At 66.0% G+C, this 56,746-nt stretch carries 55 protein-coding genes and 1 pseudogene (2 of these 56 cut by a window edge); 24 read left to right on the top strand and 32 right to left on the bottom strand.

The window, feature by feature from the left end; genetic code table 11:
* Window positions 1–411: the 3' portion of a MarR family winged helix-turn-helix transcriptional regulator gene (locus LJ754_RS08725; RefSeq protein WP_227926271.1), read on the top strand. The gene continues 60 nt to the left of window position 1, outside the view; 411 of the gene's 471 nt are visible here — the last part of the coding sequence; its start codon lies beyond the left edge, outside the window; it ends in the stop codon at window positions 409–411.
* The gene (locus tag LJ754_RS08720) at window positions 408–971 is read left to right on the top strand and encodes a GNAT family N-acetyltransferase (protein WP_227926270.1); all 564 of its coding nucleotides are present in this window, start codon (window positions 408–410) and stop codon (window positions 969–971) included. Before LJ754_RS08725 ends, LJ754_RS08720 begins: the two co-directional genes overlap by 4 nt.
* Window positions 972–995: 24 nt before the next feature.
* Here the strand turns inward: LJ754_RS08720 and LJ754_RS08715 are convergent, their stop codons facing one another.
* The gene (locus LJ754_RS08715) at window positions 996–1,832 is read right to left on the bottom strand and encodes a class I SAM-dependent methyltransferase (RefSeq protein ID WP_227926269.1); all 837 of its coding nucleotides are present in this window, start codon (window positions 1,830–1,832) and stop codon (window positions 996–998) included.
* Window positions 1,833–1,994: 162 nt separating this feature from the next.
* Here LJ754_RS08715 and LJ754_RS08710 point away from each other — a divergent pair, with 162 nt between their 5' ends.
* The 10 genes from LJ754_RS08710 to LJ754_RS08665 all read left to right on the top strand — a co-directional run bounded on the left by LJ754_RS08710 (window position 1,995) and on the right by LJ754_RS08665 (window position 10,202).
* Complete coding sequence (locus LJ754_RS08710; protein WP_227926268.1) at window positions 1,995–2,438, top strand: YciI family protein; 444 nt, start codon at window positions 1,995–1,997, stop codon at window positions 2,436–2,438.
* Window positions 2,396–3,691 carry an RNA polymerase sigma factor gene (locus LJ754_RS08705; protein ID WP_227926267.1) on the top strand — a complete coding sequence of 432 codons (1,296 nt, stop codon included), beginning with the start codon at window positions 2,396–2,398 and terminating at the stop codon, window positions 3,689–3,691. Before LJ754_RS08710 ends, LJ754_RS08705 begins: the two co-directional genes overlap by 43 nt.
* 126 nt (window positions 3,692–3,817) lie before the next feature.
* Window positions 3,818–5,491, top strand: coding sequence for a glycoside hydrolase family 13 protein (locus LJ754_RS08700; RefSeq protein WP_227926266.1), 1,674 nt, complete (start codon window positions 3,818–3,820; stop codon window positions 5,489–5,491).
* A 93-nt stretch (window positions 5,492–5,584) separates the two neighbouring features.
* Window positions 5,585–5,932, top strand: coding sequence for a UBP-type zinc finger domain-containing protein (locus tag LJ754_RS08695; protein ID WP_227911415.1), 348 nt, complete (start codon window positions 5,585–5,587; stop codon window positions 5,930–5,932).
* 43 nt (window positions 5,933–5,975) lie between these two features.
* A complete protein-coding gene (locus tag LJ754_RS08690; RefSeq protein ID WP_227926265.1) occupies window positions 5,976–6,761 on the top strand; it encodes an SDR family oxidoreductase in 786 nt (261 codons plus the stop codon).
* A gap of 173 nt (window positions 6,762–6,934) precedes the next feature.
* Entirely contained in the window at window positions 6,935–8,080 is a 1,146-nt protein-coding gene (locus tag LJ754_RS08685) for an ABC transporter permease (protein WP_227926264.1), read from the top strand.
* Window positions 8,077–8,781 carry an ABC transporter ATP-binding protein gene (locus tag LJ754_RS08680; RefSeq protein WP_227926263.1) on the top strand — a complete coding sequence of 235 codons (705 nt, stop codon included), beginning with the start codon at window positions 8,077–8,079 and terminating at the stop codon, window positions 8,779–8,781. The genes LJ754_RS08685 and LJ754_RS08680 overlap by 4 nt, the downstream gene beginning before the upstream one ends.
* A gap of 23 nt (window positions 8,782–8,804) precedes the next feature.
* Window positions 8,805–9,410, top strand: coding sequence for a TetR/AcrR family transcriptional regulator (locus LJ754_RS08675; protein ID WP_227926262.1), 606 nt, complete (start codon window positions 8,805–8,807; stop codon window positions 9,408–9,410).
* Window positions 9,407–9,856, top strand: a complete 450-nt coding sequence (locus LJ754_RS08670; RefSeq protein ID WP_227911420.1) for a DUF3054 domain-containing protein — start codon at window positions 9,407–9,409, stop codon at window positions 9,854–9,856. Before LJ754_RS08675 ends, LJ754_RS08670 begins: the two co-directional genes overlap by 4 nt.
* A gap of 64 nt (window positions 9,857–9,920) precedes the next feature.
* Complete coding sequence (locus tag LJ754_RS08665) at window positions 9,921–10,202, top strand: Lrp/AsnC family transcriptional regulator (protein WP_227911421.1); 282 nt, start codon at window positions 9,921–9,923, stop codon at window positions 10,200–10,202.
* Between the two features lie 63 nt (window positions 10,203–10,265).
* On the opposite strand, the gene trpD is transcribed toward LJ754_RS08665, so the two are convergent.
* Window positions 10,266–11,312, bottom strand: a complete 1,047-nt coding sequence (trpD, locus tag LJ754_RS08660) for an anthranilate phosphoribosyltransferase (RefSeq protein ID WP_227926261.1) — start codon at window positions 11,310–11,312, stop codon at window positions 10,266–10,268.
* A gap of 159 nt (window positions 11,313–11,471) precedes the next feature.
* Here trpD and ctaE point away from each other — a divergent pair, with 159 nt between their 5' ends.
* From ctaE to qcrB, 4 genes are all read left to right on the top strand, one after another.
* Window positions 11,472–12,110, top strand: coding sequence for an aa3-type cytochrome oxidase subunit III (ctaE, locus tag LJ754_RS08655; RefSeq protein ID WP_227911423.1), 639 nt, complete (start codon window positions 11,472–11,474; stop codon window positions 12,108–12,110).
* Between the two features lie 80 nt (window positions 12,111–12,190).
* A complete protein-coding gene (qcrC, locus tag LJ754_RS08650; RefSeq protein WP_227926260.1) occupies window positions 12,191–12,991 on the top strand; it encodes a cytochrome bc1 complex diheme cytochrome c subunit in 801 nt (266 codons plus the stop codon).
* Between the two features lie 86 nt (window positions 12,992–13,077).
* Entirely contained in the window at window positions 13,078–14,109 is a 1,032-nt protein-coding gene (gene qcrA / locus LJ754_RS08645; RefSeq protein ID WP_227911425.1) for a cytochrome bc1 complex Rieske iron-sulfur subunit, read from the top strand.
* Window positions 14,110–14,111: 2 nt separating this feature from the next.
* Window positions 14,112–15,797 (top strand): cytochrome bc1 complex cytochrome b subunit, encoded by a 1,686-nt coding sequence (gene qcrB / locus LJ754_RS08640; RefSeq protein WP_227911426.1) that lies wholly within the window; start codon window positions 14,112–14,114, stop codon window positions 15,795–15,797.
* A gap of 87 nt (window positions 15,798–15,884) precedes the next feature.
* On the opposite strand, the gene LJ754_RS08635 is transcribed toward qcrB, so the two are convergent.
* From LJ754_RS08635 to LJ754_RS08600, 8 genes are all read right to left on the bottom strand, one after another.
* Window positions 15,885–16,442, bottom strand: coding sequence for a hypothetical protein (locus tag LJ754_RS08635; protein ID WP_227926259.1), 558 nt, complete (start codon window positions 16,440–16,442; stop codon window positions 15,885–15,887).
* Between the two features lie 41 nt (window positions 16,443–16,483).
* On the bottom strand, window positions 16,484–17,281 hold the full coding sequence (locus LJ754_RS08630) for a GntR family transcriptional regulator (protein ID WP_442860318.1): 798 nt from the start codon (window positions 17,279–17,281) through the stop codon (window positions 16,484–16,486).
* A gap of 75 nt (window positions 17,282–17,356) precedes the next feature.
* On the bottom strand, window positions 17,357–18,325 hold the full coding sequence (locus tag LJ754_RS08625; protein ID WP_227926258.1) for a 5'-3' exonuclease: 969 nt from the start codon (window positions 18,323–18,325) through the stop codon (window positions 17,357–17,359).
* A 105-nt stretch (window positions 18,326–18,430) separates the two neighbouring features.
* A complete protein-coding gene (locus tag LJ754_RS08620) occupies window positions 18,431–18,832 on the bottom strand; it encodes a cytochrome c oxidase subunit 4 (RefSeq protein ID WP_227926257.1) in 402 nt (133 codons plus the stop codon).
* A complete protein-coding gene (ctaD, locus tag LJ754_RS08615; RefSeq protein ID WP_227926256.1) occupies window positions 18,829–20,556 on the bottom strand; it encodes an aa3-type cytochrome oxidase subunit I in 1,728 nt (575 codons plus the stop codon). Before ctaD ends, LJ754_RS08620 begins: the two co-directional genes overlap by 4 nt.
* A 9-nt stretch (window positions 20,557–20,565) precedes the next feature.
* On the bottom strand, window positions 20,566–21,420 hold the full coding sequence (gene ctaC / locus LJ754_RS08610; RefSeq protein WP_227911431.1) for an aa3-type cytochrome oxidase subunit II: 855 nt from the start codon (window positions 21,418–21,420) through the stop codon (window positions 20,566–20,568).
* A 181-nt stretch (window positions 21,421–21,601) separates the two neighbouring features.
* The gene (locus LJ754_RS08605) at window positions 21,602–21,982 is read right to left on the bottom strand and encodes a HesB/IscA family protein (protein ID WP_227911432.1); all 381 of its coding nucleotides are present in this window, start codon (window positions 21,980–21,982) and stop codon (window positions 21,602–21,604) included.
* A gap of 163 nt (window positions 21,983–22,145) precedes the next feature.
* Window positions 22,146–23,555, bottom strand: a complete 1,410-nt coding sequence (locus LJ754_RS08600) for a dipeptidase (RefSeq protein WP_227926255.1) — start codon at window positions 23,553–23,555, stop codon at window positions 22,146–22,148.
* A 38-nt stretch (window positions 23,556–23,593) separates the two neighbouring features.
* On the opposite strand from LJ754_RS08600, the gene LJ754_RS08595 reads away from it, so the two are divergent.
* Window positions 23,594–24,187 (top strand): DUF3043 domain-containing protein, encoded by a 594-nt coding sequence (locus tag LJ754_RS08595; protein ID WP_227926254.1) that lies wholly within the window; start codon window positions 23,594–23,596, stop codon window positions 24,185–24,187.
* 116 nt (window positions 24,188–24,303) lie between these two features.
* On the opposite strand, the gene LJ754_RS08590 is transcribed toward LJ754_RS08595, so the two are convergent.
* Window positions 24,304–25,368 carry a quinone-dependent dihydroorotate dehydrogenase gene (locus LJ754_RS08590; RefSeq protein ID WP_227926253.1) on the bottom strand — a complete coding sequence of 355 codons (1,065 nt, stop codon included), beginning with the start codon at window positions 25,366–25,368 and terminating at the stop codon, window positions 24,304–24,306.
* Window positions 25,369–25,446: 78 nt separating this feature from the next.
* On the opposite strand from LJ754_RS08590, the gene LJ754_RS08585 reads away from it, so the two are divergent.
* Entirely contained in the window at window positions 25,447–26,448 is a 1,002-nt protein-coding gene (locus tag LJ754_RS08585; protein WP_227926252.1) for an alpha/beta hydrolase, read from the top strand.
* On the opposite strand, the gene LJ754_RS08580 is transcribed toward LJ754_RS08585, so the two are convergent.
* From LJ754_RS08580 to LJ754_RS08545, 8 genes are all read right to left on the bottom strand, one after another.
* Window positions 26,445–27,269: an isoprenyl transferase gene (locus tag LJ754_RS08580; protein WP_227926589.1), complete on the bottom strand. Its 825-nt coding sequence runs from the start codon at window positions 27,267–27,269 to the stop codon at window positions 26,445–26,447. The genes LJ754_RS08585 and LJ754_RS08580 overlap by 4 nt on opposite strands.
* Window positions 27,270–27,304: 35 nt before the next feature.
* A complete protein-coding gene (recO, locus tag LJ754_RS08575) occupies window positions 27,305–28,054 on the bottom strand; it encodes a DNA repair protein RecO (RefSeq protein ID WP_227926251.1) in 750 nt (249 codons plus the stop codon).
* 78 nt (window positions 28,055–28,132) lie between these two features.
* Window positions 28,133–29,875: a 2-isopropylmalate synthase gene (leuA, locus tag LJ754_RS08570; protein ID WP_227926250.1), complete on the bottom strand. Its 1,743-nt coding sequence runs from the start codon at window positions 29,873–29,875 to the stop codon at window positions 28,133–28,135.
* Window positions 29,876–30,052: 177 nt separating this feature from the next.
* A complete protein-coding gene (locus LJ754_RS08565; RefSeq protein ID WP_227911439.1) occupies window positions 30,053–31,588 on the bottom strand; it encodes an LCP family protein in 1,536 nt (511 codons plus the stop codon).
* Window positions 31,589–31,705: 117 nt separating this feature from the next.
* Window positions 31,706–32,635, bottom strand: a complete 930-nt coding sequence (gene era / locus LJ754_RS08560) for a GTPase Era (RefSeq protein ID WP_227911440.1) — start codon at window positions 32,633–32,635, stop codon at window positions 31,706–31,708.
* Window positions 32,628–33,944 carry a hemolysin family protein gene (locus LJ754_RS08555; protein WP_442860134.1) on the bottom strand — a complete coding sequence of 439 codons (1,317 nt, stop codon included), beginning with the start codon at window positions 33,942–33,944 and terminating at the stop codon, window positions 32,628–32,630. Before LJ754_RS08555 ends, era begins: the two co-directional genes overlap by 8 nt.
* A 20-nt stretch (window positions 33,945–33,964) precedes the next feature.
* Window positions 33,965–34,441, bottom strand: coding sequence for an rRNA maturation RNase YbeY (ybeY, locus tag LJ754_RS08550; RefSeq protein WP_227911442.1), 477 nt, complete (start codon window positions 34,439–34,441; stop codon window positions 33,965–33,967).
* Window positions 34,438–35,496, bottom strand: a complete 1,059-nt coding sequence (locus tag LJ754_RS08545) for a PhoH family protein (protein WP_442860135.1) — start codon at window positions 35,494–35,496, stop codon at window positions 34,438–34,440. Before LJ754_RS08545 ends, ybeY begins: the two co-directional genes overlap by 4 nt.
* 380 nt (window positions 35,497–35,876) lie before the next feature.
* On the opposite strand from LJ754_RS08545, the gene LJ754_RS08540 reads away from it, so the two are divergent.
* Window positions 35,877–36,848, top strand: a complete 972-nt coding sequence (locus LJ754_RS08540; protein WP_227926249.1) for a GerMN domain-containing protein — start codon at window positions 35,877–35,879, stop codon at window positions 36,846–36,848.
* A gap of 20 nt (window positions 36,849–36,868) precedes the next feature.
* On the opposite strand, the gene LJ754_RS08535 is transcribed toward LJ754_RS08540, so the two are convergent.
* From LJ754_RS08535 to hrcA, 3 genes are all read right to left on the bottom strand, one after another.
* Window positions 36,869–37,651: a 16S rRNA (uracil(1498)-N(3))-methyltransferase gene (locus LJ754_RS08535; protein WP_227911445.1), complete on the bottom strand. Its 783-nt coding sequence runs from the start codon at window positions 37,649–37,651 to the stop codon at window positions 36,869–36,871.
* A 1-nt stretch (window position 37,652) separates the two neighbouring features.
* Window positions 37,653–38,792 carry a molecular chaperone DnaJ gene (gene dnaJ / locus LJ754_RS08530; RefSeq protein WP_227911446.1) on the bottom strand — a complete coding sequence of 380 codons (1,140 nt, stop codon included), beginning with the start codon at window positions 38,790–38,792 and terminating at the stop codon, window positions 37,653–37,655.
* A gap of 104 nt (window positions 38,793–38,896) precedes the next feature.
* Window positions 38,897–39,910 carry a heat-inducible transcriptional repressor HrcA gene (hrcA, locus tag LJ754_RS08525; protein WP_227911447.1) on the bottom strand — a complete coding sequence of 338 codons (1,014 nt, stop codon included), beginning with the start codon at window positions 39,908–39,910 and terminating at the stop codon, window positions 38,897–38,899.
* 163 nt (window positions 39,911–40,073) lie between these two features.
* Here hrcA and LJ754_RS08520 point away from each other — a divergent pair, with 163 nt between their 5' ends.
* Window positions 40,074–40,925 carry a DUF3097 domain-containing protein gene (locus LJ754_RS08520; RefSeq protein ID WP_227926248.1) on the top strand — a complete coding sequence of 284 codons (852 nt, stop codon included), beginning with the start codon at window positions 40,074–40,076 and terminating at the stop codon, window positions 40,923–40,925.
* A 117-nt stretch (window positions 40,926–41,042) separates the two neighbouring features.
* On the top strand, window positions 41,043–41,465 hold the full coding sequence (locus LJ754_RS08515) for a DUF4870 domain-containing protein (RefSeq protein ID WP_442860130.1): 423 nt from the start codon (window positions 41,043–41,045) through the stop codon (window positions 41,463–41,465).
* 66 nt (window positions 41,466–41,531) lie between these two features.
* Here the strand turns inward: LJ754_RS08515 and hemW are convergent, their stop codons facing one another.
* Both hemW and lepA read right to left on the bottom strand, forming a co-directional pair.
* Entirely contained in the window at window positions 41,532–42,764 is a 1,233-nt protein-coding gene (hemW, locus tag LJ754_RS08510) for a radical SAM family heme chaperone HemW (protein ID WP_227926247.1), read from the bottom strand.
* Window positions 42,761–44,614 carry a translation elongation factor 4 gene (gene lepA / locus LJ754_RS08505; protein WP_227911450.1) on the bottom strand — a complete coding sequence of 618 codons (1,854 nt, stop codon included), beginning with the start codon at window positions 44,612–44,614 and terminating at the stop codon, window positions 42,761–42,763. The genes hemW and lepA overlap by 4 nt, the downstream gene beginning before the upstream one ends.
* 178 nt (window positions 44,615–44,792) lie before the next feature.
* Between lepA and LJ754_RS08500 the strand changes: the two genes are divergently transcribed.
* On the top strand, window positions 44,793–45,422 hold the full coding sequence (locus tag LJ754_RS08500; protein ID WP_227926246.1) for a type II toxin-antitoxin system PemK/MazF family toxin: 630 nt from the start codon (window positions 44,793–44,795) through the stop codon (window positions 45,420–45,422).
* A 173-nt stretch (window positions 45,423–45,595) separates the two neighbouring features.
* On the top strand, window positions 45,596–45,856 hold the full coding sequence (gene rpsT / locus LJ754_RS08495) for a 30S ribosomal protein S20 (RefSeq protein ID WP_227911452.1): 261 nt from the start codon (window positions 45,596–45,598) through the stop codon (window positions 45,854–45,856).
* 73 nt (window positions 45,857–45,929) lie between these two features.
* On the opposite strand, the gene holA is transcribed toward rpsT, so the two are convergent.
* The 6 genes and pseudogenes from holA to leuS form a co-directional block, all read right to left on the bottom strand.
* Entirely contained in the window at window positions 45,930–47,024 is a 1,095-nt protein-coding gene (gene holA / locus LJ754_RS08490) for a DNA polymerase III subunit delta (RefSeq protein ID WP_227926245.1), read from the bottom strand.
* A 121-nt stretch (window positions 47,025–47,145) separates the two neighbouring features.
* Entirely contained in the window at window positions 47,146–49,710 is a 2,565-nt protein-coding gene (locus tag LJ754_RS08485; protein WP_227926244.1) for a ComEC/Rec2 family competence protein, read from the bottom strand.
* Window positions 49,711–49,762: 52 nt separating this feature from the next.
* Window positions 49,763–49,981: a ComEA family DNA-binding protein gene (locus LJ754_RS08480; protein ID WP_227926243.1), complete on the bottom strand. Its 219-nt coding sequence runs from the start codon at window positions 49,979–49,981 to the stop codon at window positions 49,763–49,765.
* Between the two features lie 160 nt (window positions 49,982–50,141).
* Window positions 50,142–50,615: pseudogene (locus tag LJ754_RS08475) on the bottom strand (SLBB domain-containing protein); the annotation flags it as partial.
* Window positions 50,616–50,720: 105 nt separating this feature from the next.
* Window positions 50,721–51,725: a DegV family protein gene (locus LJ754_RS08470; protein WP_227926242.1), complete on the bottom strand. Its 1,005-nt coding sequence runs from the start codon at window positions 51,723–51,725 to the stop codon at window positions 50,721–50,723.
* 13 nt (window positions 51,726–51,738) lie between these two features.
* Window positions 51,739–54,240 (bottom strand): leucine--tRNA ligase, encoded by a 2,502-nt coding sequence (gene leuS, locus LJ754_RS08465; protein WP_442860136.1) that lies wholly within the window; start codon window positions 54,238–54,240, stop codon window positions 51,739–51,741.
* Window positions 54,241–54,583: 343 nt separating this feature from the next.
* Between leuS and LJ754_RS08460 the strand changes: the two genes are divergently transcribed.
* Window positions 54,584–55,630 (top strand): sigma-70 family RNA polymerase sigma factor, encoded by a 1,047-nt coding sequence (locus LJ754_RS08460; protein WP_227926241.1) that lies wholly within the window; start codon window positions 54,584–54,586, stop codon window positions 55,628–55,630.
* Here LJ754_RS08460 and LJ754_RS08455 read toward each other — a convergent pair.
* Window positions 55,621–55,977: an NAD(P)-binding domain-containing protein gene (locus LJ754_RS08455; RefSeq protein ID WP_227926240.1), complete on the bottom strand. Its 357-nt coding sequence runs from the start codon at window positions 55,975–55,977 to the stop codon at window positions 55,621–55,623. The genes LJ754_RS08460 and LJ754_RS08455 overlap by 10 nt on opposite strands.
* 13 nt (window positions 55,978–55,990) lie before the next feature.
* A protein-coding gene (gene glpK / locus LJ754_RS08450) for a glycerol kinase GlpK (protein ID WP_227911459.1) crosses the window boundary here: on the bottom strand, window positions 55,991–56,746 show its end. 768 nt of this gene lie beyond the right edge of the window; the window shows 756 of its 1,524 coding nt (coding positions 769–1,524); its start codon lies off the right edge, out of view; the stop codon is at window positions 55,991–55,993.

The following is a 56,746-nucleotide window of genomic DNA, read 5'->3' as shown; positions in this document are numbered from 1 at the left end:
GAGGACGCGACCGCCGAGCTGGCGGCCCGCGGCTATGCCGACATCCGGCCGGTGCATGATTTTGCCTTGCGCGCCATTGACGCCGGAGCCGACACCGCCTCTGAACTCGGGCGCGCGACGGCGGTCACGAAGCAGGCGGCCGCCAAGACCATCGCGGTGCTGCTGGAACGCGGTTACGCGGAACGCCGCACGGATGAACAGGATGCCCGGCGCAAGCGGCTAACCGTCACTCCCCTGGGCCACCGGATGCTTAGGGAAGGCGAAGCAGTATTTGACGGCCTCCGCGCTGCATGGGCAAGTCGGATCGGCGCACCCGAACTAGGGCAGCTCGAACGGGACCTGGGCGTGCTGGCAGGCGATTCCCGCATCTCACTCGGGTACCCGGGATGGGCCTCAGGGGCCGGCGAATGACGTTGGCCTTTTCCTGGCTCGACTCCCCCGGCAGCCTTTCCCCTGCCATGCGCCGCCAGCTGCTGCACTGCTGGACGGATGTCAGCAACGCAGGCGGCGCCGTCGGCTTCCCGCTGCTGCCGGTGGGTACCGGCGACGTCGAGCCGGCGCTGGCAGCGCTCGTTGCCGCCCTCGCACCCGAAGGCTCCCGGCTGCTGATTGCGGAAGAACACGGCGTGCTGGCCGGGTGGTTGGTCCTCACCGTTTACCCGGGCACCCTGACCAGCCACTGGGCCCGCGTAACCCGGGTACAGAGCGCGCTGGAGGCACGTGGCCGGGGCATTGGCTCCGCACTGATGCAGGAAGCCGCCCGATATGCCCGTGAGGAACTGCGGCTGGACGAACTGATCCTCGAGGTCCGCGGCGGCATGGGGCTGGAGTCCTTTTATTCGGGCCTGGGCTGGGTCGAGTACGGCCGCCGGCCCCGGGCCCTGCGGCTGGCCGCAGACGACTTCCGTGACGAGGTCCTGATGCGCCTGCCGCTGCCCGCCGGCGAAGGCGTGGCCGCGGCACCTGCCTGAGTCCCCTCCCCCGGGCGGCCGGTGTCAGGACCGCGTGGCGGTCACCAGCAGATATTCCCAGTCCATGGCCATCCCGCCGGCCTGGGCGCTGTACCGCTTCACGAGGGCCAGCAGTTCTTCATCCAGTGCGCCCGCCCGGTCCGGATTGTGCGCAAGGAATTCGTACACCGCAATAATTGGTCCGTAGTTCGCCTTAAGGAACCCCAGGAAGTCCTCCGGCGTGGCGAACCGGTCAATAAGCACGGTGCGGCGTTCGGCGCGGAACTCCCGTACCTGCCCCTCCAATAGGGACTCTACGTGCTCACGGTTTCCCCACAATTGCGGTGACTGCGTTCCCGGCGGCGGCGCCGGCGAGTAGGGCTTCAAAGCGGCGAACATGCTGCCGACGAATCCTTCCGGAGTCCAGTTAATCAGCCCGATCCGTCCTCCCGGCCGGCACACGCGGACGAGTTCGGCGGCAGCCAGGCGATGATGCGGGGCGAACATCACGCCTGCACAGGAGATCACCGCGTCGTAGGAGGCATCGGCATACGGGAGATGCTCGGCGTCCGCCATGGACCAGGTCAGCCGGACGGACCGGGCCAGCGCCAGGCGCTTACCGGAATTCAGCAGCTCAGGCGTCAGGTCCGAAGCGGTGACATCAGCTCCCGTCTCAGCTGCCGGGATTGCCGCATTCCCGGTCCCCGCCGCAATGTCCAGGACCCGGTCGCTGCCCCGGATGCCGGCGGCCCGGACGAGGACAGGCCCCAGGGGAGAAATGGTTTCGGCGGCAACGGCCGCGTAGTTCCCCAGCGACCAGATGGCCCTAAGCCGTGCCTTAATCGCCCGGTCCGCGCCGGCATCGCCAGGAAGCTCGTCCATATCCTCACGTCCTTGGTTTCGGAACCGAACGCCGCGGGACTGCGGAACAGATTTTTCCGCGGCTGTCGATATCTCCGCCGCTCGTTCGACGCCATAGTAGAAGACGCAACACCGCGTCCTCACAGTTGCAGGAACGGCAACGCATAGAAGAAGGAGTCCACCATGAAGTACATGCTCATTATGCGGTCCACCGACGCGGGCGTGCAGGCCTACAAGGATGTCCCCTTCGAGGAAGTCATTAACCGGATGGGCGCCTATAACGAGTCAATGATCAACGCAGGGGTATTGCTGGCCGGCGAAGGCCTGGCCGAGATTTCCACCGACAGCGGCTTTGTTGTGGACTTTTCCGAGGATCCGCCGCTGATCACAGACGGCCCCTACGGGGAAACCCATGAGCTGTTCAACGGGTTCTGGATCATCTCCGCCGCCTCCCGCGAAGAAGCGGCGGAATGGGCCAGCCGCTGCCCGCTTGGACCGGGATCGAAGCTGGAAGTGCGGCGGGTAACGGAGGCTGCGGACTTCTCGGATTTCGCTGACAACGAGTACATCCGGAAGGAAGAAGGATGGCGCAGGGACGAGGAGAAGCTGCGCACGGAGCACCGGTAGCAGCCGGTCCCGGGCAGGCAGCGGCAATCCGGCGCCGCCTCGACGCGCTGTGGCGCATCGAAGGTGCCCGGATTGTTGCTGCCCTGGCGCGTGCCACCGGGGACGTGGGCCTGGCCGAGGACGCGGCCCAGGAAGCGGTTGCCCAGGCACTGGAACAGTGGGGCACACGCGGCGTTCCGCGGAACCCCGGCGCTTGGATTACGACGGCGGCCCGGCGGCGCGCCATCGACCGCTGGCGGCGGGAGGACCAGCTCGGCAACCGTTACGCGCAGTTGGCCCGCGCCCGGGAAGATGAAGCCGCCGTTGACTGGGATCCGCTCCCCGACGATGTGCTCCGGCTGCTGTTTACCGCCTGCCATCCCGTGCTTGCGCCTGAGGCCCAGGTAGCGCTGACCCTGCGGGTGGTGGGATCACTGCGCACGGAGGAAATCGCCCGGCTGTTCCTGGTACCCGTGGCCACCATGCAGCAGCGGATCCTCCGTGCCCGGAAGAGCCTGGCCGCCGCCCGGGTCCCGTTCGAAGTCCCGGAACCCAATGAGTGGGGTCCGCGGCTGCGGGGTGTGATGCATGTTGTCTACCTGATGTTCACGGAGGGGTATGCGGCAACGGCCGGTGAGACCTGGATCCGGCCGGACCTGGCTAACGAGGCACTGCGGATCGGACGGATCCTGGCCGGCCTGGTGCCCCGGGTCCCGGAGGTCCACGCGCTGGTGGCGCTGATGGAGTTCCAAGCCTCCCGTTTCGCCGCCCGCACCGGGGCCGGCGGTGAGCCGGTGCTGCTGCCGGACCAGGACCGCACCAGGTGGGACCGGGCGCAGATTGAGCGGGGCCGCGCGTCGCTGGCCCGCGCGGACGCCCTGGCAGCAGCGGCCGGACGGTCCCGCGGGAGCTACGCACTGCAGGCAGCCATCGCGCAATGCCATGCCACCGCCGGGCGTGCCGACGAGACGGACTGGCCGGCCATCGTTGACCTCTATGAGGCGCTGGGCCGCATCAGCCCCGGCGACGTCGTCGACCTCAACCGTGCCGTAGCAGTGTCCATGGCGTCGGGGCCCGAGCCGGCCCTGGCCATTGTGGAGCGTCTGGACGCCCGGGGGGCCCTGCGGGGATCCCATCTGCTGCCCAGCGTGCGTGGCGAGCTGCTCTCCCGGCTGGGCAGGGTCGAGGAGGCCAGGGCCGAATTCCGCGCCGCCGCGGAACTGGCGGAGAACCGGCATGAACGCCGGCTCCTGCTGCTCCGGGGGCAGGAGTAGAGTCCAACCACACGCGTTTCCCGCATTGCCCTTTCACAGTCTGTCCATATTCACAGTCTCTCCAAATCCACAGTCTCTCCAAATCCACAGTCTCTCCAAATCCACAGTCTCTGCCAAAGGATCACCTTGACCTCAAACCCGCAGCCCTTCCCATCCAACGCCGATCCCCTGACGGATCCGGACTGGTGGCGGCAGGCTGCGGTTTACCAGGTGTATCCGCGCAGCTTCTCGGACTCCAACGGTGACGGGCTGGGCGACCTGCAGGGCGTAACCGCCAAGGTGCCCTACCTTTCGGCCCTCGGAGTGGACGCCGTATGGCTCAGTCCCTTTTACCCCTCGGCGCTCGCCGACGGAGGTTACGACGTCGACGACTACCGTGATGTCGACCCGCGCCTGGGCACCTTGGCGCACTTCGACGACATGGCCGCTGCCCTGCACGGTGCCGGAATCAAGCTGATTGTGGACATTGTCCCCAATCATTCCTCCAACCGGCATACCTGGTTCCGCGAAGCGCTGGACTCGCCCCGGGGTTCCGCGGCCCGGGAACGGTATATCTTCCGCGACGGCACCGGGCCCGACGGCGCCCAGCCGCCCTCAGACTGGCAGTCCGTGTTCGGCGGCAGCGCCTGGGAGCAGGTGCCGGACGGGCAGTGGTACCTGCACCTCTTCGCTCCGGAGCAGCCGGACTTCAACTGGGACAACCGTGCGGTAAAGGATGAATTCCTGGCCACCCTGCGTTTCTGGTCCGACCGCGGAGTGGACGGCTTCCGGATTGACGTGGCGCATGCCCTGGCGAAGGACCTGAGCGAACCGCTGCCCTCCAGCGCACTGCTCGTTGCCGAGGGCGACGGAACCGACGGCGCGCATCCGTTCTGGGACCGGAACGAGGTCCATGACATCTACACCGAGTGGCGCGCCCTGTTCAATGAATACACTCCGCCGCGCACCGCGGTGGCCGAAGCCTGGGTCCATGCATCCCGCCGCGGCCGCTACGCCAGCCCCGAGGGGCTGGGCCAGGCATTCAACTTCGACCTGCTGCAGGCGGATTTCGACGCCGCCCGCTTCCGCACGGTCATCACCGACAATCTGGTCCAGGCGGCGGAGACCGGCGCGTCATCCACCTGGGTCCTGTCCAACCACGACGTCGTGCGGCATGCCACGCGCTACGGGCTGCCGGCCGCGCCGGCGGACAGCGCCAAGGGCCAGGACGGCAAGGCATGGGTCCTGGCCGGCGGCCCCGAAGAGCAACTGGACCGTGCGGCGGGGCTGCGCCGGGCCCGCGCGGCCACCCTCCTGATGCTGGCCCTGCCCGGTTCCGCCTATCTGTACCAGGGCGAAGAACTGGGCCTGCACGAGGTGGCAGCCATCCCCGACGCCGACCGCCAGGATCCCGCCTTCTTCCGCAACGCCGGGGTGGAAAAGGGCCGGGACGGCTGCCGGGTGCCGCTGCCATGGACCACGGAGGAGCCGTCCTTCGGCTTCGGCACCGGCGCACCCCACCTGCCCCAGCCGGAATGGTTTGGGCCCGCGGCTGTGTCGCTGCAGGACGCCGATACGGATTCCACGCTGTACTTCTACCGGCGGGCCCTGGAACTGCGCGGCAAGCGGCAGGGTGCCGAGGAACTTGCGTGGGTGCCCAGCGCTGCCTCCGTCCTGCACTTCACCCGGCCCGGCGGCTGGCAGAGCATCACCAACTTCGGTACCGCGGCCGTGGCCCTGCCCGCCGGCACGGTGCTGCACACCAGCGCGTCGCTCGAGGGCGGTCTGCTGCCGCCGGACACCACGGCCTGGCTCGGCTGACCGGCGGCTGCTTCCGGGGCCTGTCGGAGGGAAGGCGGGATGGCTACCGTGGAGGGTAGGCAAGAACAGCTACCCGTTGTAAGGAGATCCGCCATGGAGCCAATCCCCGGGATCAACGTTTCGGTTCCGCCCAGCGGCCCGGGCTGCGTGGAATGCACGCAGCAGCAGGGCTGGTGGTACCACCTGCGCCGCTGCACCGAATGCGGGCACATCGGCTGCTGCGACAATTCGCCGGGCCAGCACGCCACCGCGCACGAGCAGCAGACCGGGCACCAGATCATCCGCAGCTATGAGCCGGGCGAGGACTGGTTCTGGAACTACGCCGATTCCTCTGTTTTCGCCGGCCCCGAGCTGGCCCCGCCGGAGCACCACCCGTTCAACCAGTCGGTTCCCGGGCCGGCCAGCCGGGTGCCTCCGGACTGGCAGGAGCTGCTGCGCTGAACGCGTGGGCAGCACCGGGTGAGTCCGGGTTTACACTGTAAACATGACTAGAACCTACATCGTTACAGGATCCGCTTCCGGCATCGGAGCAGCCACCGCCAACCTGCTGAAGGAGGCCGGCAACAAAGTCATTGGCGTTGACCTCCGCAACGCCGACGTTGAAGGCGATCTCAGCACCCCCGAGGGCCGTTCCGCTGCCGTAGCCAAGGTCCTTGACCTTTCCGGCGGCACTGTCGACGCCGTGATCGCCTGCGCAGGCATCTCTGCCCCCGCCCCCATCACCGTGGCCGTGAACTTCTTCGGTGTTACCGACTTCCTCACCGCACTGGCACCCGTCCTGGCCAAGAGCAGCGCCCCGCGTGCCGCCGTCGTCAGCTCCATGGCGAGCCTGCAGCCCAACTCCCCCGAGCTGGTTGAGGCGCTGCTGGCCGGCAGCGAGGAGGAAGCGCTGCGGATCGGCAAGGAGCTCGCAGACAAGGGCCCCCAGACCGGCTACCTTAACTACCCGTCCAGCAAGCGCGCACTCAGCCGCTGGGTCCGCCGCGAAAGCATCACCCCGGCATTTGCCGGTGCCGGCATCCCGCTGAACGCCGTGGCCCCCGGCACCGTCCTGTCCGCCATGACCCGCGAGCTCCTGGCCACGCCCGAACGCCGTGCCATGGTGGACGAAAACGTCCCCATGCCGCTGAACGGCCACTCCGAGCCCGAGGTCATTGCCCGGCTGCTCATCTGGCTGACGTCCGAGGAGAACACCCACACCACCGGCCAGACCATCTACACCGACGGCGGCGCCGACGCGACGCTGCGCGGCGACGACATCTGGTCCTAGTCCGTCCCCTGCCGCACCGCTGCGGCAAACACCTCCGGCGCCGGGTATCCCCCGGCGCCGGAGGTGTTTAACGGCAGCATTCGCGTCCCCCGGTACTTTTCTGACATGATGTTGGCATGATGCCAACAGCCCGTCGGCATCATGCCCAGAAAAATACCACTCAAGGGGTACCGATGTTTTTAGCGTTGCGTGAACTGCGTTTCGCCCGGGCCAGATTCGGACTGATGGGCGGCGTCGTCGCCCTCATCGCCGTGCTAATGGTCCTGCTGTCCGGCTTGTCCTCCGGTCTCGTCAACGACGGCGTCTCCGGCCTCAAATCCATGCCGGCAACTGCGTTTGCCTTCAACGAGGGCACCAAGACCGACAATGCCTTCTCCCGCAGCGTGGTGGACGAACACCAGGCTGCAGTGTGGGCCGAACAGCCCGGCGTGGATGAAGCGGCCCTGATGGGCACTGCCATGATGAACGGCACCACCGGAAACGGCACCCAGGTGGATCTGGCCCTGTTCGGCATCGAACCCGACTCGTTCCTGGCCCCGCAGGTCGGCGAAGGCCGCGGCCTGTCCGCACCGGATGAAATCGTGGTCTCCTCCACCGCGGCAGATGCCGGCCTGAACATTGGTGACGTGGTGACCCTCGAACGCATCGGCGTCGAACTGACCGTGGTCGGCTACACGGACAGCCAGGCGACGTTCGGCCACGTTGACCTCGCTTACCTTCCGCTGGATACCTGGCAGTACCTGGCCAGCGGCCAGAGTGTTCCCGGAGTCCCCGCCAAGGCACAAATGGACGGCGTGAAATTCGACACTGCCAGCACGGTTGCCCTGAAGGCAGCCGACGGTGCGGACATCGACTTTGCGGCAGGAGACGACGCCGCCGGAACAGTCACGTCCACCCTGTCCGAATCCTTCAATGCTTCCCCCGGCTACTCCGCCGAAACCATGACCCTGCAGATGATCCAGGTGTTCCTCTACGCCATCTGCGCCCTGGTCGTTGGTGCTTTCTTCACGGTCTGGACCATCCAGCGCAAACACGAACTCGCAGTCCTGCGCGCCGTAGGCGCCTCCACCGGGTACCTGCTCCGTGACGGCCTGCTGCAGGCAACCATCATCTTGGTGGTCTCCACGGTTGTCGGCATCCTTGCCGGCCTCGCCATGGGCGCCGGGCTGAGCGGGACCGCCATGCCGTTCGCACTGGAACCCGCACCCATCGTGCTGGCCACGGTCCTGACCATCGTGCTGGGCCTGGCCGGCGCCGCCCTGGCCATTGTCCGCATTTCCCGCGTAGATCCCCTGGCTGCCCTTGGAGGACAACGATGAGCACCGCAACCACACAGCAGCCAAACTCCGGAACCCGAACCGGCGGCCTGCTGATCACCTCCGCGAACCTGGCGCTGGGCGACGGCGGCAGCACAGTCCAGGCCCTGGACAATGTTTCGCTGGCCGTCCGGCCCGGGGAAATGGTCGCCGTCGTCGGACCGTCCGGGGCTGGCAAATCCAGCCTCCTAGCGGTAGCCGGCGCCCTCACCGCGCCTGACACGGGCACCGTGCAGGTGAACGGCGTGGACCTCGCAACCCTCGGCAAGGCCGCCCGCGCCAGGTTCCGCCTGCGCGAAATCGGCTTTGTGTTCCAGTCGGGAAACCTGATTCCCGCACTGAACTCCGTCGAACAGCTGAAGCTGATGCAGAAACTGGCCGGCAGCAGCGACGGCCTGGACCCGATGGAACTGCTGGCCGGGGTGGGCATGGAACACAAGGCCAAGAGCCGGCCGGACCAGCTCTCCGGCGGGGAACGCCAGCGCGTGGGCATTGCCCGCTCACTGGTCAACCGGCCGACCCTGCTGCTGGTGGACGAACCCACCGCAGCCCTGGACCGGGCCCGGAGCCAGGACGTGGTGGCCCTGCTGGCCCGGGAAACCCATGAGCGCGGCGTTGCTACAGTTATGGTGACGCACGATCACGACGTCCTGCACCACTGCGACCGCGTAGTCGAAATGGTGGACGGGCGTCTCTCAAGCTAAACCAGCACGAACAGGAGGGCCAAGTGCCCCGAATCTCTGCCCCCACGGTGGCCGAACACCGGGCGGCACAGCAGCGGGCGCTGCTGGATGCGGCGCGCACCCTCCTGGCCCGCACCGGCGAGGCCCCCAGCATGGCCGAAGTGGCCGCGCTGGCGGGCCTCGCCCGGCCCAGCGCCTACCAGTACTACAAGTCCCGCCAGGACCTCCTGCACGCACTGGTCCAGGACGTTTTTCCGCGCTGGACCCGGCGGGTGACGGAAGCCATGGACGCTGAGCCGGACCCGGCGGACCGGATCATGGCCTATGTCCTGACCAACATCGCCCTCGTAGCCGAAGGCGAACACGCCGTGGGCAACGCCCTTGCCGCCGTCGCACCGGGCGAGGAACTGAACAACCAAAGCGCCATGATGCACCGCCAGCTGCTGACCCCGCTGGTGGAAACCCTGACCATGCTCGGCGTCCGGGATCCCCATGTGACCGCCGAACTGATCAACGCCATAGTCCATTCCTCCACCCGGCTGCTGGAATCGGGCACCGGCCGGGAAATCGTCGAGGGCCGGGTCCGCGAACTCCTTGGCCCGTACGTCCGCGAAAACCGCGCCACCGCCGCCCGGGAGGGCACCGCATGAGCAATACCGCACCGCATACGTCCGGCGGAAACGCTGCCGCCGCAAATTCCGCTGGTACTTCCACTGAAAAGACCATCCGGTCCTGGCCCTTGGTCCTCGCGGCGGACCTGGTCCTGATTGTTGTGTTCGCCGCCCTGGGCCGGCGCAGCCATGAGCACGGGCTGGCGCTTGCCGGCATCCTCGGCACGGCCCTGCCCTTTGCTGCCGCGTGCCTGCTCGGATGGGCTGCTGCGCGCGCCTGGCGCCGACCGGTCGCACTGTGGCCCTCCGGCGTCGTCATCTGGCTGGTTACGGTAGTTGCAGGCCTGGGCATCCGGGCACTAACCGGCGGCGGTACGGCCACCAGCTTCATGCTGGTTACCCTCGCTGTGCTGGCAGTGTTCCTGCTGGGCCAGCGGCTGCTCTGGCGCGCCGGTGCCCGCGTGCGATCCCGGCGGATCCACTAGGCTCGAGGTAACGACCCGCGGGCGCACCGCGCGCCCGCACACCGCCGCAGGAAAGGCCCCCGCCATGATCACAGCTTTTGTACTCATCCAGACCGACTCGGCCCGGATCCCGGAATGCGCCGAGGAAATCTCGGAGATCGAAGGCATCAGCGAGGTCTACTCCGTCACCGGCGAATGCGACCTTATTGCCATTGCCCGTGTGCAACGGCACGAGGACCTCGCCGACGCCATTGCCAACCGGCTGTCCAAGGTGGACGGGGTGATCGGAACCACCACGCAGATCGCGTTCCGGGCCTACTCCAAACACGACCTCGACGCCGCGTTCTCACTGGGCTTCGACAGCTAATATCCGGGCCTGTTCCCCGCCGGTCCCCCGCTTGTCCCCCGCCCGCCGAACCACGGCGCGGCCCTACTGCGTTACCGCCACCCAGCGGTCCAGTGCGGTTTGGGCCGCGCCGCTGTCAATTGAGGCGCAGGCGCGTTCCAGCCCGCGGGCCAGCCGGTGCAGCAGCGGGCCGGCTGCGTCTTCATCCAGTGCCACCAGGGCAGCTGCAGCGTTCAGCACCACCGCGTCGCGCACCGGCCCCTTGTCTCCGGCGAGCACACTGCGGACCACCGCTGCATTGGACGCAGCGTCACCGCCCCGCAGGTCCTCCAGCGTGGCCCGGCTGATCCCGAGATCCAGGGGATCCACCACTGACTCCTCCACGGCCCCGTTACGGACCTCCCAGACGGTCGAGATACCCGTGGTGGTCATCTCGTCCAGACCGTCCTGGCCGCGGAACACCAGGGCGCGCACGCCGCGCCGGGCCAATACTCCGGCCATCAGGGGTGCCAGCCGTGCATCGGCCACGCCGATCGCGGAGGCGCTGGGGCGGGACGGATTGGTCAGCGGACCCATGAAATTGAAGGCGGTGGCCACGCCCATCTCACGCCGCGGTACGGCGGCAAAGCGCATGGACGGATGGAAGACCTGCGCAAAGCAGAACGTGATGCCTGCTTCCATGGCGGCCCGCGCCACCCGGTCAACGGGAAGGTCAAGACGGACTCCCAGCGCCTCGATGACGTCGGCGGAACCGGACGCCGACGAGGCCGCCCGGTTGCCGTGCTTGACCACCTTGGCGCCCGCCCCTGCGCACACCAGCGCCGCCATGGAGGAAATGTTCACAGTGTTATGGCGGTCACCGCCGGTACCGACAATGTCCAGGGTCTCCCCCGGGATATCGATGGGCCGGGCGCTTGCCAGCATGGCCTCGACCAGCCCGGTGAGTTCGTCAACCGTCTCTCCCTTGGCGCGCAGTGCCACCAGGAACCCCGCAATCTGGGAGTCGGTGGCGTTGCCGGCCATGATCGCGGACATCGCCCAGCGGGTCTGCGCGGTAGTGAGGTGCCTGCCCTCGATCAGCGCCGTAATCAGGCCCGGCCAGGTGTATGTCGAACTCGGATTCGTAGTCACACCCCCTAGGTTATCTACGATTCGTAGAAATTGCTGATTTCTTTCTGAAGCTCCGATTCCGCGCCAATACAGGGATCCGGGGCTTCAGTGCGCGCCGGGGACGCGCCGTTGGCCCTGATCTGTTGGAGAAGTAGGCGGTTTTACCGCCATAATGTCTATGTGACAACAGCGACCCATGCCCCCAGTACCCCGGCTCACCCCACGCTGAACCGCCCCAATATGGTTTCCGTAGGAACCGTGGTGTGGCTCTCCAGTGAACTGATGTTCTTTGCTGCCCTGTTCGCCATGTACTTCACGCTTCGCTCCACCTCGAGCGAACTGTGGGCCATGGAGACGGAGAAGCTGAACGTCCCGTTCGCTTTCGTTAACACGGTGATCCTTGTTTCCAGTTCCTTCACCTGCCAGTTCGGCGTTTTCGCTGCAGAACGACTCCAGGCACGCCGCACCGGAGGGCTTCTGAAGCTTTCCCGCTGGGGCATGACCGAGTGGTTCCTGCTGACCTTCGTACTTGGAGCGATCTTCGTCTCCGTACAGGCTTTCGAATACGCGACGCTGGTTTCTGAAGGCGTATCCCTCTCGTCGAACTCTTACGGTTCCGCGTTCTACCTGACCACCGGTTTCCACGGCCTGCACGTGACCGGCGGCCTGATCGCGTTCCTCTTCATCATCGGCCGTGCCTACGCCGCCAAGCGCTTCGGACACTTCGAAGCAACCTCGGCGATCGTCACCTCGTACTACTGGCACTTCGTTGATGTGGTCTGGATTGCCCTGTTCGTCATCATCTACTTCCTCAAGTAACACTGCTTGAGGACCGCACCCAAGAAATACCTCAAAGTGGCACCTGTTTCCCAAAGACCACATAAGTTAGGAACTACGAAGTGAAGGCACTATCGCAAAGGCGGCGTCATCCCCTCGCAGCAGTAGCGCTGCTGCTGCTGGGACTCCTCGTTACGGGTGGTCTCTACGCCGTAGCCAACGGCGCCAACCAGGCCCAGGCCGCGACCACCACCTACACTGCCGATGACGTCAGCGAAGGCGAGAAGCTGTTCGTCGCCAACTGCGCAACGTGCCACGGCATCGAAGCCACCGGATCCGAGAACGGACCCTCCCTGGTGGGCGTCGGCGCTGCGTCGGTTGACTTCCAGGTCGGTACCGGCCGCATGCCGATGGCCATGCAGGGCCCGCAGGCCCAGCAGAAGCCCGTCCAGTTCAATGAAGAGCAGACGGCAGACCTCGCCGCCTACGTCTCCAGCATCGGCGCCGGTCCCTCCGTTCCGGACTCCGAGTACCTGGAACCGGACACCAGCGACGAAGAGGCTGCCGCCAACGGCGGCGAGCTGTTCCGCGTCAACTGCGCCATGTGCCACAACGCTGCCGCCGCCGGCGGTGCGCTGACCCGCGGCAAGTTCGCTCCGTCCCTGGAGGGCGTCAGCGAGAAGCACATCTACGAGGCCATGGTCACCGGCCCGCAGAACATGCCTGTCTTCAACGACACGAACATCACGCCCGAAGACAAGCAGGACATCATCACGTTCCTGAAGAACATCGAGGCCAACGGCTCTCCCGGCGGAGCGCAGCTCGGCTCGCTGGGACCGGTTTCCGAAGGCCTGTTCATCTGGACCGCAGGTCTGGGAATCATCATCGCTTTCACTATTTGGTTGACCTCCCGGTCTTCCTAACCACCCGCCGCGCTCACCCCCACGGGTGACATCACAGTTACACATAGGTCTATAAATGCAGTTTCAAGAGAAGGATGAGGGGGATCATGGGCGACCATAGTCACGGCAGTCCGAACACCTCGGGCACCGTCGCTACGGCTGGCCAGGGAGAAGAGGAGAAGTTCCAGAATCCGGGACTTCCCCCGCACCGCCCTCGTCTAGCCGACACAAATCCCCGCGCCGAAAAGCGGGCCGAACGGCAGGTCGCAAGCCTGTTCGTCATCTCGGCCATTGGCACGATCGTATTTTTCGTGGGGTACTTCAGCATCCACCTGGATGATGCCAGCATCGCCACGCTGCGGCTGCAGAACATCCTGCTGGGTCTGGGCACGGCATTCGCCATGCTGGGCATCGGCGTAGGTATTGTCCACTGGGCCAAGACCCTGATGCCGGACCACGAAATCGTGGAAGAACGCCACGAGATCCGTCCCGAAGAGGACCGCGTTATTGCCGAAAAGATGGTGGGCGACATCATCGAGGAGACGGGCATCAAGCGCCGTCCCCTGATCCGCAACACGCTCCTCGGCGCCATGGTCCTGGCACCGCTGCCGGCGATCGCGGTCTTCCGCGACCTCGGCCCGCTGCCCGGCAATACCCTGCGCCACACCATGTGGGACGAGAACACCTACCTGACCCGGGACCCCAGCGGTACCCGGATCAAGGCTTCCGACGTCACCCTGGGCTCGGCGTTCCACGTCATCCCCGAAGGCCTGACGGAACTGGAAGAGCACAAGCTCGAAGAGAAGGCCAAGGCAGTAGTCCTGCTCATGCGCCTTAACCCGGAAGACCTCAACCCCTCCCCCGGGCGCGAGGACTGGGCCGTAGACGGCATCGTCGCCTACTCCAAGATCTGCACCCACGTGGGCTGCCCCGTGGCCCTCTACGAGCAGCAGACGCACCATTTGCTGTGCCCGTGCCACCAGTCGACCTTCGATGTCACGCAGGAATGCAAGGTCATCTTCGGCCCGGCCGGCCACGCACTGCCGCAGCTGCCCATCAAGGTCGACAAAGACGGCTACCTGCAGGCTCAGAGTGACTTCAAAGAGCCTGTCGGACCGAGCTACTGGGAGCGTGGTTAACCGTGAGTGTCCCCTCCGCTACGCCTTACGAAGCCAAGACCCGTCTTGGCCGCGTCACCAACTTCGTTGACTCCCGGGTCAGCGGCTCGGCCATGGTCAAGGAGTTCGGCCGCAAGGTCTTCCCCGACCACTGGTCCTTCATGTTCGGTGAAGTTGCGCTGTACTGCTTCGTCATCCTGCTGCTGACCGGCACGTTCCTGACCTTCTTCTTCGATCCGTCCATGGCGGAGACGCATTACGAAGGCAGCTACGTTCCGCTCAACGGCGTGGAGATGTCTGTCGCCTACGAGTCCTCGCTGAATATCTCCTTCGATATCCGCGGCGGCCTCTTTATGCGCCAGGTGCACCACTGGTCGGCCCTGCTCTTCGTAGCGGCCGTCTCCGTGCACATGCTCCGCGTGTTCTTCACCGGAGCGTTCCGCAAGCCCCGTGAACTGAACTGGGTGGTGGGCGGCGTCCTGCTCATCCTCTCCCTCGCGGCCGGCTTCACCGGCTACTCCCTCCCCGATGACCTGCTCTCCGGCAACGGCCTGCGAATCATCGACGGCGTCATCAAGTCGATTCCCGTAGTGGGCACCTACATCAGCTTCTTCCTGTTCGGCGGCGAATTCCCGGGAACGGATATCATCGGGCGTCTTTACGTCCTGCATATCCTCCTGGTGCCGGCCCTGATCCTGCTGATGATCGCGATCCACCTCTTCATGGTGGTCATCCACAAGCACACCCAGTTCCGCGGACCCGGCCGGACCAACAACAATGTTGTCGGTTACCCGGTGGGCCCGGTCTACGCTGCCAAGGCCGGTGGATTCTTCTTCATCGTCTTCGGCATCATCGCCATCATTGCGGGCTTCTTCACGATCAACCCGATCTGGAACTACGGCCCGTACGATCCCTCCCCCGTGTCCGCCGGTACCCAGCCTGACTGGTACATCGGTTGGGTTGACGGCGCCCTGCGCCTGATGCCCGGCTTCATCGGCGGGTTCCCCTTCGAATGGGTCATCCCGTTCCCGTGGGGCGACAACACGCTCTCCCTGAACGTCCTGCTGCCGGCCCTGGTGCCTGCAGGCCTGGTCTTCACACTGCTGTTCACCTGGCCCTGGATCGAAGCGTGGCTGACCAAGGACAAGCGGGTGCACAACCTGCTCGACCGTCCGCGCAACGCTCCGTACCGCACGGCAGTCGGCGTCGCCGGCATCACGTTCTACTCGGTTATGTGGGCAGCTGCCAGCTCCGACCTCATCGCCACGCACTTCCACGTGTCGCTGAACGACGTGACCTACTGGCTGCGGGTCCTGCTCTTCGTTGGCCCGGTCCTGGCGTTCATCATCACGCGCCGCATCGCCCTGGCGCTGCAGCGCAAGGACCGCGAGATTGTCCTCCACGGCGTGGAGAGCGGACGCATTGTCCGTCTCCCGCACGGCGAGTACATCGAGGTCCACGAGCCGCTGGACGAGTACAAGCGCTACCGCCTGGTGGACTTCGAGTCCTACAAGGCACTGCCGGCCCAGCCGGGCGCCAACGGCAAGGTCTCCGGCAAGGAGAAGCGGCGGGCCAAGCTCTCGCGCTTCTTCTTCGAAGACCGCGTTGCCCCGGTAACGCCGTCGGAGCTTGAAAACGCGCACCACCACGAGTCGCCTGCCGAGGTCGAAGCCAAGGCTGACGACCAGCAGTCGATCGAACAGCACTAACTGCCGCAAGGCGCTTAGCGTAAAGGAAGGCCCCGCCGGATGTCCGGCGGGGCCTTCCTTGTATCTCTGCGATGTTCCGGCTGGCAATCAGGAGAGAGTGAACGGCTCCTTGGAGGGCAGCGGGTACCGGCGGCGCAGCTGATCGGGATCGGCGACCGGCGCGGAACCGATGGTGAGCTTGGTGAAGTCCAGCAGCGGGTCCCGCAGCACAACCTTCAGTCCGGCCACGGCTTTGTTCACATCCGGAACCAGGCAGTAGATGTTCAGCTTCCGCGGCGCGAACTCGCTGTGGTCCACTTCCCCCAGCCCGCGCCAGAGGAAGTAGGAGGAGATAGCCTGGGTGGCCTTGTGCTCAAGGTACCGGTCCCGCTCAGTACCGGTGGCGGACTTCAGCGCGTACTGGGCGATGACCCAGTGCTGCTGCTCCGGCTCCAGTTCCGCATAGCCGTCCTCTTCCGAGGCCACTGCGAACGCATGCAGGAGCCCCTCGGCTGCCTCTGGCGCCACGTCCTGAACCTTGGCTTTGCCTTCATGGCCCACGGGCCCGGAGGTCAGCATAAGCTGCCCTTCGTCCTCCTCGTAAAGCGCTTCACGAAAGTGCAGGACTCCTGCTTCGTCGCGCTTGTACATCCTGATGGTTATCATTGCGGTGTTCCTCTTCCTGCTGTGGATTGTGGTGCCGCGGCCTAGGCGCGCGGAAGGCGGCGGGGATGGTACGAGCGCGGGGTGCGTACGCCGGGACGCTGCAGCGGCACCCAGAGCTTGTAGCGGTCTGCGCGGTAGTAGGACACGGAGTAGTCCACCATCGCCCGGGAGACATAGGCATGCCGCTGGATCTTCAGGACCGGTGCACCCAGTTCTACATTCAGCAGCCGCGCAATGGACGCTGATGCGGCAGTGGCCTCGATGGTGTCCTCACCCCACTCCATCACCAGTCCGTACCGTTCTCCCAGCATGTTGTACAGCGAGGTGGGAGCCTCCTCCTCGAGGATCCCCGGGACGTAGTGGGCGGGAATGAAGTTCTCGTCCACGCTCATGGGTTCGCCGTCGGCCAGCAGCTGGCGCCTGAAGCGCACCACCGGCTGTCCGGGTTCAATCTGCAGCTCACGGGCCACCAGCTGGGACGCTCCGGTCTGCTCGAAGCTGAGCACATGGGCATCCGGAACCATGCCGCGGCGGTGCATTTCCTCGGAGTAGGAGGTCAGCTGGATCTGCAGGTCCATCTTCTTGCGTGCCACGAAAGTTCCCAGCCCCACGACGCGTTCCAGGAGACCGTCGGCAACGAGGGCGTCTACGGCCTGGCGGATGGTCATACGGGCGACGGCGAAGTGCTCCGCCAGTTCCCGCTCGGACGGGATGATCTCCCCCGCACCGGCGTGGTCCTCCACGAACCGGCGGAGAATGGCCTGCAGCTGGATGTGCTTGGCGACGCCGGCTTCCGGATCGATGGATTCGGTCAGCAGCAGAAGCCGGCGGTTGCTCACTGGGAAGCTCCCTGGCCGGCCAGAATTATCCGCATTCTTCTACTCCGCCCCTTCGGCTGGGAAAACACGTGCCGTCTAAGGATACCGGGAGGTGCCCCCGCCCTGCTCCGCAGGATAGGCCGCCAGCGCGTGCAGGAACCGATTGAGGGATCCACCCAGGTTCCAGCCGGAGCCGAGCCGTTCCAGTTCCGCGCGGGCCTGCGGACCAGGGGCATGCAGGCGCGCCCCAGCGGCCTCCAGCGCCGGAACGGGAAGGTCGCGCACCACATGCACCACGGCCGGCGCCGCCTGCAGGTACTCCCCCGCTGCGGCCAGCTTGGCACGGACCGGTGCCGCCAGCCCGCTGCCCGGATCCGCCGCGGCCGCCAGCAGCCCGTCCAGGCTTCCGTACTCCCCCAGCAGCTGTGCCGCGGTCTTTTCACCGATCCCAGCCACCCCGGGCAGCCCATCGGAAGCGTCCCCGCGCAGCGTCGCATAGTCGGCGTATTGGCTGGGCAGCACCCGGTACCGGCCCACCACAGATGCCTCCGTCAGAACTTCGAGGTTCTTCATCCCGCGTGCCGTATAGAGCACCCGTACCTCCCGGTCATCGCTGACCAGCTGGAACAAGTCACGGTCGCCCGTCACCACGTCCACCGGCATTCCTGCCAACTGGGCGTAGGTGCCGATGACGTCGTCGGCTTCGTGGTCATCGGCGCCCACCAGGGCAATGCCTGCCACTGTAAGGATCTCCCGGATCATCGGAATCTGGGCGGTCAGGCCCTCGGGCACGGTTTCAGTGTCCCCGTCCGGGGAAGCGGCTGCCACGCGTTGGGCCTTGTACCCGGGCAGCAGGGCAACCCGCCACGCCGGGCGCCAGCTGTTGTCCCAGCAGGCCACAAGGTAGGTCGGCCCATACTCGGTGCTCAGGCGGGCGATCATGTCCAGCAGTCCCCGCACGGCATTCACCGGGGTTCCGTCGGCCCGGCGGATGGTGTCCGGAACGCCGTGGAAGGCACGGAAGTACAGGGAGGCGGTATCAAGCAGCATAAGTCGGGAAGCCATATCCGCACCCTACACACCGGAGGCACGCAAAAAGGGAGGACCCGCAGTTTCCTGCGGATCCTCCCTGAGATGCTGCTTGTCTAAGCTGCCGTGTTCAAACCTGCCCTAGTGGGCGTGGTTTCCGCGGCTGTATTCGAAGACCCAGCCAACCAGTGCAATGACGGCAAGGCCGGCACCGATGAACAGGATCCACCAGCCAACTGCCATACCGAGGAATCCGATGGCAGCGGAGATACCCAGCAGCAGCGGCCACCAGCTCCACGGGCTGAAGAAGCCCTGCTCGCCGGATCCCTCATGGATTTCGGCGTCGAGCCGATCCTCCGGGCGGGGACCCACGCGGCGGCCGGTGAAGCCGATGTAGAAGGCGATCATGCCCGACATAGCTGCCGTCAGGAAGAGGGCGAGGTAACCAACGGGTTCCGTCCACTCCACCATGTAGCCGTAGATCACGCCGACAACCAGGAAGAACGGTGTCAGGTAGCTGAAGAGTTTAGTCTCTACCTTCATTTGACCTTTTCCTTCCGGTCACCGGGGCCGAAGACCTTGGCCGCAGCTGATTCGTCGGTAACGTGCTGCTGCAGTTCGGGGTGGTGCAGGTCCAGGGCCGGACGCTCCGAACGGATGCGGGGCAGCGAGGTGAAGTTGTGGCGCGGCGGCGGGCAGGACGTAGCCCACTCGAGGGATCCGCCGAAGCCCCACGGATCATCCACTTCAACCTTCTTGCCGTGGCGCCAGGTGATGTACACGTTCCAGAAGAACGGGATCATCGAGGCGCCCAGGACGAAGGAGGCAATGGTGGAGAACTGGTTCATGGCCGTGAAGTTATCCTCCACCAGGTAGTCGGCATAGCGGCGCGGCATACCAATGACGCCCAGCCAGTGCTGGATGAGGAAGGTGCCGTGGAAGCCGACGAACAGGAGCCAGAAGTGGATCTTGCCCAGACGCTCGTTGAGCATCTTTCCGGTGAACTTAGGCCACCAGAAGTAGAAGCCGGCGAACATCGCGAATACCACGGTGCCGAAGACCACGTAGTGGAAGTGGGCAACTACGAAGTAGGTGTCCGAGACGTGGAAGTCCAGCGGCGGGGAGGACAGGATGATGCCGGTCAGACCGCCGAAGAGGAAGGTGATCAGGAAGCCGATGCTCCAAAGCATGGGGGTTTCGAACGTGATCGATCCCCGCCACATGGTGCCAATCCAGTTGAAGAACTTCACGCCGGTAGGCACGGCAATCAGCATTGTCATGAATGCGAAGAACGGCAGCATAACTGCGCCGGTCACATACATGTGGTGCGCCCAGACGGTCACCGACAGTGCAGCAATGGCGATGGTTGCGTAAACCAGGCCCTTGTAGCCGAAGATCGGCTTGCGGCTGAAGACCGGGAAGACTTCGGACACGATGCCGAAGAACGGCAGGGCGATGATGTACACCTCGGGGTGGCCGAAGAACCAGAACAGGTGCTGCCACAGGATGGCACCGCCGCGCTCCGGATCGAAGATGTGCGCCCCGAACCGGCGGTCTGCACCGAGGGCGAACAGGGCTGCTGCCAGCGGCGGGAAGGCCATGAGAACCAGGATGGCCGTAACCAGCGTGTTCCAGGTGAAGATCGGCATACGCCACATGGTCATGCCCGGGGCACGCATGCAGATGATGGTGGTGATGAAGTTGACCGCACCGAGGATGGTGCCGAAACCGGACAGTGCCAGGCCGAAGACCCAGAGGTCACCGCCGACGCCGGGAGAGAATGTCGTGCTCGACAGCGGGGTGTAGGCGAACCAGCCGAAGGATGCGGCACCCTGCGGGGTGATGAACCCGGCCACTGCGATGCTGCTGCCCAGCAGGAAGAACCAGAAGGCCAGTGCGTTCAGCCGCGGGAAGGCGACGTCGGGGGCACCGATCTGAAGGGGCATGATGACGTTCGCAAAGCCCGAGAACAGCGGCGTGGCGAACATCAGGAGCATCACGGTGCCGTGCATCGTGAACAGCTGGTTGTACTGGTCCTTGGTCTGCAGGATCTGCATACCCGGCTCAAAGAGCTCCGCACGGATGACCAGGGCCATCACGCCTGCGAGGCAGAAGAAAATAAATGAGGCAATCAGGTACATGTACCCGATCGTCTTGTGGTCAGTGGAGGTGATCCAGTTGACGACGATTCGTCCCTTGGAGACGGGTACTACGCGGGGTGCAACCCTGGTGCCGGAATCTTCCGAAGTGTATTCGAGAGTAGTCATAGCGTCCTCCTACCTCCTAACTTCGCTTGATTCTGAGTTGTACTGGCGGTCGTACTCGCCGGTCACCTGGCCGTCGGGCAAGGTGGCAACGTAGTCGTTGTAGTCGTCTTCGCTGAGGACCTCTACGTTGAAGAGCATTTCGGAGTGGTACTCGCCGCAGAGCTCGGCGCACTTGCCGTCAAAGGTTCCGGTCTTGCCGGTTTCCAAGGTGATGACGTTGGTGCGGCCCGGGTAGATGTCCATCTTCTGCAGGAACGCAGGCACCCAGAAGGAGTGCTGGACGTCGCGGGTGTTCAGCTGCAGTTCGATCGTCTTGTCGACGGGCAGTACCAGTGTCGGGAACTCGTCGGCAGAGACTTCCTGGCCGTCCAGGTTAACCTGGGTGCCCTGGTAGTACTTGTCTTCGTTGACGTAGTTGAAGTCCCAGGACCACTGCTTGGCGCGGACGTCTACGACGACGTCGGGATCATCACTGCGCTCGTTGATCGCCTGGATGTCCTGGTTGGTGAAGTAGAACAGCACCAAAACCATGAACAGCGGAACCGCCGTGTAGAAGATTTCCAGCGGCAGGTTGTAGCTGAGCTGGCGGGGGTATCCGGTCTCATTCTTGCGCCGGCGGTAAGCGACCATGCACCACAGGATCAATGCCCAGGTGAGGATACCTACAGCCAGGGCAGCAATCCATGAGTTGACCCAAAGGTCCATGATGCGGCCGGTGTGGTTAGTGGTGTCGCGGTCCGTAGGCAGCCAGCCCTTTTGGACTTCCGATGAACACCCCGATAAAAACAACGCGCCGGCCGACGTTACGGCTGAGATCTTTAAGATCCTGGCGCGTCGGCTGCTGGTTCGGTCCTGCGAACTCACAGACGGCCCTTCCTCTTGTTGCGTGCAAGTGCTGCCCGGCCGGGGACAAAAAAGTTCCCGGTTGCAGGCATTAGTTTTACTACTACGTGTAGAGCTTACCCGTACGGGCGGCCATCCAGTGACAGATCGCCGCCGCGCCGGGGAAATAAAGCTCTGCTTTTAGGGCCGTCGGGCCGGTGTGTCAGTGGAAGGAGTCTCCACAGGCGCACGAGCCGCCCGCATTCGGGTTGTCGATGGTGAAGCCCTGCTTCGAGATGGTGTCCTCGAAGTCGATGGATGCCCCGGAAAGGTAGGGAACGCTCATCTTGTCCACAATGACCTCGACGCCGTCGAAGTCCCGGACGGCGTCGCCGTCCAGGACCCGCTCGTCAAAGTACAGCTGGTAGATAAGTCCCGAGCAGCCGCCGGGCTGGACAGCAACGCGGAGACGGAGGTCCGTACGGCCCTCCTGCTCCAGCAGGCTGCGGACCTTCTGTGCGGCTACGTCCGAGAGCATCACTTCGTGCGTGGGCAGCTCAGTATCTGCCGCAGCGGTGATGTTTTCGCTGGTGGAAACGCTCATAGTTTCTCTCTTTCCTCAGCTGGTTTCCCGCTGGCAGGCCGTCGCGCCTGCCGCAGGCCGAAACCAGTGTCTCAATGGTACGTCCGGTATCCCCCAACGATCTAACAGATACCGGGGACTGATCCATTCCCCCGGTCATCCGTGCGCCCCGGCTGCCGGCCGATCAGGCTTCGCGTGCACCCAGGCGGGCCAGCAGCAGTGCTTCGGCCAGGATCGCGTTCCGGAAGTCGTTCAGGTCCAGCGATTCGTTGGCGCTGTGTGCCCGGGAATCCGGGTCCTCCACCCCGGTGATGAGGATCTGAGCGGACGGGAACAGCTCCACCAGGTCTGCAATGAACGGAATGGAGCCGCCCATGCCCGACTCCACGGGCTCCACTCCCCACGCGCGGCCCAGTGCCCACAGTGCGGTCCGGGCCGCACTGGCACTGGTGTCGGTGGCGAAGGCGTTGCCCTTCTCCCCCGGTGTGAAGGTGACCTTCGCGCCGAACGGTGCATTGGCCTGCATGTGGGCTTCAATGGCTTCCACGGCTGCTTCCGGGCTCTGGCCGGGAGCAAGGCGCAGGCTGAACTTGGCACGCGCCTTGGGCTGAATGGTGTTCGAGGACATCGCGACCGTGGGGACGTCGATGCCGATGATGGACAGTGCCGGCTTGGTCCACAGGCGGGAGGCGATTGACCCGGTACCGGCCAGCTGCACGCCGTCGAGCAGCGAGGAATCGGCGCGGAAATCGGCTTCGGGGTAGTCCACGGCCGCGTCGTCGGCGGCGACGAGCCCGGAGATGGCGACGTCGCCGTCGGCGTTGTGGAAAGTGGCGATCAGCCGTGCGAGCAGCGTGGGCGCATCCAGCACGGGGCCGCCGAACATACCCGAGTGCACGGCGTGGTCCAGCACCTGGACTTCCACTGTGCCGTCCACCAGTCCGCGCAGGCTGGTGGTCAGGGCCGGAACGCCCACCTTCCAGTTGCCCGAGTCCGCCACCACAATGACGTCTGCGCGCAGCAGGTCCTGGTACGTCTCCAGGAAGGTGCGGAAGGTCGGCGAACCGGCTTCTTCCTCTCCTTCAATGAACAGGGTGACGCCTACGCCGGACTCTTCGCCCAGGACGTCCTCCAGCGCACGCAGGGCACCGATGTGCGCCATGATGCCGGCCTTGTCGTCTGCGGCGCCGCGGCCGTAGAGCCGCCCGTTGCGTTCCTCGGCGCTGAAGGGATCGGATTCCCAGAGGTCCGGATCTCCCGGCGGCTGCACGTCGTGGTGCGCGTAGAGGAGGACGGTGGGAGCGCCGGGGCGGGCCGGGCGGCGGGCGACGACGGCGGGGCCGCCGGGCGTGCCGTTGTTGTCCACGCGGAGTACCTGCACGTCTTCGATGCCGGCTTCGCGGATCAGCTCCGCCACGGCGGCGGCGCTGCGGTTCAGGTGCTCGGGATCAAAAGAGTCCCACGCGATGCCCGGGATGCTGACCAGGGACTTGAGCTGCTCGACGGTCCGCGGAAAGTCTGCGGCCACGCTGGCGCGCAGGGCGTCCTCATGGATCTGCGCGGGAATGGGGTCTTGTGCGGGGTTGGAAGTCATAGCCAAAACCCTACAATCTTTCACGGTATCCTTGGGTTGTGTTCGGACGAAAGAAAGAAGCGCCCACCGCGCAGGAAACTGTGGACCAGGCTGTCGCCGCTGAAGCCGGCGCCAGGGAACGTGCCGGCAAAGGCGCTCCCACACCCCGCCGCAAGGACCAGGAAGCCGCACGCCGGCGCCCCCTGGTCCCCGATGACCGCAAGGCCGCGAAGGCTGCCGCCCGCGACTCCATGCGGGCGGAACGGCTGAAGACCCGCCAGGCCCTGGACACCGGCGACGAGCGTTATCTTCCACTGCGCGACAAGGGCCCCAACCGCAGGTTCATCCGCGACATTGTCGACGCCCGCCGCAACGTGGGTGAATACGTCATGATCGCGGCCCTGGTGTTCGTCATCTTCAGCTTCATCCAGAACGTAGATGTCCAGCTGTTCGTGATGGCCGCCTTCTGGGTGCTGATCCTGGCTGTTATCGCCGACAGCTTTATGCTGCGGCGCCAGATCCGCAAGCGTCTCACCTCAAAGTTCGGCGGTCCCAACTCCGGCGATGTCTGGTACGGGGTGTCCCGCTCCCTGCAGCTGCGCCGCTTCCGGCTCCCGAAGCCGCAGGTGGCGCGCGGGCAGTACCCCTCCTGACCCGTTCCGCTTGGCGGATGGGGGAAGGGCCGACGGCGGCCCTTCCCCCTTTTTTGTGCCTGCTCTCCAGGCCTGCTTTCCAGGCCTGCTCTTCAGGCCTGCTCTCCGGGCGCCGCCTAGCCGCGCGCCAGTGCCCGGTTGATGCGTGCCGCCCAGAACGGGCCTTCATAGAGGAAGGCCGTGTAGCCCTGCACCAGGGTTGCCCCGGCAGCCAGGCGTTCCCGGACATCCGCTGCGGTTTCCACTCCCCCGACGGAGATGATCGCGCAGCCGCTGCCTTCCAGCCGGGCGTGCAGCCGGCGCAGGACCTCAAGGGAACGCCGTTTCAGCGGTGCGCCGCTTAGTCCGCCGACACCGCAGGAGATCACCTGTTCCGGGTCCGTGGCCAGGTTTTCCCGCGTGACGGTGGTGTTGGTGGCAATCACCCCGTCCAGTCCCAGTGACAGCGCCAGTTCTGCGACGTCGTCAATATCCTCATCCGTCAGGTCCGGCGCGATTTTTACCAGCAGCGGCACATGCCGGCCCGCGGCGTCGTCCGCAGCATTGCCCACCTGCGTGAGCAGCGGCCGCAGGGAACTGATGTCCTGCAGCAGGCGCAGGCCGGGGGTGTTTGGCGAGCTGACGTTGACGGCGAGGTAGTCCGCGTGCGGCGCCAGGGTGCGTGCACTGGTGAGGTAGTCCTGCACAGCGTCGGCCAGGTCCACCTTTTTCGTCTTGCCGATGTTGATCCCGATCACGGGACGGGGCTCACCGAAGGTGCGGGCCAGCGCCCTCCGCGCTTTGTCCAGGCGCGGGGCGACGGCGGCGGCGCCGTCGTTGTTGAAACCCATCCGGTTGATGACCGCACGGTCTTCGACCAGGCGGAAGAGCCGGGGTTTGGCGTTGCCCGGCTGCGCCTGCGCGGTGACCGTGCCTACTTCCACGTGGCCGAAGCCAAGGTTCGCCAGGGCACCGATGCCGGAACCTTCCTTGTCGAACCCGGCGGCCAGGCCGAAGGGCGAGGGGAAGGACAAGCCGAGGGCCTCGGTGCGCAGACCTGCCGCCGGCCGCATCAGGCGGCGCATCACGGGTGCTGCGGGAGTCCGGGCTGCCGCGCGGATCAGCGCAAAACCGATCCGGTGGGCCCGCTCGGGGTCCATGCCGGAGAAAACGAGGCGGAAGAAGGTGGGATAGATGCGCATACTCCAAAGAATCCCAGACCCGGCACGTCCGGCCAAACCCTGCCCGCCGCTGCTGCACGCTCCGCTATTGTCGAAGGCATGCACCACGCTCAGCCGAACTGGAAACCCAACGTCCTGGGCGAGGGATTCCGCAGCATGACGCTGGACCTCGGGGCAGACGAGGAAGGCCCGCTGGTTGCCACCCTGGTCTCCTATGTACCGGTGCAGGCGGCACCGGTAAAGGGGACCGTGGATACCGTTCTCTACCTGCACGGCTGGAGTGACTACTTCTTCCAGGCGGAGCTTGCGCGCTTCTGGGCGGAACAGGGTGCGGTGTTCTATGCACTTGACCTGCGCAAGTACGGCAGGAGCCTGAGGCCGAGACAATCCGAAGGTTACGTGAGCGACCTCGCCGAGTATGACGCCGACATCGAAGCGGCGCTGGCCGCCGTCGCCGAGGATGTACAGGCCCGGTACGGTGCCGATGCAACGGTCCGGACCACGCTGATGGCGCATTCCACCGGGGGGCTGGTCGCCGCGCTGTGGGCGCACCGCAACCCGGGCCGGCTCCGGGCCCTGATCCTGAACAGCCCGTGGCTGGAAATCAGCGGCAGTTCCATGCTCCGCTTCGCCACCAGCGGGCTGGTGGAACCGGTGGCACGCCGCCGGCCCAAAACGCGGTTGAAGATCCCCGAATTCGGTTTCTACTTCCGCAGCATCAGCGCCGAAATGGACGGGGAGTGGCCCGTAGACCCGGCCTGGCGTCCGCCCTTCAGCTTCCCGGTACGGGCAGGCTGGATTCGGGCCGTGCTGGCCGGGCACGCACGCGTGGCCCGGGGACTGGACATCAACGTGCCCGTCCTGATGCTCGCCTCTGCGGCCTCCACCATCGCCCCCGCCTGGAATCCGCAGATGCTGCGCACCGACAGCGTCCTGGACGTCTCCCTGATGGTCCAGCGCGCGGTGCTGTTGGGTCCGGAAGTCACTGTGTACCGGTTCGACGGCGCCCTCCATGACACCTTGCTTTCCGCGCTGCCGGTCCGGACCCGCGTATACGCCGGCATCAAACGCTGGGCCTCCGCGTTTGTGTTCGGCGGCTAGGCCCCGGCGGCCTTATCTACTGCGGCCGGGTCGGCTGCGGCCTGGCCGACGGCGGCCTGATCGACGGCGGCGCCGTACCTGCGGTCGCGCCGGGCATAGATCTCCACCGCTTCCCACAGGGTCCGCCGGTCCACATCCGGCCAAAGCGTGTCCATAAAGACCATTTCAGCGTAGGCCGACTGCCAGAGCATGAAGTTGGAGAACCGCTGCTCCCCCGAGGTGCGCAGGAACAAGTCAACGTCCGGAAGGTCCGGTTCGTCCAGGTACTTCTGGATGGTCTTTTCGCTGATGGACCCCGGCCGCAGCCGGCCCTTCTGCACATCTGCGGCAATCGCGGCCACGGCGTCGGCAATTTCTGCCCGCCCGCCGTAATTTACGCACATGTTCAGCGTGCATACCGTGTTGCTGCGGGTGGCCTCCTCAGCGGTCTCCAGTTCCTTCACCACGCTCTGCCACAGCCGCGGGCGGCGTCCGGACCAGCGGATCCGGACGCCCCATTCGTTCAGCTGGTCCCGCTGGCGCCGCAGTACGTCGCGGCTGAAGCCCATCAGGAAGCGGACTTCTTCCGGGGAGCGTTTCCAGTTTTCGGTGGAGAAGGCGTAGACGGAGACGTGCCGGATACCCATTTCGATGGCCCCTGCCATCACGTCCAGCAGTGCCGCCTCGCCGGCGCGGTGCCCCTCGGTCCGGGGCAGTCCGCGCTGGTTGGCCCAGCGTCCGTTGCCGTCCATCACAATAGCCACGTGCGCGGGCACCAGCTCCGCTGGCACCGGCGGCGGCACCGCGCCTGAGGGATGCGGTGTGGGCCGGATAACCGGCATTGCCGGAACGGCGGAGGGGGTTTTTGAACGCAAGGTCAGACACGCTCCACGTGTTGAAGGGACCGCAGCACCCGTTCCAGGTGCCACTGCAGGTAACCGGCCACCAGCCCGGCGGATTCGTGCCGCGGCTGTGGTCCGGAAGCATCGGCTGCCGGCCAGTCGCCGCTGAGCAGCGCCGCCAGCAGCGTCATGGTTTCGGGGGACGGCGACGCCGAGCCGGGCGGGCGGCACACCGGGCAGACCGCTCCGCCCAGCGGCGCTGAAAAAGCGGTGTGTGGACCCGGCGCACCGCACCGGGCGCAGTCGGTGAAGCTCGGCGCCCACCCCGCCGTGGCCAGCGCGCGCAGCAGATATGAGTCCAGGATCAGCTCCGGGGCGTGCGCACCGCGGCTCAACGCGGCAAAGGCGCCGATCACCAGCTGGTAGTGCGCCTTGGCCGACTCGCCGTCAATGTCGGTGAGCCGTTCGGCCGTTTCGGCGACGGCGGCGGCGGCCGTGTAGCGGGCGTAGTCGGATACTATGCCGTGCCCGTAGGCGCCCTTGGTCTGGGCTTGGGTGACGATGTCCAGGTTCCGGCCGTGCGAGAGCTGGAGTTCGACCACCATAAAGGGTTCCAGCCGCGCCCCGAACTTGCTCGAAGTCCGCCGCACGCCCTTGGCCACGGCGCGCACCTGGCCGTGCTCGCGCGTCAGCAGCACGAGGATGCGGTCCGCCTCGCCCAGCTTGTGGGTTCGCAGGACCACGGCATCATCACGGTAGGTGCGGGATGCGAAGGATTTGGCCACCCGGCTATTTTCCCACGTCCGGACGTCCCGGCGGACACTGCCGCCGGGCGCGTCCGGACACCGTTGCGAAGGGCAGGATCAGCCCTGGTCCCGGATGGCCCGGTTGACCGCGGAAATGACCGCTTTCAGCGCGGACATGGTGGTGTTGGGGTCTATTCCCACACCCCACAGCACCCGCTCCACCACAGCGAGTTCCACGTAGGCCGCCGCGTGCGCGTTGCCGCTGGCCGACAGTGCGTGCTCGGTGTAATCCAACAGGCGCACGTCTATGCCGTCCTGACCCAGGATTTCCAGCAGTGCGGCAATGGGACCGGTTCCACTGGCCATCCGCCGCTGGGAGACGCCGTCAACACTCAGGGTGGCGGTCAGGTTGAAGCGGCCGTCCGCGGGTGTGTCGGCGTTCACGGAGATCAGTTCATAGTGTCCCCACGCGGCGGCGTCGGACTCCGGGGTGTGCGGCAGGTACTCGTCCTGGAACACCTTCCACAGCTCAGCACCGGTGATCTCGCCGCCGGCAGTATCGGTGCGGCGCTGGATGACGCCGGAGAACTCGATCTGCGCGCGCCGCGGCAGGTCCAGGTTGTGCTCGTTCTTAAGCAGGTAAGCCACCCCGCCCTTGCCGGACTGGGAGTTGACCCGGATAACCGCTTCATAGCTGCGGCCAATGTCCTTGGGGTCAATCGGCAGGTACGGAACGCCCCACGCAATTTCGTCCACGGTTTTGCCTTCGGCGGCGGCGTCTTTCTCCATGGCCTCGAAGCCCTTTTTGATGGCGTCCTGGTGGGAGCCGGAGAAGGCCGTGAACACCAGGTCACCGCCGTAGGGGGAACGCTCGGGCACGGGCAGCTGGTTGCAGTACTCAACGGTGCGCCGGATTTCGTCCATGTCGGAGAAGTCGAGCTGCGGGTCGATGCCCTGGCTGAACATATTCATGCCCAAGGTCACCAGGTCCACGTTGCCGGTGCGCTCACCGTTGCCGAACAGGCAGCCCTCAATCCGGTCCGCCCCGGCCAGGTAGCCCAGCTCCGCTGCGGCCACACCGGTCCCCCGGTCATTGTGCGGATGCAGGGAGAGGATCACCGAGTCCCGACTGGCGAGGTTGCGGTGCATCCACTCGATGGAGTCCGCGTAAACGTTGGGGGTGGTCATTTCGACGGTGGCCGGCAGGTTCAGGATCATCTGCCGGTCCGGGGACGCTTCCAGCACCTCGGCGACGGCGTCGGAAATGCGTGCGGCGAAGTCCAGTTCGGTGCCGGTGTAGGACTCCGGGGAGTATTCATACGTGACGTCGACGCCGCGCAGCTGTTCCTCGTACTTTTTGCACAGGCGGGCACCGCTGAGCGCAATGTCCACGATCCCGTCCCGGTCGGTGTTAAAGACCACCCGCCGCTGCAGGATCGAGGTGGAATTGTAGAGGTGCACAATGGCCCGGTCTGCGCCTTCGAGCGATTCGTAGGTCCGCTCGATCAGGTGTTCGCGGGACTGGGTGAGGACCTGGATGGTCACGTCGTCCGGGATCCGGTCGCCTTCAATGAGCTGCCGTACGAAGTCGAAGTCCAACTGGGATGCGGAGGGGAAACCAACCTCGATTTCCTTGAAGCCCATTTTCACGAGCAGGTCGAACATCTTGTGCTTGCGCTCGGGAGTCATGGGGTCAATGAGGGCCTGGTTGCCGTCCCGCAGGTCCACCGCGCACCAGCGCGGCGCCTTGGTGATGAGTTTGCCGGGCCACGTCCGGTCCGGCAGGTCCACGTTGATCTGCTCGTGGAACGGTACGTACTTGGACGTCGGCATGTCCGAGGGCTGCTGTGCGTTGCGCATGGTGTTGGTTTGGCCTTTTCTCGTCGATCATCAGAAACGGTGGCCGGGCAACACGAACTCCGCAGCGGGGGGTCGGCCTAAGCAGGTGCTTGTGGAGCCTCGCCGCGGCAGCTAAGGAGAAGGATCTCTGCGTGCACGTGATCACACTAACACGCAGGCGATCCCCCGCTTCAAATGTTAGTTTCCAAATGCGGACTGGCACGTAACCTGCGCAGCGGTCTGGCCGCTCAGGTCACCGACGTCGCCCAGGTCCTTCATGGCGGAGCCGGAGGCGAAGTCCGCTCCGATCTCCACGGAAACACCCGTGTAGGCCGCACTAAGGACCACCTGCACGTCCGGGATATTCAGGGTCCGGGCCACTTCCAGCGCCATCTCCTCATAGCCGTAACCATAGAAGATCTGCGTTGCCGGACTCTGCGTGGACGCCGTGCCGCCGGCCAGTGCCTGGACAAACCCCTTCGAGAGCAGGACTTCGGCTACAGCCTTGTCCCGTCCCGAAGCGCCGGAGGCGTTCACCAGCGTGACGGGCACAGTTGCCGGATCCACCACCGGAACCGTGGGCTCCTCTGTGACCGGCATGCCGGTGGCTGCGTCAGTAGAGGCATCCGTCGGGGTCCCGGTGGTTCCAGGTGCGGTGGGCTCTGCGGTCACACCCTGGTCGGAGACCAGGGCGTCAAAGAGCGGCTGCGCCTTTTCCTCGTCAAGCACGAGGCGGTTCGGGTCCAGTTCCCAGGGCACCACCGGAGCGGTCACGAACGCCACCTTGCCCAGGTCCACGTCCTTGAGCCGGGTGGCGAGGGAAACCAGGTCCGGAATCTGCGCCAGGCCCTCGTCCACGGTGAGGTTCTTGGTGACCGTCTCGGCCATGGAGTACAGCTTCGGCAGGTTGTTCAGCGTACCTTCGTCCTTGACCTTGCGGACCATGGAGGCCAGGAAGCTCTGCTGGGCGCGGATACGGCCTTCGTCGCCGCCGTTGCCGAATCCGTGCCGGGTGCGCAGGAACGCCAGTGCCTGTTCGCCCTGGACGGTGCTGACACCGGCGGGAAGATCCAAACCTGAAAGCGGGTCATTAACCGGCTGGTTGACGCACACCTCCACGCCGCCGAGCGTGTTCGACAACTCCTTCACGGCATCGAAGTCGGCCATCATGAAGTGGTCGATGGTCAGGCCGGTCAGTTCGTTGATGGCTGCAACCGTGCAGCCCGGGCCGCCGTTGCCCAGGGCGCCGTTGAGCTGGCCCAAGTCCATGGCGTCATAAACAACGCCGGAGGCCGGATCTTCACACTGGGGCAGCGGGACCAGCAGGTCGCGGGGGAAGCTCACCACGGTGACGTTGGAGCGGTCCGCGGAGAGGTTCACCAGCATCATCACGTCGGAGTTGTTCGAGTTCTGCCCGTCGCGGTTGTCGGTGCCCAAGACCAGGATCTGCATGGGATCGGTGTTGGCATCCACCTGCTCAACCGGAGCGTCACCCGAACCCAGGTTCAGCGGCTCGGTGTCAAAGTTGCCCTGCAGCCGCATTACCTGCACCACGCCGAAAACGACGCCGGCCACGAGGACCAGCGAAAGGAGGGCGGCAATACCCTTGAGGACCGGATGCCCGGCGGAGGCCCGCCGGGAAAGATGCCTGCCACCCGGTTCCGCGGAACCGCCTGTCCTGGCACTGGTATTTCCCAAGGGGCCGCCGCCCGTTGCGGCACGGCGAGATGACATAGCCGGTCCCCTTCATGAATCGATATGCTCAAACGAATGTACAAAGTGTACGGGCTGACCCTGTGAGTTACGCGGGGGCAGGCACCGTGGCGGCCGGAAGAGCCGGCCGGAGCGGAGCTAGAACCCCAGCTTCACCAGCTGCTTGGGGTCCCGCTGCCAGTCCTTGGCGATCTTGACGTGAAGGTCAAGGTACACCTTCGTGCCCAGCAGCGCCTCGATGCCGCGGCGCGCAGTTGTTCCAACGTCCCGCAGGCGGGACCCGCCGCGGCCGATGATAATGGCCTTCTGGGAAGAACGCTCTACGTACAGGTTCACACGTACGTCCAGCAGCGGGTTCTCCTCGCTGCGGCCTTCGCGGGGAACAATTTCCTCCACAACCACGGCAAGGGAGTGTGGCAGCTCATCCCGCACGCCCTCCAGGGCGGCTTCGCGGACCAGTTCTGCCACCATGACGGCCTCGGGCTCGTCCGTCAGCTCTCCGTCCGGGTACAGCGGCGGCGAGGCAGGCATGTGGCCGGCCAGCACGTCCGCTACGGTACCGACCTGGAAACCGTCCGCAGCAGAGACGGGTACGACGTCGGCCCAGCCCGCCTCGCCCAGCACCTCATTGCCCAGCGCGGTGACAGACATCAGCTGCTTGGCCAGTGCCGCGCGGTCCACCAGGTCGGTCTTGGTGACCAGGGCAATCACGGGAGTGCGTTTCAGGGCCGCCAGCTGGGCGGCAATGTAGCGGTCGCCGGGGCCTACGGCTTCGTTGGCCGGCAGGCAGAACCCGACGGCGTCGACCTCAGCCAGGGTGTCAGCCACCAGCTCGTTGAGCCGCTTGCCCAGCAGGGTGCGGGGGCGGTGCAGTCCCGGGGTGTCCACGAGGATCACCTGTGAGTCTTCGCGGTGCACGATGCCGCGGATGGTGTGCCGGGTGGTCTGCGGCTTGGCGGAGGTAATCGCCACCTTGGAACCGACCAGCGCATTGGTCAGGGTGGACTTGCCGGCATTGGGCCGGCCCACCAGGGACACGAATCCTGCGCGGAACTGCGGTTCAGTCATTACGGGGTACCAATTCTGTAGAGCGGGAGCGCGGGGCCGGGTTCTGGCCCTCATCGCTGGATTCTTCGGAGTCTTCCGGGGAAGCGGCCTTCCAGGCCAGGACATGTGAAACCCGGTTGCGCCGGCCTTCCAGGCGTTCGGCGTGGAGGACGATGCCTTCCACTACCACCTCGGAACCGACAATCGGGACGCGGCCGAGGGCTTTGGCCAGCAACCCGCCAACCGTGTCCACTTCATCATCCTCCAGTTCGACGTCGAACAGTTCGCCGAGGTCGTCGATGCCGGTTTTGGAGCTGACGCGATAGCGGTTTTCGCCGAGGTTTTCGATTTCGGGGCGCTCCGAGTCGTACTCGTCGACGATTTCGCCGACGATCTCCTCAATGAGGTCCTCAAGCGTCACCAGCCCGGCAGTTCCGCCGTATTCGTCGATCACCACGGCCACGTGAGTGGATTCCCGCTGGAGTTCCTGGAGCAGTTCACTGACGGCCTTGGATTCGGGCACGTAGCGGACGCTGCGGGCAAAGTCTTCGACCTTTTCCACGGAGCCGCGCTCGGGATCGCTGTGGATCCGGGCGGCTACGTCCTTGAGGTAGAGGATGCCCACCAGGTGGTCGGCGCTGTCTTCGATGACCGGCACCCGGGAGTATCCCGAACGCAGGAACAGCGACATGGCCTGGCGCAGGGTGCTGCCGGCTTCGATGCAGACCATGTCGGTGCGGGGAACCATCACCGAGCGGACCTTGGTGTCACCGAGTTCGAAGACGGAATGGATCAGTTCCGCTTCGGTGTCTTCGATCATGTCCGCATCGGAGGCGCGGTCCAACAGCTCCCGGAATTCCTCTTCGGTAAAGAAGGCGGCATCCGGGCCCTGGGTGCCGGGAGCCACGGCCGTACCCAGCCGCACCAGCCAGCCGGGGATCGGACCCAGGACGGCGCGCAGCACGCGGACCAGTCCGGCGGTGAGGACCACGACGGCGGTAACGTGCTTGCGTCCAATCTGCCGCGGGGACACCCCCACCAGGACAAAGCCGACGGCGGCCATGGTGACGGTCGCCAGCAGCCCGGCCAGCCAGATGTTGTCCAGCAGCAGCTGGAACAGCGTGGCCACGGAAACCGCCATCGCCATTTCGAACCAGACGCGCCAGAACCGCAGCGCGTGCATGTGCGCCACGGGGTGTGCCAGGATGCGGCGCAGCGGTGCGCCTGCCTTGCCGTGAAGCAGCGCCTCGGCGTCCTGGCGGGGCAGGTAGCCGTACGCCGATTCGGCTGCGGTCAGCAGCCCGGCCAGGACCATAAAGGCCATGGCCATAACAACAAGGACACCAATGCTCAACTTCGGGTCTCCTTGGGGGCCTGTTTACCCAGGTAGGCGGAGAGCAGGCGGCGCTGGAGGCCGAACATTTCTTTCTCTTCCTCCGGTTCGGCGTGGTCGTATCCGAGCAGGTGCAGAACGCCGTGTGTGGTCAGGAGAAGCAGTTCCTCGTCGGTGCCGTGCCCGGCGTCGGCGGCCTGGCGTGCGGCTACCTGCGGGCACAGCACAATGTCGCCCAGGACGCCGGCCGGGGTGATTCGTCCGGCTGTTCCGGGACGCAGCTCATCCATGGGGAAGGAGAGCACATCGGTGGGGCCCGGCAGGTCCATCCACTCGATATGCAGCTTTTCAATGGCATCCTCGTCCACGAGGATGATGGACAGGTCCGCTTCGGGGTGCACGTAGAGGCTGTCGAGCAGGTACCGGCCCAGCCGGGCCAGTCCCTCTTCGTCCACTCCGGGCGCGCTGGATTCGTTGTTTACTTCAATGCTCATGAACGGGCCTCCCGCCCGTGGCCGCCGTTGCCGCGGCTGTTGGACTGTCCTTCGTCGCTGCGCGCGGCGCTGCGGCTGCGCTTTGCCTCGTCCCACTCGCTGTAGGCAGTGACAATGTCGCTGACCAACCGGTGGCGTACGACGTCGACCGCCTGGAGTTCGGAGAACGCGACGTCGTCGATGTCGCCCAGGATGTCGTGCACAATACGCAGCCCCGAGGCTGTGCCGCCGGGAAGGTCCACCTGGGTGACGTCTCCGGTGACGACCATCTTGGAGCCGAAGCCGAGGCGGGTCAGGAACATCTTCATCTGTTCGGGCGTGGTGTTCTGCGCTTCGTCCAAAATGATGAACGCGTCATTGAGGGTCCGGCCGCGCATGTAGGCCAGCGGCGCCACCTCAATGGTGCCTGCCGCCATCAGCCGCGGAATGGATTCGGGGTCCATCATGTCGTGCAGCGCGTCGTACAGCGGTCGCAGGTACGGATCGATCTTGTCGCTCAGTGTGCCCGGCAGGAAGCCGAGCCGCTCCCCCGCTTCAACGGCCGGCCGGGTCAGGATGATCCGGTTGACCTCCTTCTGCTGCAGCGCCTGAACGGCCTTGGCCATTGCCAGGTATGTCTTGCCGGTGCCGGCCGGCCCGATGCCGAAGACCACTGTGTTGCGGTCAATCGCGTCCACGTAGTTCTTTTGGTTCAGGGTCTTCGGCCGGATGGTTTTGCCCCGGGTGGAGAGGATGTTCTGGGTAAGCACGTCCGCCGGGCGGTGCGTGCTCTGGTCACGGAGCATGCTGATCAGCTGCTCGAGGACCTGCGGGGTAACCCGGGTCTGGTTCCGGGCCAGGACACGGACCTCGTTGACCAGGCGGACGGTCTGCTCCACATCGGCCGCGGGTCCGGCAACCGAAAGCTCATTTCCCCGGACCAGCAGGCTCACCTCGGGATTGGCCGCCTCAATGATCCGCAGGGCCTCGTCGTTGGCCCCCAGCGACTGGACCATGTGTTCCGTGGAGTCAAAGACAATTGTCTGGTTGTCCAGTCGGATGGTGCCGATTTCCATTGAAGATTCGGTCATATAGACGGCCTTTCCAGGCCTTTCATCGCCCCTTATTGAGTGCTGTTGGGTGTGCTGCTGTTGGGTGGTTCGGTGCGCCGTACTCCGCGTCCCGTTTACTAAAAACGCCGCAGTACGGGGCTTTATTTCCCTGCACGTGATTCCTGCGCCCCTGCTGGTGCCTGCGCCACGCAACTCCGGCTACGTAAATCTTACTTGATCTGCCCGCACCCGGGCGGAACACCATGGGCTTTATCTCGGGGCCGCAACGGTGATGTCTCAATCGTGTTTCAGTCCGGCCGCGGTCCCGCGAACAGCACCGGTGGGCCCGAAACCGTGTGCGAAGGTGGATGACGTACCTGTTAGCGACACCTTAAGGAGGGTTGATGTCCACCGGAAAAACCCGCCGTGCCTCATCCCCCTCCATGTGCCGTCGCCGGCTCCTGCTCGCCGGGTCCGCGCTGGCAGCCGGCGCCGTGATGCTTGGCGGCTGCGGCGTGGTGGCAGAGAATGCCACCACCACCATGCCGACGTCGGCCAACGCCGGCGAAACCGGCGGAGGTGCCGCCATGACCATCTCCCCGCCCGCCGAGGCGGCCTCGGCTTCTACCTTGATGCCGGTCTACTGGCTCGGCCTCAACGAAACAACCGTGAGCCTCTACCGGGAGTTCCTGCACTCGGACCATACCGGCGATCCGGTCGGCGAGGCAGTCCGGGCAATGACGGCGGGGAAACCGCTGGACCAGGACTATTTCACGCCATGGCATCCGGCTGACAGCGTCACCGCTTCCATTTCCAGCAAGAACGTCATCACGGTGGACATCTCCTCGGATGCGTTCAAGGGCTCCCTCGACTCCGGAATGGCCCACCGTGCCGTGCAGCAGCTGGTGTACACCGCCACCGCCGCTGCCGCCAACGCGAAACTCACCGCGGTGGGCCAGGAAAGCACGGTGGTGATCCTGGTGGACGGCAAGGCGGGCTATCGTGCGTTCGGGCATGTCCCGCTGGATGAGCCGCTTCGCCGGGACACCAAGCTGGCTGCTCCCATCTGGATCATCGATCCGCAGGAATCCCAGGTGCGCGGCAGTGACGTGGAGATCAGCGGCACCGCGGTGGCGCAGCCTTCCCAGCTGTACTGGCGTGCCGAGCCCGTGGTGGACGGCAGGCCGTCCTCGGCAGCCGTGGCTGCGGGCACCGTGGACCTGCATGCCGCAGTAGGGGAAACCGGGAGGTTCAGTTTCTCCGCGACCCTCGCACCGGGCGACTACAGTATCCGTGTCTTCTACGGCGGACATGAATCGGCCGGAGATTCCAAGCGGATCACGGTTATCTCCGATCCCGGCTCCCCCGAGGGGTAAGTCGCCCTACGGCGGCCGGACTACCAGCGGCCCAGCAGCTGATTCAGGACGGCCAGCGCAGAAGGACCGGCGGTGGAGGACCGCAGCACATGCGGGCCCAGCCGGACCGCCACCGCGCCGGCGGCACGCAGCTGTTCCAGCTCCGCCGGGCTGATACCGCCCTCCGGTCCCACAACCACCGCAATGGAAGCCTGCGCCGCATCCGGCCCGGCCGGACCAGCGCGGCGGTCGCCGAGTGCCGCCAATGCCCCGGCGAGGGGTGCGTCGGCTTCCTCATGCAGCACCAGTACCAGGTCCAGGTCCGAGAGACGGCGGACCAGGGCCTTGCTGTCAAGCAGCGGCTCAACCTCGGGAATGCGGGAGCGGCGGGACTGCTTGGCGGCGGCGGCGGTCAGTGCCTGCCACTTGGCCTGGCCCTTGGCCGCTTTCTCCGTGCGCCACCGGACAATGCTGCGGTCCGACTGCCACGGGATCACGGCATCCACGCCCAGTTCCGTGGCCGCTTCGACCGCCTGCTCATCACGGTCTCCCTTGGCGAGGGCCTGCACCAGGACAAGGCGCTCAGCCTCCGCCGGCTCCTGCGTTACCGCTTCCACGGCCAGTTCCAGCAGGGACGGGCCGGTCACGGTGACGGTGCCGGTGATCCGCCGTCCGGCACCGTCCACAACGTCCACCGGCTCGCCGGGGGCAATCCGCTTCACGGACACGGCATGGCGGGCTTCCGGTCCTTCCAGGCGGAACGAGCCGCCTGGGCGGACTGCTGCCACCAGCTCCGGATCCCCGAAGAAAATGGGGTTGGTCATCCTAGAGGTTGCCCAACCGGTCCCGCAGTTTCGCGAAGACGCCGGAGTTCGAACTGTTCAGGCGGCCCTCGCTGTATTCCTCCCCGCGCAGCTGGGCGAGTTTGCGCAGCAGCTCTTCCTGCTCGGAGTCCAGCTTCTGCGGGGTTTCCACGTGCACATGCACCCGCAGATCGCCGCGGCCGTGGCCGCGCAGGTGCGTAACACCGAGTCCGTTGAGGACGGAGACCTCACCGGACTGGGTGCCGGGCTTGACCGTGATTTCACGTTCGCCGTCGAAGGTGTCGAGGGTGACCGTGGTGCCCAGGGACGCCGCAGTCATCGGGACGGTGAGGGTGGCGTGCAGATCATCTCCCTCGCGGAGGAACGTCGGGTCATTGTTGACCCTGATTTCCACGTAGAGGTCGCCGGCGGGGCCGCCGGCCATGCCGGCCTCGCCCTGCTGGCTGAGCTGGATCCGGGTGCCGGTGGCGACGCCGGCGGGGATCTTGATGGTCAGTGTGCGGCGGTTGCGGACGCGGCCTTCACCGGAGCATTCGTGGCACGGATCCGGAATGACGGTGCCGAAGCCGTTGCAGGTTCCGCAGGGGGCCGAGGTCATGACCTGGCCGAGGATGGAACGTACAGCCCGCTGCACCTGGCCGGTGCCGTGGCAAATGTCGCAGGTCCGCGGGGATGTGCCCGGCTGGCAGCACGATCCGTCACACGTGGGGCAGACGACGGCGGTGTCGACGTCGATCTTCTTGTTGACGCCGAAGACGGCGTCCTTGAGGTCGATCCGCACGTTGATGAGCGCATCCTGGCCGCGCCGGGCCCGCGAGGCGGGTCCCCGGCCGCCGCCGGGGGCTGCACCGCCGAAGAAGGTGTCGAAGATGTCCTGGAAACCGAAGCCCTGGCCGCCGAAGCCGCCTCCGCCGAAGCCGTTATCGGTGCCGTTCTCGTTGCCCGTGGTGTCGTAAATGCGGCGCTTCTCCGGATCCGAGAGAACCTCGTAGGCGTGCGTTACGGCTTTGAACTCATCGGATGCACCCGGAGCATTGTTGACGTCCGGATGCAGCTTGCGGGCAAGCTTCCGGTACGCCTTCTTGATTTCTTCACCCGTGGCGTCTCGTCCGACGCCCAGAACCTGATAGTGATCGCTCACTCGTGCACATCGCTTCCTGTATTGCCTGCCTCCGGTGGTGGAGGCGTAGTTTGTGGTCCGCCGGGTGGCCCGGCGGGACGGCCGCGCAGCTGGTGCGGGCCGGCCTAGTTATTGAGTATTCGGGAGAGGTACCGCGCCACGGCCCGGACGGCTGCCATGGTGGTGGGATAGTCCATCCGGGTGGGCCCCAGGATGCCGACCTTTGCCGAAGCGTCGGGTCCGTACCCCGTGGCCACCACCGATGCTTCGGATAGTCCGCCGTGCGGGTTTTCCCGTCCAATCCGGACGGCAACACCCCGGGCGTCCTGCTCCATCTCGGACAACAGCCGCAGCATCACGACTTGTTCCTCGAGAGCCTCCAGGACCGGTCCGATTGTCAGCGGGAAGTCTACCGTGGAGCGGGCCAGGTTGGCCGTTCCGGCCATAACCATGCGGTCCTCCCGGTTAATTCCGGCGAGCATTTCCAGGCAGTGGCCCAACGCGGCGGCCACCCTCCGGGAAGCGGCAGGCACGGTGGCCAGCGCTTCGGCAAGGTGGCCGGTGATGCTGCTGAGCGGCGTGCCGGCAAGGGCGGCAAGGAAATGGTGGCGCAGGTCCAGGAGATCGGGTTCGGTCACCGGCTGCGGAACCGTGATGACCCGCTGCTCCACCCGTCCCGTGGTGGAAATCAGGACAACCAGCACCTGGGCCGGCGCCAGGAGGACAAATTCGATGTGGCGCACTTTGGCGTTGCCCAGGTGCGGGTACTGGACCACGGCCACCTGGTTGGTCAGCTGGGACAGCAGCCGTACAGTGCGGTCCATAACGTCATCCAGATCATCTGCGCCTTCGAGCAGGGACTGGATGGCACGGCGTTCCGGGGCCGAGAGCGGTTTCACGTCCGAAATCTGGTCCACGAACAGGCGGTAGCCCTTATCCGTGGGGATGCGTCCCGCCGAAGTGTGCGGGGCGGTGATGAGCCCTTCCTCTTCAAGGGCCGCCATGTCATTGCGGATGGTGGCCGAGGAAACACCCAACTGGTGGCGCTCCACCAGTGCCTTGGAGCCGACGGGCTCGCGTGAATGGACGTAGTCCTCGACAATGGCGCGGAGGACCTCGAGCCGGCGTGGCTCACTCATGGCTTTTCCCTCCCAGCGAATCGGCGGATGGTGCGGCGGGTTAGCACTCCCACTGCTCAAGTGCTAAGTCTAATACGGATCAACTGCGTTGCTAGCATTGAGGAACCCGTTCACCCCCTGCGGGCATTCCAGCCCAACCGAGCATCTGAGTGAGGCAATTTTCGTGTCCAGTTTTTCCTGGGGTCCGCAGGACATCACTGCCCCGGCCCGGACGGCCCTGCGAAAAGTCGGCGCCGAACCCGGCCTGGTCCTGGAGGATGTTGCCTCCGGCTGGGTGGGTGCCGTGGTGCGGGTGGAGAAATCCGGCGGGCTGCACCTGATGGTCCTGGAGGACCGCCGCGGAAAAACCAAGTCCTTCGAGCTGGGCTTTGGCTTCCTGCTGGAGGGCGAGCCCGTGGAGGTGGTGCCGGCGTCCGCGGCCGCGCCGGGCAGGGCCGCACCGGCCCGTACCGCGTCCGGATCCGTACGGGTGGCCAACCAACGCGCCCGCACCGCGCGGGCCAGCCGCATCTGGGTGGAAGGCAAGCACGACGCTGAACTGGTGGAAAAGGTCTGGGGCGATGACCTGCGCGTGGAGGGAATCGTCGTCGAGCCCCTCCACGGCGTTGATGACCTCTATTCGGCGGTCCGCGACTTCGGGCCGGGACACGGGCGCCGCCTCGGCATCCTGGTAGACCATCTGGTCCCGGGGTCCAAGGAATCCCGGATTGCCGCCGAGGCAATGACCTGCCCCGGAGCGCCGGGCAACGTCCTCATTGTGGGCCACCCTTATGTGGATGTATGGCAGGCGATCAAACCCTCGGTGATCGGCCGGAGTGCCTGGCCGGTGGTGCCGCGGAACCTTGATTGGAAGACCGGCATCCTGCAGGGCCTGGGCTGGCCGCACCGGGACCACACCGACGTCGCCCTGGGGTGGAAGAAGCTTTTGGGGCAGGTGCACACCTATGCGGACCTTGAGCCCTCGCTGCTGGGACGGGTGGAAGAAGTCATTGACTTCCTGACTGTCCCGGGGTGAGATGTGCGCCGCACCGGCCGTCTCCGTTCCGTTATAAAGCGGACCAGACAGTACGCTTGAGGAATACGTAGTAGCGGACCGACCCTGAGTCACCATGAGCCAAAAGGAAATTACGCCGTGTCCAACACACGCCAGAATCACCCGCCCCGCCCGGAAGAGCCCGCGCAGCGACCCGTGTATCAGGGCGCTCCGGCCAACGCACTTCCGCTGACTGCTTCGGAGGACCGGCAGTGGGCAACCATGGCGCACTTCGGCGGCATACTCGCCTTCGTCCCGTCCTTGATCATCTACCTGGTCTTCCGCGACCGCGGCCCGTTCACTGCCCAGGAATCCAAGGAAGCACTGAACTTCACGCTACCGCCCAGCATTGCGGCGCTGGTGGTCTGGGCCCTGTCCTTTATCCCCGTGGTGGGCGGCTTCTTCGCCGTACTCAACGCCCTGATCTGGGTCTACGTGGCTGTGTCCTCCGTCATTGCCGGCATTGAGTGCAACCGGGGACGGCCGTACCGCTACCCGTTCAACCTGCGCCGCATCAAGTAGTTCAGCCAAATAAAAAAGCCGGACCGGGACTATGCCCGGTCCGGCTTTTTTCGTTTGTGCCGGCGATCAGTCCGGCAGCAGCCGGCGGACCACCGCATCGGCCAGCAGCCGTCCGTTGCCGGTGAGGATCACTTTCCCGGTCAGCGCCGCCGGGGGATCCACCAGTCCGTCGGCCATCAGGCCCGCGACGGCCAGCCGGCCGGGCTCCCGCAGCCGGTTCAGTTCCAGGCCCTCTGCCAGCCGCGTGCGCAGCATGATGTCTTCGATGTACCGGGTGTCGGCGTCAAGCGTCTCCCGGCCCACTGAGGGCGACTCCCCCGCTGCGATCCGCTGGGCGTAGGCGGTGGGGTGCTTGGCGTTCCACCAGCGCACGCCGCCGGCATGCGAATGTGCGCCGGGGCCGATCCCCCACCAGTCGTCGCTGCGCCAGTAGGCCAGGTTGTGCCGGCACTGGTCCGCCGGGGTGCGCGCCCAGTTGCTGACCTCGTACCAGGACAAGCCTGCTGCGGTCATCATTTCGTCGGCCAGCACGTACTTGTCGGCGTGGTCGTCGTCGTCAATCGGGGGCACCTCGCCGCGCCGCATCCGCGCCGCGAGCTTGGTCCCTTCCTCGATGATCAGGGCATAGGCCGAAATGTGGTCCGGCTCGTAGCTCAGGGCTTCTTCCACGGAAATTTTCCAGTCCTCCATGGATTCGCCCGGGGTGCCGTAGATCAGGTCCACGCTCACGTGCAGGCCGGCGTCGCGCGCCCATTTCACTGCCTGCGGCACCCGCGAGGGGGTATGCGTGCGGTCCAGGACCGCCAACACGTGCGGTACCGCTGACTGCATCCCGAAGGACACGCGGGTGAAACCGGCGTCGGCGAGCAACTGCAGGGATTCGGGGGTCACCGAATCCGGGTTCGCCTCGGTGGTGACCTCAGCGCCGGGCGCCAGGCCCCACTGGTCGACGGCGGTAGTGAGGATCATGGCCAGGTCCTCGGCCGGCAGCAGCGTGGGCGTGCCGCCGCCGAAGAACACCGTTTCCATCCGGCGCTCGGGCATCCCGGACCGGCGGAGCGCGTCCGCGGCGAAAACCACTTCGCGGGCCGCCGTCGCCCCGTAGGCCGCCTGGGAGGCGCCGCCGCCGAGCTCGGTGGCCGTGTAGGTGTTGAAATCGCAGTAACCGCAGCGGACGGAGCAGAACGGAATGTGGACGTACAGTCCGAAGTTCCGCTCCGCTGCGCCTTCTGCGGCCTGTGCGGGCAGGAGGCCGTCGGCGGGTGCCGGGTCTCCGAGGGGCAATGCGCTGGGTGTCACTTCTTGGATTTGTCCTTGGAATCGTCAGAGGAAAGTGCAGCCACGAAGGCTTCCTGCGGAACCTCCACGCGGCCCACCATCTTCATGCGCTTCTTGCCTTCCTTCTGCTTTTCAAGCAGCTTGCGCTTACGGCTGATGTCGCCGCCGTAGCACTTGGCAAGCACATCCTTGCGGATGGCGCGGATGGACTCGCGGGCAATGATGCGCGAGCCAATGGCGGCCTGGATGGGGACCTCGAACTGCTGGCGCGGGATGAGTTCGCGCAGCTTGCCCGTCATCATCACGCCGTAGGAGTACGCCTTGTCCTTGTGGGTGATGGAGCTGAAGGCATCCACCTGCTCGCCCTGGAGCAGGATGTCCACCTTGACCAGATCGGCAACCTGCTCGCCGTCGGCCTTCCAGTCCAGGGAGGCGTAGCCGCGGGTCTTGGACTTGAGGATGTCGAAGAAGTCGAACACGATCTCGGCCAGCGGAAGGCGGTACCGGATCTCGACCCTGTCCTCGGAAAGATAATCCATGCCGCCCAGCACGCCGCGGCGGGTCTGGCACAGCTCCATGATGGCGCCGACAAATTCATTCGGCGCCAGGATCGTAGCCGAGACCATCGGCTCACGGACCTCTTTGATTTTGCCTTCGGGGTACTCGCTGGGGTTGGTCACTGTGACGACCTTCTTGTCCTCGAGCGTCACCTCGTACTCCACGTTGGGTGCGGTGGAGATCAGGTCAAGGTTGTATTCGCGCTCGAGCCGTTCACGGGTGATTTCCAGGTGCAGCAGGCCCAGGAAGCCCACCCGGAAGCCGAAGCCCAGCGCGGCCGACGTCTCGGGTTCGTAGACCAGCGCGGCGTCGTTGAGCATCAGCTTTTCCAGCGCCTCGCGCAGCACCGGGTAGTCGGCACCGTCGATGGGGTACAGCCCGGAGAAGACCATGGGCTTCGGGTCTGCGTAGCCGGGCAGGGATTCCGTAGCCGGCTTGGCCAGGTTGGTAACCGTGTCGCCGACCTTGGACAGGCGCACATCCTTCACGCCGGTGATCAGGTAGCCCACCTCGCCGACCCCAAGTCCCTTGGACGGGGTGGGTTCCGGGGAGCTGACGCCGATTTCCAGGAGCTCGTGGCTGGCGCGGGTGGACATCATCTGGATTCGTTCGCGCGGGGACAGGGACCCGTCAATCACACGGACGTAGGTGACGACGCCGCGGTAGGTGTCATACACGGAGTCGAAAATCATGGCGCGGGCCGGGGCATCGGGATCGCCCTGCGGCGCCGGAATCTCGCGGACAATCTGGTCCAGCAGGGCTTCGACGCCCACGCCGGTCTTGCCGGAAACCCTCAGCACGTCCGCCGGGTCGCCGCCGATGAGCTTCGCCAGTTCTTCGGCGTACTTCTCCGGCTGCGCTGCCGGGAGGTCGATCTTGTTCAGCACCGGAATGATCGTCAGATCGTTCTCCATGGCCAGGTACAGGTTCGCCAGCGTCTGGGCCTCGATGCCCTGGGCAGCGTCCACCAGCAGAATCGCGCCTTCGCAGGCTGCCAGGGACCGGGATACTTCGTAGGTGAAGTCCACGTGGCCCGGTGTATCGATCATGTTCAGTGCGTAGGACTCGCCGTCGAGCTCCCACGGCATGCGCACGGCCTGGGACTTGATGGTGATGCCGCGTTCCCGCTCAATATCCATCCGGTCCAGGTACTGGGCCTTCATATTGCGGTGCTCGACGACGCCGGTGGACTGGAGCATGCGGTCGGCCAGGGTGGACTTGCCGTGGTCGATGTGGGCGATGATGCAGAAGTTTCTGATGATCGCCGGATCCGTCGCGGCAGGCACCGGCGAGAAGCGGGCCATAGGTGACACTGTGGCGGTTCCTTTACTGTTTCCGGGACAGGCCCGACGCCGCGCGGGTGCGCCTGCGTGCGGTGGCAGTGTCCAGGCTTTGCTGGTGGGTGTTTCTGTCGAATTAACAGTCTCCCACGTTTGCCTGCCCCAGCAGGAACCGAAGCGCCGTTGACTGCCGGACGCCTAACGTAGTGCCATGCCCTTTAACGCACGCACCTTCGCTTCCCTTGTCCGTTCCGCCGCCCGGCTGCTGGGCCAGGCCGGGTCCGGTGCCGGCACCGTTTCCGGGCAGGGGTCCCGGGACCGGACCGGTATAGAATCCCGGCCCGGGCCCGGCCGGCGCTCCCCAAGGCCGTCCCCCGCGCCCTCCCCCGGACCCAAGGCTGCGCCGTCGCAGCCCTGGCAGGCCGCGGCGTCGGGCCCTACTGGATACGCGGGTGACTATGCGGGGCCCGTAAGTCCGGTCTACGCACCCCGGCCCGACGGCGATCCCGACCCCGGTGAGGTTGTATGGGCGTGGGTCCCCTACGAGGAAGACCCGGCGCAGGGCAAGGACCGCCCCGTGCTGCTGATCGGCCGCAGCGGTGCCCTGCTGCTGGGCCTGATGATGACCAGCCGGGACCGGAACAACACTGGATCGTCTGATCCGCGGTACCTGGACGTCGGTACCGGGCCGTGGGACAGTAAGGGCCGTCCCAGCGAAGTTAAACTGGACCGGGTGCTCCGCCTGGAACCGGAGAGCATCCGCCGTGAGGGCGCAGTGATGGATGAGCGGGCGTTCGGCCGGGTAGTCCGCGCACTGGCAAAGGTGCGCCCGGCGCGCTGAGCGCCGGTTGGCATTCCGGCACCGAATCTCTGCTAACATTTATTGCTGTGTGTCCGCGCAGGTCGACGGGCACTTCAGTTCAGGCGCCATTACGGTATCCCCACGCCGCTCAGTCAATGTCTGGTCTGAAATACCCTCACCGACCAAGTCCGCAATACAAAGAGAGTTTATAAGTGGCCAATATTAAGTCCCAGAAGAAGCGCATCCTCACCAACGAGAAGGCGCGTCAGCGTAACAACTCGGTGAAGTCCGAGCTGAAGACCGTCATCAACAAGGTTGATGTTGCAGTCAAGGCCAGCGACAAGGATGCAGCAGCCGAAGCGCTGAAGACCGCCAGCCGCAAGCTGGACAAGGCCGTCAGCAAGGGCGTAATCCACAAGAACAACGCTGCCAACCGCAAGTCGGCCATCTCCAAGAAGGTCAGCGCGCTCTAAGCAGCAAGCTAGCAAGACTTCCGGCGCGGCCGGTCCTTCGGGACCGGCCGCGCTTTGGTTTAAGTCCAGGCTTTTACCGGCCCGATGCCGCCAGGGCAATTACGGTCACGGCGCGTTCCACCGCGTACACGGGGTCCCGTCCGGCGCCCTTGACCTGGGCGTCTGCTTCGGCGAGGGCCTGCACTGCTTCGATGAGGGACTCCGAGGAAAACCTCTGCGCATCCCGGCGTGCCTGATCCACCTGCCACGGTGCCATGCCCAGTTCCTTGGCCATGGACGCGGAGGAACCGCGCAGGTTCACCACGCGGGCCACCGCGCGGACCTTCATGGCCAGGGCGCCGACCAGCGGCACCGGATCGACTCCTGTATCCAGTGCGTGACGCAGCATGGACAGCGCCTGGGCCGCCCGGCCGGCCAGGGCGGCGTCTGCCACCTTGAAGGCCGTGGCTTCGACCCTGCCTCCGTAGTAGCGTTCCACCAATTCTTCGGTGACCCCGCCGGTGGCGTCACTGATCAGCTGCTGGCAGGCCGCAGCCAACTCGGACAGACTGGAACCCACGGCGTTCACCAGTGCGCGGGCGGCAGCCGGATCTATGCGGCGGCGGGCGGACCGGAATTCGGAGGTGACGAACTCGAGCTTTTCTGCATCCTTCTTGAACGGCTGGCATTCCACCACCGGAGCACCGGCAGCCTTCACGGCGTCCAGCAGCTTTTTGCCGCGGTTGCCGCCGCTGTGGTGCAGCACCAGGACTGCGTCCGGGGACGGATCCTTCAAATAGGCAAGGGTTTCGGTGAGGAAGTCTTCGTTCATGGAGGCCAGGTTCACGGCTTCAATGAGTTTGGCTTCGCCGAAGAGTGAGGGGCTGGACTGCAGGGTGAGTTCCCCCGAGGCGTAGGAAGCGGCGTCGAACTGCACCAGCTCGGTGTCCGGCTGCTTCTCCCGCAGCGCCGCCCGTAGCCGGTCCCGGGCCCGGGACGCCAGGTAATCTTCGGGGCCGGCCAGCAGGATAACCGGGGCCGGTTCGACCTCCCGCCACGACACCGTGCGCGAGGAGGTTTTGCTGCCGGAGCTGCGTTTGGAAGGGACGGCCGGATTCACAGCAGGTGCTCCTGGGATTGTGCTGGCGGCGGGGTTGCGGAACCCGCCGGGATCAGTGGATCTGAGCATACCCGCACTGCGGATATCCTCCCTCCAAGATTCTCACGCCGGTCCGCGGGCACCAACTCAGGGCTCCGCGCCGGTTCCGGAGAGCCGGTGACCGTCCCGAAGCCATCAATCCACCGTCCGGTCACGGCGGCAGCCCGCTGACCTGGAGGGCGTCCTGGCGCCGTGCCACCAGGACGGTCCCCAGCTCATCCGTCCGTGCTACAGCTGCGCCGGCGCTTTCCAGTCCCTGGACAATCTGCGGGGCCGGATGTCCGTAGTCGTTGTCCGCTCCGACCGAAATCAGCGCCAGCGACGGATGGGCTGCACGCAGCCACCCGTCGCCGCCGTTGCGGGCACCGTGATGGGCCACCTTCAGCACATCCACTCCGGCCTGCAGGACGGGGTGGGATGCCAGGACCGCAGCGGCGGCGTCCGTTTGGGCGTCTCCGGTCAAAAGCACCGTCAGGGGCGGCCGGCCCGGGTCCGCAGCGGCAACAGTAAGCAGCAGGACGGCGCTGGCATTGTTCTCATCGTCCTCCCCCGCACCCGGCGTTGCCCGTCCTGAGGCTGTTTCCGGCGGCCAGAGAACTTCCCAGCGCACCATGCCGGCGGTACCCGTCATGCCCTCACTCAACCGGGTTCGGGGCGCCGATGAGCCGGACAGTGCCTCCTCCAGTTCCGGGGGCAGCGTGGACGACGCCGTGGAATAACCAATCTCCCGCACGCTGCGCCCGGACAGGACACCGGCGGTGCCGCCGTAGTGGTCCAGATGGGCATGCGTTATCACCAGCAGGTCAATGCTTTGCACGCCCAGCCGGTCCAGGCAGTTATCCATGTCCTCGGGCTCACCGCCCGCATCCACAACGACGGCGCTCCCCGGCCCGGTGCGGACCGCCAGTCCGTCGCCCTGCCCCACATCGCACGCAGCCAGCACCCACTCCTTCACCGGCACGGCCGGCCCCTCCCCCGCACCCCGTAGGACCAGCACCGTCCCGGCAGGCAGGACCAGGACAATGACCGCACCGGCCACGGTCCAGCGGTTAGCGTTCCAGCGGTTAACGTTCCGGCGGTTAACGTTCCGGTGCCGGAACCAGGGCAGTGAGGGCCCTTGCCGGCGCGGAAGGTCCCCGTGGTGCCGGTTCCTCCGGGACAAGTACAGGATCCCGCCTGCGGCGCCGGCTGCGGCCGTCCCCATCAGCACGGCTCCGGGTCCGCCTGCCGGCCACGGCGCCAGGGCGCCCGGCACGGATTCGAAGGCACGGGCGGTCCCGGCGACCCACCAGGCCCCTGCGGCCGCGACCGCCAACGGGATTCCGGCAGCGGCCGGTGCCAACCCGACCACTGCCACGGCCAGCATTCCCGTGATGGTTACGCCCGGGACGACCGGTGCAGCCACCAGATTGGCAGGCACCGAATACACCGGCAATTGCGGCTGGAGCAGGACCAGGACCGGGGCGCAGAACAGCTGCGCCGCGACCGGCACCGTCAGTGCTGCCGCGAACCACAGCGGAAGCCGACGGGACAGCACCCGCAGCAGGTGCGGCCCCAGGAGCACCAGTCCCAGTGTGGCGCAGACCGACAGAATGAACGCGTAGCTCGTGCAAAGCCAGGGGTCGATGAACAGCAGGACCGTGATGGACAGGAACAGCAGGGCCACCGGCAGGCGCCCGCGTCCGGATAGCACCGCCAGGGTGCCCAGCCCGCCCATAACCGCTGCCCGAAGCACGCTCGGATCGGGCCGGACCAGCAGGACAAACGCCGCCAGTCCGGCCAGCGCCAGCAGCACGGCGGCTGCACGGGGCAGGCGCGCGGCCCTGGCGGCCAGGAAGATGAAGGCCAGCAGGTAGGAGCAGTTGGCGCCGGAGACCGCCGTCAGGTGGGTCAGGCCGGTAGCCTTCATGGATTGGCTCAGATCCGGGTCCAGGGTGCTGCGGTCGCCGAGCACCATGCCCGCCAGCAGTCCGTCCACGGATACTCCCCGGTGGGCGGCGGCCTGCACGAAATCGTCCCGCAGCTGTGCCGTTGCACCGTACCAGCCGCCTCCCGGATGGATGTCAGGATCTGTGGCTGCACGCATCAGCGCAAGGTTCCGGTCTCCGGGCTGCAGCTTCTGCAGGGTTCCGGCACTGCTGAACCGGTCGCCCCAGCGGATCGCGGCGTATTCTTCACCGCCCACTACGAGGATGGGCGCTGATGTTCCGAAACGCTTACCGTCCGCAGCGGCGGTTTCGGCGACTGCGTCAACAAGGTACCGGGACTGCCCGGTGAAGCGGTCTGCTGCGGCCGGCCGGGCATCGGACACAGCACGGAAGTCAGCACTGATTGACCTTTCCCCGGCGATGAGACCGGAAACGGGACCGCTGCTGCGCTCGGTCAAAGCACCGGCAGCTCCGGCACAGACAAGCGCTGCAGCGGCCATCGGCACGGCGGCGCCCCGCAGGAGAGCAGCACCGCCCGCCCGCCGGCGCGCTGCCAGGGCAAGCGCCGCAATACTCCCAGCAGCTGCCGCAGCAGCCAGCAGCAAACCGGTTTCCGGGGCCAGCCGCACTGCGCAGAAGGCAGCAGCCCAGGCTGCGGCGGCAGTTGGCAGAAGCCGCAGTTCCAGCACCCGCGCCGGCGGTTCGGTTGTCTTTTGTCCGCGCTGATTCCTGGCCGGCGAACGTGCGGCTGCCACAGCGGGAGCAGGCGCAGCTGATACTGATCCCAAGGCGGAAGCCACATACCGGTCCCAGGTGCCCCTTTGACCCATGCCGAAGCTGCTAAACCGTGACCAGGGGCAGGAGCGCCGCCATCATGGCTTCCCCAATGCCGGGCACCGCGTCCAAATCCTCCGGCCGGCTGAAGCGTCCGTGCTCTGTCCGCCACGCGATGATCCGTTCGGCCAGCACCGGCCCCACCCGCGGCAGCTCCTGCAGCTGCGCGGAGTCGGCGGTATTGAGGTTGACCGGGGGAACCGGCTCCGGGCGCCGCGCCGGCACCCGCCCCAGTACCGCCGCTAATCCCAGGCACTCCCCCGCTACCCCCTCCGCGCTCCGCTGCCGTTCCAGCTGCGGGCGGAGCAGCCTCGCCGATCCGGGGCACCAGCACCATGGCACCGTCTTCCAGCACCGCAGCCAGGTTCACCGCTGCAAGGTCGGCATCCGCCGCTGAACCGCCGGCTGCGTCAACGGCATCCACAATCCTGCTTCCGGCCTCCAGGCGGACCACCCCGGGCCGTTGGACAGCTCCCGCGACGTGAACCACTACTACGCCGGCCCCACCGGACGCTGTTGCCGGCCCGGACACGCGGGCGGCTTCTGCGGGGGCATCCGGTGCCGGTGCCGTACCCGTTGCGGAACTGCCGGCGCCAACAGGTGGCTGCGTTGAGGCATCCGGCTCCTCAAGATCAACGGACGCAACCGGTACCGGATTCCGGTCCCTGAGCAGATACACGGCTGCCCCGCATCCCAGCAGCAGGCACACCGCCAGTACTGCGGCGGGCAGCGTGAAGGCCCACCGGCGTCGCGTGCCGGGAGAATCATCGGGTGCATCCTCTGCGTTCTCGGGAGTAGCCGGCAGATCCGGTTCCGGTTCGCTCCCCTGCCAGGTGGTTTCCCATCGGTGCTGTGCCATGGGAATAAACTAGGTGGAAAACGGCCCATCCAGCTCTCCGCGTGCCTGCAACCGGGGATTCCGTCGCTGCGCCCGGGACGCCGGCGCCCCTGTGGAGGAAGCCCCTCAGGACGACGGCGACGCCGGCGATTCCGGCGGTGCGCTGACCGGTGCGGCAAGTGCCCCGCGCTCACCCGATATGGGCGCACGGTCCCCGACAACCGCGACCGCCAGTACTCCCAGCCCCACGTGGGCGGCAAGAACCGCAGGAAGCGGGCAGATAAGGATCTCGACTTCGGGTGAAGCTGCCCCGATGAGGCCGGCCAGCCGTTCGGCTTCGGAGGCATTGCCGAAATGGTGCACGGCCGCACGGACCTTCCCGGTCCGCGCGGCGATGTCCTGCTGCACCAGTTCGGCGAGCCGGGCGAGTGCCTTCGGGGCGGTCCGGACGCGTTCCAGCGGCAGGACCTTCCCGTCGCGGACCACGAGGATCGGCTTCACGGCGAAGAGGGTCCCCAGCCAGCCGGCTGCCGCCCCGATACGCCCGCCGCGCCGCAGCTGGTCCAGGCTTGGCACATAGAAGAGGATGTTCGAATCCGCGCTCACTGCCCGGGCGCAGGCAGCCACGGCCTCGGGCGGACAGCCGGCACGGGCGCTTTCGGCTGCTGCGGCAACGGCAAAACCGAGTCCCATGGCCGCCGTCGCACTGTCGATAACCTCCACGGGAACAGCTGCCGAGCGGGCGGCAAGCCGCGCGGAGTCCACTGTGCCGGACAGCTGGCCGGAGAGGTGGACGGACACTACGGAGCTGCATCCGGCAGCAGCCAGTTCGGCGTAGGCCGCCTCAAACCGGCCCGGCGCCGGCCGTGAAGTGCGCACCTCGTGTCCCTGGGCCAGGGCCAGGGCCAGGGCAGGGATCAGTTCCTCGGATCCCTCACCGTAAATCTGGTCTCCGATCATGACCGGCATGGGAACAACCCGCACAAACGGTGCCACCTTGGCTGCGTCCGCCCACCCCGGGGGCAGGGCGGCAGCGGAATCCGTCACCACTCCCACGGACGGCCCGGGGACGGCGGCGGTTTCCCGCTGCCGTCCCTTGGCCCGCGATGCGAGCCGTTCCAGCCAGTCCATGGTTGTCCGGGGCCTAGGCCGGGACGATGTTGACGAGTTTCGGCGCCCGTACAATAACGGTCCGGATGCCGCGCCCGTCAAGGGTCCGCTGCACTGCCTCGGACGCCAGCGCGGCTTCGCGCAGGTCCTCCTCGGAGATGTCCGCGGCAACCTCGAGCCGGTCCCGGACCTTGCCCTGGACCTGGACCACGGCGGTCACCGTGTCCTGCACCAGCAGCGACTCGTCGACCGTGGGCCAGCCGGCGTTCACCACGGAGGCTTCGCGGCCCAGCAGGCTCCACAGATCCTCCGCTGTGTACGGGGCGAACAGGCTCAGGATCACGGCCACGGCTTCGGCAGCTTCGCGCACTGCCGGATCGGCGCCGCCCGCACCGGAATCAATGGCCTTGCGGGTGGCGTTGACCAGTTCCATCAGCTTCGCCACCACCACGTTGAACTTGTTGTTCTCCAGCAGTTCGGTGGCCTCGGCGACGGTCCGGTGCGTTAGCGACCGCAGCTTCTTGTCGCCGCCGGAGTAGTCGATGCCCGGTTCGCTCGTAATGTCCTGCCCCAGGCGCCAGGCGCGGGCCAGGAACTTAGCGGAGCCCGACGGCGAGACGTCGGCCCAGTCGACGTCGTCTTCCGGCGGCGAGGCGAAGATCATGGTCAGCCGCACGGCGTCGACGCCGTACTTGTCCAGCTGCTGGCCCAGGTCCACACCGTTGCCCAGCGACTTGGACATGGCCTTGCCGCCGTTGAGGACCTGGCCCTGGTTCAGCAGCGAACCGAACGGTTCGCTGGTTTCCAGCAGGCCCATGTCGTGGACCACCTTGGTGAAGAACCGTGCGTAGAGCAGGTGCAGGATGGCGTGTTCGACACCGCCCACGTACTGTCCGACCGGCATCCAGTTCTTCGCCGCCTCCGGATCAAAGGGTCCGTCGGTGAAATGCGGGGATACAAAGCGCATGAAGTACCAGGACGAGTCCACGAAGGTGTCCATGGTATCGGTGTCGCGCTTGGCCGGGCCGCTGCACTTGGGGCAGGCAACGTTGACCCATTCCTCGGCGGAGGCCAGCGGCGAGGTGCCCTTGGGGGCCAGGGCTTCGCCCTTCAGCCCGGTGGGCAGGGTGACGGGCAGCTGGTCATCCGGAACCGGAACCTCGCCGCACTCGGCGCAGTGGATGATGGGGATGGGGGTGCCCCAGAACCGCTGGCGGGAGAGCAGCCAGTCGCGCAGCCGGAAGTTCACGAACTTCTCGCCCGTGCCCTGCTCTTCGAGCATGGCGATGGCGGCCGGGATCGCTTCGGACTTCGGCAGGCCGTCCAGGGCGCCGGAGTTGATCAGGGTGCCTTCGCCGGTGGTGGCAGTGCCGCTGACGGCGGGATCTTCTTCGCCGGTGTCCAGGACCGCCCGCACGGGCAGGTCGAAGGTCTTCGCGAAGTCCAGGTCGCGCTGGTCGTGCGCGGGCACGGCCATGATGGCGCCGGTGCCGTAGTCGGCCAGCACGTAGTCCGCGGCCCAGACGGGCAGCTTCTCCCCGTTGAGCGGGTTCACGGCGTAGCGGCCGGTGAAGACGCCGGTCTTGGTGCGTTCGGTGGACTGGCGTTCGATGTCCGAGAGAGCCTTGACCTGCTCGCGGTAGGCCAGCAGGGAATCCATGTTCCCGTCAGTGGTCAGCTCAACCGCCAGCGGAGCGTCTGCAGCCACCACGAAGAAGGTGGCACCGGCCAGGGTGTCCGGGCGGGTGGTGAAAACGGTGACCTGTTCCTCGGGCTTGCCCTCGGCAGCCTCGATCGCGAAGCGGACGTGGGCGCCCTCCGAGCGGCCGATCCAGTTCTTCTGCATGGCCAGCACGCGCTCGGGCCAGTGCCCCTTGAGCTGCTCCATGTCATCGAGCAGCCGGTCCGCGTACTCGGTGATCTTGAAGTACCACTGGTTCAGGGACTTTTTGGTGACCTGGGTGCCGCAGCGTTCACAGGCGCCGTTGACTACCTGCTCGTTGGCCAGCACGGTCTGGTCCTTCGGGCACCAGTTGACCGGGGAGTTCTTGCGGTAGGCCAGCCCGCGCTCGTAGAACCGGGTGAACAGCCACTGGGTCCAGCGGTAGTACTCCGGGTCGGAGGTGTGGATGCGGCGGGACCAGTCAACGCTGATGGCGTAGCGCTTGAAGGATTCCGCCTGCGTTTCAATGTTGCGGTAGGTCCAGTCGCTGGGGTGCGCATTGTTTTTGATGGCGGCGTTTTCAGCCGGCAGGCCGAAGGAGTCCCAGCCGATCGGGTGCAGCACGTCATAACCGAGCTGGCGCCAGTACCGGGCAACGACGTCGCCCATCGCGAACGCTTCGGCGTGCCCCATGTGCAGGTCGCCGGAGGGGTAAGGGAACATGTCCAGCACGTAGCGGCGTTCGCGGGAGCCGTCATCGGCAGGGGTGAAAACGCCAAGGTCCTCCCAGACCTTCGGCCATTTCTGTTCGATGGCCGCGAAACTGTAGACGGCCTCTTCCTGCTGATCAGTCTGTGACTGCGTGCTCACTATGTTTCGCCTCTGTCCTGAATGAAAAAATCTTGATCCGCGCTCCGGGCCGATGCACCGGAAAACCTGGTCCTCCCCAGACACACAAAAGCCCCTCGACAAGCAAGGGGCGGCCGCGCACAGACGGTGCGCGGCTAGCTAAGGAGGAGTACTGCGCTCATTTCTCCACTTTACAACAGAGCGTGCGCTCCGGAAGCAGGATGCCGGGGTGAGCCGCAGGGGGAAATTCTGCCCGGCAGCGTATCTTTTCCCCTGCTCCGTGCGTCTACCGGTTAAAGGCTGTGGCGCAATGCCATTGTTGGTTCAGGACCGCCGGGGGCGGCCTGGGAAAAGGAGCGAAATGTCAGTGGATACAAACCCTGCAGTGTCATTGGCGGGCACGGAAAGCGGCAGTGCGGGACTGGGTGGCATTCCGCGCCAACTGCGGCAGGTCCGGCGCGATTTCCTGCTCGCCCTGGAGCCGGTCCGCCCTTCCGTTTACCGTTACTGCCGAAGCCTGGCGGGGAACGTGTGGGACGCCGAAGACCTGCTCCAGGAAACCTTGACCAAGGCATTGGCCGAGGCGTCCCAGCGGCACGAACCGATCCGGAACCTGCAGGCGTGGCTGATCCGCATAGCCACCAACACCTGGCTGGACACCGTCCGGCGCAGCACCAGGAACACTGTGGCGGACTTCAGCGCCCCGGAGATGGACCGCGCGGACGACGGCGTCGCCGATCCGCTCACCGCCGTGGCGGTGGAGGCCGCCCTCCGCCGGCTGGTGGATGTCCTGCCCCCGAAGGAACGTGCCTGCGTGGTCCTCAAGGACGTATTCGGCTATTCACTGGCCGAAACCGCGGATGTCCTGGATACCAGCGCCGGTGCAGTGAAATCGGCCCTGCACCGCGGCCGGAACACGCTGGCGGCTGCCCAGGAGGCGCCGTCGCATTCCGACGGCTCGTCCGGCGGTCCCGCGGCTGTGGCGGTGCCTTCGGCCGGGCACGCCGAACTGCTGCGCCGGCTGGCGGATGCGTTCAACTCCTACGACATTGAGGCCATGGTCAGCCTGTTCCTGGCGAACGGCCGCACGGAGGTGGTGGGCAATGTCAGCGAAACCGGACACGAGGAAATCCGCACCGGTTCCCTGGACCACACCTTCGGCCCGGAGGCGCCCGAGATCTACCGGGCCACCGTGCACGAGTTCGACGGCGAGGAGGTCATCCTGCTCTGGGAACGGCCCAAGGACAGCCCTGACGCAGCGGAAGTGGTGGCCGACGTCGTCCGGATGCGTGCCGCGGAAGGCGTGCCGCTGATTGCGGAGACGAAGGTCTATTTCTTCTGCCCGGAGCTGCTGGAAGAAGTGGCCGGGGGCCTGGGACTGCCTTTCAAGACCAACGGCGTGTCCTACTTCTGACCGGCAGCTTCAGTGGCTTCCTGCGCTTCCCGGGCCCGAGTGGCGTCCACGGCAATGTCGCAGCCGCTGTTGCCCGCTCCGACTATCAGCACACGTTTCCCGGCCAGCATGGACGCGTTCTTGTAGTCGGCCGAATGCCGGATTGCGCCGGCAAACTCCCCCGGAAACACGGGGACGCTGGGCTCGTGCAATGTTCCGGAGGCCACCATCACGGCGCTGAACTGCCTGGAGATGGCGGTGTCCCGGGTAGTCGGGGTTTCCGGCCACATGGAGAACTCGCCACACTGCCGCCTGCGCGGCACAACGCAGAAGGCCCCGGCGGTAACCGCCGGGGCCTTCTGCGTCATGCTTTGCGTGGTATTAGTTCACGTCAGCGTCAACCCAGTCGAAGGTCTTGGTGACGGCCTTCTTCCAGTTGCGCATCTGCCGTTCGCGCTCGGCATCTTCCATGGCGGGGCTCCAGCGCTTGCCTTCATCCCAGTTGCGTCCAAGCTCGTCAGTGTCGTTCCAGAATCCAACGGCCAGGCCGGCGGCGTAGGCCGCACCCAGGGCCGTGGTCTCGATGACCTTGGGACGCACCACGTCCACGCCGAGGATGTCTGCCTGGAACTGCATCAGGGCGTCATTGGCAACCATGCCGCCGTCCACGCGAAGTTCGGTCAGCGGAACACCGGAGTCGGCATTCACGGCGTCCAGCACTTCGCGCGTCTGGAAAGCGGTGGCTTCCAGCGCGGCGCGGGCAATGTGGTTCTTGTTCACGTAGCGGGTCAGGCCAACCATGGCACCGCGGGCATCGGAACGCCAGTACGGGGCAAACAGGCCGGAGAACGCCGGAACGATGTACACGCCGCCGTTGTCGTCCACCTGGCGGGCCAGTTCCTCGATTTCCGGGGCGCTGTTGATCATGCCCAGGTTGTCGCGCAGCCACTGGATCAGCGAACCGGTGACAGCGATGGAACCTTCCAGTGCGTACACCGGCTTGGCGTCGCCCAGCTGGTAGGCCACGGTGGTGATCAGGCCGTTTTCGGAACGGACAATCTCCTCGCCGGTGTTGAAGATCAGGAAGCAGCCGGTGCCGTAGGTGTTCTTGGCGTCGCCCTGGGCGAAGGCGGCCTG

The organism is Arthrobacter sp. zg-Y40, from assembly GCF_020731535.1.
Taxonomy (GTDB): Bacteria; Actinomycetota; Actinomycetes; order Actinomycetales; family Micrococcaceae; genus Arthrobacter_B.
The sequence above is the reverse complement of the archived record's forward strand: the minus strand, read 5'-3'. Positions and strand labels throughout refer to the sequence as shown.

Excerpts from the sequence above, each read along its gene's own strand:
- LJ754_RS08500 (WP_227926246.1), top strand. The coding sequence starts at position 44,793 with ATGCCCTTTAACGCACGCACCTTCGCTTCCCTTGTCCGTTCCGCCGCC.
- LJ754_RS08665 (WP_227911421.1), top strand. The coding sequence starts at position 9,921 with ATGATCACAGCTTTTGTACTCATCCAGACCGACTCGGCCCGGATCCCG.
- LJ754_RS08455 (WP_227926240.1), bottom strand. The coding sequence starts at position 55,977 with ATGACGCAGAAGGCCCCGGCGGTTACCGCCGGGGCCTTCTGCGTTGTG.
- LJ754_RS08580 (WP_227926589.1), bottom strand. The coding sequence starts at position 27,269 with ATGCCGGTTATCCGGCCCACACCGCATCCCTCAGGCGCGGTGCCGCCG.
- LJ754_RS08590 (WP_227926253.1), bottom strand. The coding sequence starts at position 25,368 with ATGCGCATCTATCCCACCTTCTTCCGCCTCGTTTTCTCCGGCATGGAC.
- LJ754_RS08565 (WP_227911439.1), bottom strand. The coding sequence starts at position 31,588 with ATGTCATCTCGCCGTGCCGCAACGGGCGGCGGCCCCTTGGGAAATACC.
- LJ754_RS08535 (WP_227911445.1), bottom strand. The coding sequence starts at position 37,651 with ATGACCAACCCCATTTTCTTCGGGGATCCGGAGCTGGTGGCAGCAGTC.
- LJ754_RS08695 (WP_227911415.1), top strand. The coding sequence starts at position 5,585 with ATGGAGCCAATCCCCGGGATCAACGTTTCGGTTCCGCCCAGCGGCCCG.
- leuA (WP_227926250.1), bottom strand. The coding sequence starts at position 29,875 with ATGCGCAACGCACAGCAGCCCTCGGACATGCCGACGTCCAAGTACGTA.
- qcrA (WP_227911425.1), top strand. The coding sequence starts at position 13,078 with ATGGGCGACCATAGTCACGGCAGTCCGAACACCTCGGGCACCGTCGCT.
- LJ754_RS08720 (WP_227926270.1), top strand. The coding sequence starts at position 408 with ATGACGTTGGCCTTTTCCTGGCTCGACTCCCCCGGCAGCCTTTCCCCT.
- LJ754_RS08585 (WP_227926252.1), top strand. The coding sequence starts at position 25,447 with ATGCACCACGCTCAGCCGAACTGGAAACCCAACGTCCTGGGCGAGGGA.
- ctaD (WP_227926256.1), bottom strand. The coding sequence starts at position 20,556 with ATGACTACTCTCGAATACACTTCGGAAGATTCCGGCACCAGGGTTGCA.
- LJ754_RS08540 (WP_227926249.1), top strand. The coding sequence starts at position 35,877 with ATGTCCACCGGAAAAACCCGCCGTGCCTCATCCCCCTCCATGTGCCGT.
- LJ754_RS08620 (WP_227926257.1), bottom strand. The coding sequence starts at position 18,832 with ATGAAGGTAGAGACTAAACTCTTCAGCTACCTGACACCGTTCTTCCTG.
- LJ754_RS08625 (WP_227926258.1), bottom strand. The coding sequence starts at position 18,325 with ATGGCTTCCCGACTTATGCTGCTTGATACCGCCTCCCTGTACTTCCGT.
- LJ754_RS08600 (WP_227926255.1), bottom strand. The coding sequence starts at position 23,555 with ATGACTTCCAACCCCGCACAAGACCCCATTCCCGCGCAGATCCATGAG.
- ybeY (WP_227911442.1), bottom strand. The coding sequence starts at position 34,441 with ATGAGCATTGAAGTAAACAACGAATCCAGCGCGCCCGGAGTGGACGAA.
- LJ754_RS08555 (WP_442860134.1), bottom strand. The coding sequence starts at position 33,944 with ATGGCCATGGCCTTTATGGTCCTGGCCGGGCTGCTGACCGCAGCCGAA.
- holA (WP_227926245.1), bottom strand. The coding sequence starts at position 47,024 with ATGCTCAGATCCACTGATCCCGGCGGGTTCCGCAACCCCGCCGCCAGC.
- LJ754_RS08710 (WP_227926268.1), top strand. The coding sequence starts at position 1,995 with ATGAAGTACATGCTCATTATGCGGTCCACCGACGCGGGCGTGCAGGCC.
- LJ754_RS08545 (WP_442860135.1), bottom strand. The coding sequence starts at position 35,496 with ATGGAAATCGGCACCATCCGACTGGACAACCAGACAATTGTCTTTGAC.
- hrcA (WP_227911447.1), bottom strand. The coding sequence starts at position 39,910 with ATGAGTGAGCCACGCCGGCTCGAGGTCCTCCGCGCCATTGTCGAGGAC.
- LJ754_RS08680 (WP_227926263.1), top strand. The coding sequence starts at position 8,077 with ATGAGCACCGCAACCACACAGCAGCCAAACTCCGGAACCCGAACCGGC.
- LJ754_RS08690 (WP_227926265.1), top strand. The coding sequence starts at position 5,976 with ATGACTAGAACCTACATCGTTACAGGATCCGCTTCCGGCATCGGAGCA.
- LJ754_RS08605 (WP_227911432.1), bottom strand. The coding sequence starts at position 21,982 with ATGAGCGTTTCCACCAGCGAAAACATCACCGCTGCGGCAGATACTGAG.
- LJ754_RS08715 (WP_227926269.1), bottom strand. The coding sequence starts at position 1,832 with ATGGACGAGCTTCCTGGCGATGCCGGCGCGGACCGGGCGATTAAGGCA.
- LJ754_RS08705 (WP_227926267.1), top strand. The coding sequence starts at position 2,396 with ATGGCGCAGGGACGAGGAGAAGCTGCGCACGGAGCACCGGTAGCAGCC.
- LJ754_RS08670 (WP_227911420.1), top strand. The coding sequence starts at position 9,407 with ATGAGCAATACCGCACCGCATACGTCCGGCGGAAACGCTGCCGCCGCA.
- LJ754_RS08685 (WP_227926264.1), top strand. The coding sequence starts at position 6,935 with ATGTTTTTAGCGTTGCGTGAACTGCGTTTCGCCCGGGCCAGATTCGGA.
- LJ754_RS08470 (WP_227926242.1), bottom strand. The coding sequence starts at position 51,725 with ATGGACTGGCTGGAACGGCTCGCATCGCGGGCCAAGGGACGGCAGCGG.
- LJ754_RS08635 (WP_227926259.1), bottom strand. The coding sequence starts at position 16,442 with ATGATAACCATCAGGATGTACAAGCGCGACGAAGCAGGAGTCCTGCAC.
- era (WP_227911440.1), bottom strand. The coding sequence starts at position 32,635 with ATGACTGAACCGCAGTTCCGCGCAGGATTCGTGTCCCTGGTGGGCCGG.